Genomic DNA, 46,146 nt, shown 5'->3' on the forward strand with positions numbered 1-46,146 from the left:
CGTCGCCTGCGACACCGTCGTCTTCACCGGTGACTGGATCCCCGACCACGAACTGGCCCGCACCGCCGGCATCGCCCTCGACCCCGGCACCCTCGGTCCCCTCACCGACACGGCCCTGCGCACCAGCCGGCCCGGCGTCTACGCGGCCGGCAACATGCTGCACCCCGTCGACACCGCCGACGTAGCCGCCCTCGACGGCCGGCACGTCGCCCACCAGGTCATCACCTACCTCCAGGGCCTGCGCGAACACGCCGAGGGGGTACGTCTGCTCGCCGACGCCCCCTTCCGCTGGGTGGCCCCGCAGATCCTGCGCCCCCAGGACCCCGCGCCTCCGCGCGGCCGACTCCTGCTGTGGAGCGATCAGTTCGTCCGCTTCCCGAAGATCGCGATCCGTCAGGACGGGCGGATCATCGCCCGCCGCTCCTTGCCCTGGCCGGCCGCGCCGGGGCGTGTCTTCCGCGTCCCCTCGAGCGTGCTCGAGGCAGTCTCTCCCAGCGGGGGACCCGTGCACATCGGATTGGAGCGTGTCTGAGGGCGCGGGCAGGTCCGTGGTGTGACGGGCTGGCCGAGACCCTGTCGCGGGTCCGGCCGGCCGGGACGGAACGGAGCGTGCGGGTGACGACGAGACTCCGGCTGTCGGGCCGGACCGACCGACGTCCGCGCGGTCACGGTCGCAGCGCCCCCCGTTGCCAGTCGGCGGTGTTCTGCGCGGGAGTCGGCGGTGTTCTGCGCGGGCGAGGGGCGCGGTGAGAGGGGGTCCGGCCCTGTGTGACGGTGGTGCGGCTTGTTTCCGTACCGTCGCCGACTTCCCTTCCCGTGGCGGGTGGCTGTTAGCCTTCTGCCCACGTCGTCCGCCGTGCGGGACCCAGGGGTTCCCCATGACCGGACGTCACCTACGCCAGCCGTAAGCACGGTGAGCCGGTCGATCGGTCGAGCGATGCGGGACTCCTTCGGCGTGTCGGCGAACGTGCCGCCTACCCAGGAGCGCACCGCATGAATCACCCCCAGATCCCCTCGCCTCCCGTGGGCTGCCCCGCCCACGACCCCGGCGTCGTACGCATGCATGCCCTGCGGTTCCAGGCCGATCCGGCCGAGTTGTACGGGCAGTTGCGGCGGGAACATGGGCCGGTCGCCCCGGTCCGGCTCGACGGCGACATCCCTGCTTGGCTGGTCCTCGGCTACCGCGAGGTGCACCGCGTCACCACCAACCCCGAGCTGTTCGCCCGCGATTCTCGTCGCTGGCACGCCTGGGACCGGATCCCGGAGGACTGGCCGCTGCTGCCGTTCGTCGGCTATCAGCCGTCCGTGCTGTTCACCGAGGGCGCAGAGCATCAGCGGCGCTCGGGGGCGATCAGCGACGCGTTGTCGGCAACGGACCAGTTCGAGCTGCGCGCGCACAGCGAGCAGGTCGCCGACGAACTGATCGACGCGTTCGCGGGCAGCGGCCGGGCCGAGCTGATGACCGAGTACGCGAGCCAGGTTCCGTTGCGCGTGGTGGCCCGGATCTGTGGCCTTGAACCTTCCGAGACGGCCGACCTGGAGCGGGACATGACCGCCTCACTGGACGACGGCGAAGGAGCTGTCGCGGCGTATGGCCGCATAGCCGCGAAGATGGCGGAGTTGGTGGAGCGAAGCCGCCGTGAACCCAGGCCGGACGTGCCTTCGCGGATGGTGGCTCACCCGGCCCGGCTCAGCGACGAGGAGATCGTCCAGGACATGATCGCGATCATGGCCGCCGGTCAGCAGCCCACGTCCAACTGGATCGGCAACACCTTGCGGCTGATGCTGACCGATGACCGGTTCGCCGTCACGATCTCCGGCGGGCGCCGCAGCGTCAGCCAAGCGCTCACCGAGGTGCTGTGGGAGGACACTCCGACCCAGAACTTCATCGGGCGCTGGGCATCGCGGGACACCGACCTCGGCGGGCAGCAGATCAAGGAGGGCGACTGCGTCATCTTGGGCCTGGCCGCCGCGAACACCGACCCGCAGGTGCGGCCGGATCTCGCAGCCAGCTCCGGCAACCAGGCCCATCTGTCCTTCAGCCACGGTGAGCACCGCTGCCCGGAGCCGGCGCCGGAGTTGGCCGAGATCATCACCAAGGCGGCCATTGAGGTGCTCCTCGACCGGCTCCCTGATGTGGTGCTGTCGCTCCCCGCCGATGAGATCGAGTGGCGGCCGTCCGTCTGGATGCGGGGCGTGACCGCCCTGCCGGTCGAGTTCACTCCGGCCCACGTCCCCCTGTGACCGTCCCGGGGGTTTCTTCCCAGCCCCCGCCCGTTCCGCACGGTCGACGATCGCGTCGGCCTGGGCGTGATGCGCGTCCGGCGCCGTCGGACGCGGAGTCGTAGCGGTCAGCCCGCGAGCGCGGTCAGCAAGGGCAGGTATCCGTCACGGTGCCCGGCCTTGTTGGGGTGGTAGGACTCGTTGATCTTGTCCCACTCCAGACTTGTCACCCAGGTCTCGGCGTGCGAGCAGATGGTGTGTGGGGCGAAGGCGGCACGTGGGTCGAGGGCGGCACGTGGGTCGAGGAAGGTGAACCCGGCCCTCGTGGCCTGGTCCGCCAGTACCGAGTCGAGGGTGTCGGCAAGCGAGTTGAGCGCCGTACGTTCGGTGTCGCTCAGCCCGAAGACGCCGCAGGTGCCGCCGATCGTGTACAGCCGCGGATAGCCCACCACCACGACCTTGGCGTTCGGCGCCTTCGCCCGCACCGACGCGTAGGTGCTCGCCAGGGCGTCCGGCAGATTGCTGGTCGCGGCGGACTTCGCGGCCTCCGCCCCGGCGACGCAGTCCTTGTCGTCGATGGTGAGGATGCAGTGCGTCATGGTGTCGACGACGCCGACGTCATTGCCACCCACCTGCACCGTCACCAGCGTGGTGTCCGCGGTGAGTCGCGGCACCTGCTGACTTGTCAGCTCCGCCGTGGTGGCCCCGGAGCACGACGCCTCCACGAAGGCGTACGAGGGGTGCCACGTATGTGCCGGCGGCCGTCGGTTCAACGCCGGCGGCGTACGCACCGGGCGCTGCCGTGACCGCCAGGCAGGCGGTGGCCAGCGTGAGGACGACGGACGCGAGGCGTCTGTGACGTCTTGAAGACCGCATGCTTCACTCCTGAAGTGTGGGTGCCGTCTGAGTGCCGTCTCAGCTCTCAGCGGAGGAAACTGTCAGCCCTGAAGTTCCGTGCTCAGAGCGAGTGCCTTGCCCTTGCTCGCGTCGTACCGGCCCCGGATATGCCGATCGCTGCACGACGAGTTGCCACAGGAACTGCCGGGCTTGCTGAGTGGCCCATGCGGCGGTGGGGTGGGCGGTGACTGCGAGGATGTGGACGGTGCGGGTGCGCACCTCCATGATGAACAGCGCGTAGAGCCGCTGCGGGCTGATGGTGTCGACATGGAAGAGATCGGTGGCGAGCAGGCCGCTGGCCTGGGCTTTGAGGAACGCCGCCCACTCAACGCGCGCTGGCTGGCGACGCGGCGCGGGACCGGGACCGGCGGGACGCAGCACACGCCGGACGGTGGCGGGGCTCACCTTGTGCCCGAGGCGGCGCAGTTCGCCGTGCACACGTCGGAAGCCCCATCGGGAATTCTCGGTGCCGAGCCGGATGATCAGGTTGCGGATTTCCTCCGGCAGGGGCGGTCGCCCGGTACACGGCGGCTGCGTCCACTTCTGCTTCACCAGGCGCCCGTGCCAGGCCAGCAGGGTGCGCGGGGAGACGATCCGGCGTTCACGCAGGGCTTGGGGGATCAGTCGGGTCAGAACGGCGAACAGCGCACGGTCCGGCCAGCCGGGCTTGGGCGCGGTGACCTGCCGACGCAGAACCGCGAGCTCGTGCCGAAGGTGGCCGGCTTCACGTCCTGGTGCACCAGGTCTCTGCGATGGGCGTGCTCGAGCCCACGGGCCGCTTGGACTGCCGTGTCGAGAACACGGGCGAGGGCCTGCCGCGCGTCCCCGGCGTAGAGGCGCCCGTCGCCGATCCACTCGGCCAGGCTGCCGCCGTCGACGTACTCGGCGAACACGCTGGGGACACCGTCGATCCCCCGCACGTAATGGCAGGCGCAGACGTTCGGGTGGAGCCCGAGCACGGCGACAGCCAGGAGAATCCGATCCCCGTGGCGATCGAGACCTCCCGCGGCCTGCTGGTCGCCGTCCTGCGGACCGGCAAGCGCAAGGTGTACGCGATCAACCCGATGGCCGCCGCCCGATACCGCGACCGACACAGCGTCTCGCGCAAGGAGTCCGACCCCGGCGACGGGGCGTGTGGCTACGTACGTAGTCATGAAAGCAGCCACGAGCCGTAGGGCCGGAGGTCCGGCGACAGGGGCTGACCTGTTGGAGTCTCTGGCCTGGGCCATCTGGGTGATCTCGCCACGATGCCTGAGCGTGCAGCGCAGCCACTCATGGCACTCGGCGATCGGGGAATCGCAGGGAACCTCGGCGCTCAGTGGCCGCCGCGTGGCTCGAAGCACCCGGTCTCCAGGAACCGGCCGTTGACCGTGACCTGGTAGTTGGTCGACTGCACGAACGCGGTCACACAGGCGTCGTGACGGACGTTGAGGGCGACGCTGGCACCTGGGTTGCTGTCGGGGTCGTGGGCTCGCACGAAGAGCGTTCCGCGCCCCTGCTCGCTGTCCGGGCCCTCGTTTCGGTAGCCGAGCTTGAGCAGCGCCGCGCGCACACTCTTGGCATCCCACACCTTGGCTGTCCAAAGCCGCTTAAGGACGGGCTTGATGCGGGCGGCTTCTTTGCGGGCGATCTCCTCGCTGGCGGGGGACATGTCCTTGGGGATCTTGAAGCCATTGTTCTCGCGGTAGTGCGGGGCTCCGTCGTGGGAGTCGGGCTCCACATTGCCCCGTGCGGGGCCGACGGGGGAGTGGATGGGCGAGGGGGAGTGGGTGGCGCCGAGGCTCGGGGCGGAGCCGGCCACCGTCGGGCCGGTGCCCTGCTGACCGCAAGCGGTCAGAGTCAGGGCGGCGCCCAGGAAGAGGCCCGCGGCAAGGTATCTGTATCTGGATATCTGCATGAGGAGGACTCTGCCACCGTGCCGGCACGGTCAACGCCCGTTTGCAAATTCGTAGTTACAGCGGGCACGGCCCGGTACTCGCCCAAGCTGGTCATGCAGGATCATCATCGTGCATTGACCAGCCGCTCTGGCCCCGGATCGGCGCCGCCACTGATACGTATGCCCCCTCGTCCGGCCTTCGGCCGGGCGAGCGGCTTTCGTCATGCCCGGCGGGATACCCCGTCCGGCCAGACGATATCCACGGGGATGCTCGCCTCACGTGCCTGCTGGACCACGTTCCGCCGTTCCGCCGCCCTTGCCCGTGGGCGGCTGCCCGTTCCAGCAGCACGGCATGCGCCGCTTCGTACGCCTGCCGGTTCGCTGTTTCGTGCGGCATCACCAAGCCCGGAGCCCACCCCGACTCGTCCGCCGCCCACGCTCCCTATCCGGTCAAAGCGTTGTAGGGAGCGCATCTACTGCACGTTCGCCAGCGGCCGGGAGGGGCGTTTCATCGTGTCAAGGAAGCGCGACGGCCCCACCGAAACGACGGGGGCCGATCAGGCGTACCGGCGGAGCCGACCGGCGGACGCGCTGGAGAGCGAGACCGAGCGGATCGGATCGTACGGCTCCGAGTGAAGGCCGAGTTCCTGCAGATCGCCGAACGCCTGCCGGGCCTGATCAGCGAGGTCGCGATCAACACCCAGGTGCACTCCTCACCGGGTGAGCGCCGGGAGCGGGCCCCTTGATCTACAGGCGGAAGTCTCGCGCACCGCGGCGATTGTCGCGTACCGCCTCGGTTACCTGGATCTGGCCCGGCTGGCGTTGTCGCGCATGGCGGTCGCCGCGCCACAGTCCGGTGATCCGCGGCACGTCGCGATCGAGCGGTACGAGCGGGCGCAGATGGCCGCGGTGCGCGAGACTTCCGCTTGGTCCGCGGTGTCTCGCTGATGCGGCACGCGCTGCGAGACCTGGACGACGATGGCGAGCGCACCACCCGAGCGGTCCGGGCACACTCCAGCTCCGGGCCGCTGTGCTGTCGGCGCGGGACGGCGACGATGCCGCGGCCGGCGATGGGATCGGGGAGGCTGCCGAACTCACTGAGCAGGTAGGGGAGACGCGGGACTACGCTCGGGTCCGCGCTGAGGCGTGGACAGCACAGCAGGACCCCGCCGTGGATTCGTTGCACGCCGCGCGAGATGCATCGCCGCGGCTGACGCGCCAGATCTGCGCTCGCTGTCAGCGGCCGACGGGCAGGCCGGTCGTCGTCGCGATCGGGTACGGCGCGAGTGCCGGTGGTGGCGTCGTCTACGCCTGCCCGGGCTAATGCGCCGCGAGCTTCCCGAAGCAGCGCGACCCGTTCGAGCAGACCTCCCTGGCCCGCGACGTACCCGTCAGGTGGCAGCGATGACGGCCCGCCCGAGCCGACGGCATGGAGTCGGTTCGGGGCCGGCGCGGGCGGGATCGGCCGTGGAGAGCGGCCTTCGGACACGTCAGATGGTGGGGTCCTGGTAGCTGAAGCCGCTCCAGGAGGTGGGGCCGCCGAGGGTGGTGACCGTGATGGTGATGTTGTCGGCGGCGGGGTGGGGCGGGGCGATGGCGGTGACCGTGGTGTCGGAGACGACGGTGAAGGGAACGACGACGCCGTCGAAGGTGACCTGGTCCGTGGTGGCCAGGTCGGTGCCCGTGAGGGTGACTTCGGTGCCCCCGGCGGTGCGTCCGGTGGTGGGGACCGCACCGGACACGGTGGGTCCGGCCACGTAGGTGAAGGTGAGACCGCCTGCGGTTCCGCCGGGTGTGACGACGGTGACCGGTACGGGGCCGGGGGCGGAGGCGCTGGGGACCGTGACGGTGATCGCGGTGTCGGTGACGGACTGGATGACGGCCTGACGGGAGCCGAAGCGCACGGCCATGGCGCCCGAGAGGTTGACTCCGGTGATGACCGCGGTGCCTCCGCCGTTGACCGGCCCCATCGCGGGTCCTGCCCCTCCATAGGGGTTGCTGGTGGTACTGATGCCGGACAGCAGCGGGGCGGGGCGGTAGATGAAGGTGCCGAAACCGGCGGTACCACCGGGGGTGGTGACCGTCACCGGGACCGCGCCCGATCCGGACGGGGTTCTGACGGTGATTGAGGTCGCGGTGTTGGAGAGGATCGTGGCCGCGGCGCCGCCGAAGTGCACCGCGGTGGCGGATGCCAGGTTGTGACCGCGGATGGTCACGATGGTCCCGCCCGCGGTTGTGCCCTGACCGGGCATCAGGGTCAGTGCGATCACGCTGACGGTGTTGTCGGCGCTGTTGGTGACGTACAGGCGGGACGAGTCCGGGGTGACCGCGACGCCGATCGGGCTGTTTCCCACCGGGATGCTGTCGATGGCGGTGTTGGTGGCGGTGTCGATCACCGTGACGGTATGGGAGCTGAGATTGGCCACGTAGACGGAGGTCCCGTCCGGGCTCATGGCCACCATACGAGGGCCGTTGCCCACGGGGATGGCGGCGGTCACCGTGTTGGTCACGGTGTCGATCACCTTGACCGCGTTCTCCCCGGCGACGCTGACGTAGGCGCGGGTGCCGTCCGGTGTGAGGGCGACGAGGATGGGCACGTCACCGGTGAGGATGCTCGCGCTGACGGTGTTGGTGCCGGTGTCGATCACGGCCACGGTGCCGTCGCCGGCGTTGGGCACGTAGACCCGGGTGCCGTCCGGGGAGACCGCTGCCCCGGTCGGAAGGCTGAGGCCGGTGATGGTGGTGGTGACCGAGTTCGTGGCGGTGTCGATGACGCCGACGACACCGGCGGTCTGGCACGTGACGTAGGCGCGGGTGCCGTCCGGTGTGAACACGGCCTGGACGGTTCCGGCACCGACCGGGATGGTNCACGGCCTGGACGGTTCCGGCACCGACCGGGATGGTTGTCGTGAGGACGTTGCTGGCGGTGTCGATCACACCGACGCTGCCGGTGTCGAACAGGGTTACGTACGCGCGGGTGCCGTCCGGCGAGAAGGACAGCAGGCTCGGTCCACCGGGCGCGGCGATGGTCAGGGTGACGGTGTTCGTGGCGGTGTCGATGACGCTGATGTCGTCCGAGGACTGGTTCGCGACGTACGCCCGTCCCCCGTCCGGGGTCAGCGTCACGCCCAACGGCGAGCCGCCGACCGGGATGGTGGCAACGGACGGCGTCAGCAGCAGGGTGCTTTGCCGTGCGACGGCGTCGGTCGCCGACAGGGTCTGGGGATCGGCCAAGAGCAACATGATGGGGGTCCTCTCCGAGGGCAAATCTGCCGAGAAGTCCGGCCGCGGGCGAAGAACGCAAGCCCAGGGCACCCCGCCGGTTCTCCTGGTCACAGTGATGCACAGCGTCAAACGGGTGACAATCGCCGACCGGACGACGTCAACCGGACAGCCGAGCGCACGATGCTCCCCCGCCCCATCCCCGTGGACCGTCGTCGGGCGCCGTCGCGCCGGGCCGGATTGCGTGCGCCGGTCATACACCACGCGCCCGTCGGTACCTCCGCGCCGCCGCGCCGCCGCGCCGCCGCGCCACCGCGGCTTCAGGTGGCCAGCTGGTCTGCCACCGCCTGGTAGTGGGTCAGGCCGTGGGCGACATGGTGCTGGGCGCTTTCGCGGGCCGTCCTGCCGTCCGTGCCGGGGCGACGGTGGCGAGCATTGCGTCCAACGGGTGGTCGTACGGGGCGCCCGTGGCGAGGAGGAAGCGGACCTGGTTCCGCAGGATGCGCAGCAAGTCCTCGTCGCGGTACGGCAGCCTGGTGACGAGTGCGTCCACGTGTGTGTCCGCGAGTTCGCGGCTGACGGCTCCCCGGCCCAGCGGGAGGTGTATCTGACGCTCGGGGTACGGGGGGCCAACCGGATGGTCAGGTCGAGGAGGGTCTGACCGGAGGTTGGCGGCGTTGATGTCGGCGCCCGCGTCGAGCAGGGACCACAGGTGCTCCAGTGCTCGTCACCGTCGACGGGGCGGGCGGCGGTGGCGAACTGGGGGGCGTTGCCGAAGGCGAACTGGGTACCGCCAGGCCCCGCGAGGAGCAGCGGACGTCCCGGATTCAGGACAGAACCCGGCGTACAGGCCGACTCGTCCGCCATCAGGGCTCTGCCAGGGGGTATGCCCTGGTCAGGGCGCTCGGCCAGGCCGCCGTACTTGCCTCTGCTACCTGGGAGTTCCCGGGACTTCCCGCGCGAGTGTGCACTGGTTGTGCACTGGGTCCGCTTGCTTTCACCCACTCCCAGCCCGCTGGGCGGGGGTCCCTTCGCATGACCAGAGAGCGCCGCCGGCTCGGTCAGGGCATCGCTCAGACGAAGTGGGGGCCGCGAGGGAGAGGCGACTGGAGGAGCCTCGGCCTCTGGCCTCGACGAATGCCTGACGAAGCGGAGACGGGAATCCCTGGACCCGATCCCGGCCGGCGGCACCGCGCGCGGCAATGGCCCCGATCCGCGCATACGGGCGGGCGAGCGGTTCGTGCGCGCCATGTCCTGGACGTTCCCTGGATTCGTGGACAGCCATGAGATAGCCAATGATGAACCCGAGGAGGAAATGCCGCTGCTGGACGCCGCGCACGTGTCGCTTCAGTTCGGTTTCGGCTATTTCCCGGAATACGCACGGTGGTACACCGACGCCGATCACTCCGGCGGGTATCGGCTGCTCCGGCAGTACCTCCAGGCCATGCAGGCCGGCCGGCCGGAGGGTGGTCGCTGGCTGACCTGAGCTTCGTCCCGATGTCCGCGCTCACCGGCGACAACGTGGTGCACCACGGCGACGCGATGCCCTGGTACGAAGGCACTTCGCTGCTGCACCACTTGGAGGAGGTGCACGTCGCCTCGGATCGGAACCTGATCGACGCGCGCCTGCCGGTGCAGTACGTGATCCGTACGCCGGACGAATCCGGGTACTTCCGCGGTTACGCGGGCACCGTCGCGGGCGGGGTGTTCAAACCGGGTGACGAGGTGCTGGTGCTCCCGTCGCGCGTGCACACCACGGTCGCGGCGATCACCGGGCCGGGCGGTGCGCCACTCGCCGAGGTCTTTCCGCCGCAGGCGGTCACCGTGCAGCTCGACGGTGAGCACGACATCGGCCGGGGCGATCTGATCTGCCGCCCGCGCAACCAGCCGCGGGCGGCCCGCGAGCTCGACGCGATGGTGTGCTGGCTGACCGAGCGGAGCGAGCTGTCCGCGGGCAACAGGTACCTCGTGCGGCACACCACGCGCACCACCCGCGCGCTGGTGGCTTCGGTGGACTACCGGCTCGACATCAACACGCTGCACCGCGACGAGGCCGCGGATGCGCTGGCGCTCAACGAGATCGGCCGGGTGAGCCTGCGGGCGCAGGAGCCGCTGTTCGTCGACGAGTACCGCCGCAACCGCGTCACCGGCAGTTTCATCCTGGTCGACGAGCGGACCAACAACACCGTCGCCGCCGGGACCGTGCTGGCCCAGCCCGCCCGGCCGGAGGCGGTCTGGCACGCCACCGCGGTGAGCCGGGACGAACGGATCTCGCGGGGCGCCACGATCTGGCTGACCGGACTGTCCGGGGCCGGGAAATCCCGTGTGGCGGTGGAGATCGAGCGGCTGCTGATCGCCGCCGGCCGCCCGGCCTACCTGCTGGACGGGGACAACCTGCGGCACGGGATCAACGCCGGGCTGGGATTCGGCCAAGCCGACCGTGCGGAGAACGTGCGGCGCGCGGGCGAGGCGGCCAGGCTGTTCGCCGACGCCGGACTGGTCGCGGTGGTTTCGCTGATCAGCCCCTACACCGAAGACCGGGCGAAGGTGCGGGAGGCGCACGAACTCGCCGGGCTGCCGTTCCTGGAGGTCTTCCTCGACACCCCGCCCGCGGTCTGCGAGTCCCGGGACCCGAAGGGGCTCTACGCCAAGGCACGCGCGGGCGCGATCACCGGTTTCACCGGGATCGACGATCCGTACCAGGCGCCCGAGTCGCCGGAGCTGGTGCTGCGGCCCGAGGACGGTGACCCCGCCGCGATGGCCGCCCTCGTGCTGAACCGCCTGGTGGGCGGAATTCCCGATTGACACGGCGGGACGAGCCGCCGACGACCCAGAGGAGTACCCCTGTCATGACGACATCCCAGTGCCCGGCCGGACACGCGATCCCCGACTCCGGCGACGGAGTGGTCGATCTCGACGAAGCCTTCATGAACGATCCGTACCAGCTCTACGAACTGCTGCGCACCCAGCGCCCGGTGACCAGGGTGCGGGTGCCGATGGCGCCGCCGTTCTGGCTGGTCACCACATACGGGGACGTGCGCGCCGGAATGACCGATCCCCGGCTGCGCAAGGACGCCGGTGCCATCGCCAGGATCCTCCGCCGCGCGGCCGAACTGCCCGAGGACGCCGTGGACCTGGACATGGGTCTGCACGACCACATGCTCAATTCGGACCCGCCCAAGCACACCCGGCTCCGCAAGCTGGTGAACAAGGCGTTCACTGGACGGGCCATCGATCGGCTCCGCCCGAGCATCGAGCAACTGGCCACCGATCTGACCGAGGCGAGGGCGGCGAAGCTGGCCGCCGGGGCGGACTCGGTCGACCTGATCGAGGAGTACGCGTTCCCGCTGGCGATGACGGTGATCTGCGAGATCCTCGGCGTGCCGGACGACCGGCGAAGTGAGTTCGGCGAGTGGTCCCACACGATCCTCACGTCGACGACGCCGCAGGAGCAGATGGCGGCGTCGGCGGCCATGCGGGAGTACCTGGACGAGCTGGTGGCCGCCAAACGGGCGGCTCCCGGCGAGGACATCTTCTCCGCGATCCTGGCCCCGGGGGAGGGGGCCGACCAGCTGTCGTCGGCCGAGGCCACCTCGATGGCGTCACTGCTGCTGATGGCCGGGCACGAGACCACGGCGAACCTGATCAGCAACGGGGTGCTGGCCCTGCTGCGCGACCCGCACCAGCTGGCGCGGCTGCGTGCGAACCCGGCGCTGCTTCCGGGCGCGGTGGAGGAGTTCCTCCGCCTGGAGAGCCCGGTCAGCATGGCACCACGCGGTTCACCGCCGAGCCGGTGACCATCGGCGGCACGACGATCCCGGCAGGCGAGCTGGTCCTGCTGGGGATCGGCTCGGCCAACCGAGATCCGGAGGTGTTCGAACGGCCCGGCGAGCTGGACCTCGGCCGTCCCAAGGGCGGTGGTCTCGCCTTCGGGCACGGTATCCACCACTGCCTGGGGGCGGCGCTGGCCAGAGTGGAGGGCGAGATTGCCTTCCGCGTGCTGCTGGCCCGGTTCCCCGAGCTCACCCTCGCGGTGGCCCCGGGCGACCTGAGGTGGCGCAGCAGCATTCTCCTGCGGGGGCTGACCACCCTGCCGGTGCGCGCGGGCGCACGCTGAGAGCCTGATGACAGGAGGGTGGCTTTCCTGGGGAATTCCCTAGGAAAGCCACCCTCCTGTCATCTTCTGTTACGTCTGTGCCGTGGGGTTCGCCACATAGCGGGTCGCCACATAGCGGGGGAGTTGGTTTTTGATTTCTCGCCGAAGAACTGCTGCGGGTGGCCGGGCCCGCCCCGGTGGAGTCCGTTCGCCCGCTGCGCACCTGGCTGGCAAGGGCGCTGATGCTGCGCGGCGACGCCTCCGCCGCGCAGCAGGTCTCCCAGGAGCCCTTCTCCGCCACGGTTCCCTCGGACCCTCCGGAGCCCGAACTGCTGATGCTGAACATGTTGTCGCCCGACCAGACCGCAAAGAAGGACCTGGTCGACCGGGTGCTCGCGGCCCCCGCCGCGTACAGCGTCGAGGTGCGGGTGGCGGCGTTGAACGTGCGGGCGATGGCGAAGTGGCGTGAAGGACGGCTCGACGAGGCGCTCGCCTGCGTGGAGGACGCGGTGGACTTGCGCGAGCACGTCACCGAGTCCTGCCAGAGCGATCCACTGTGGACCAAGGCGTGGATGCTGACCAGGCTCCACCGGCTCGACGAGGCGCTGGTCGCGGCCGACACCGCCTGACGCACCGTCGACTCGGACGGCATGGGCGTGCTCACCCCGGTCCCGCTCACCCTGCGCGCGATGATCTTCTTCGTCAAGGGCGATGTCGCCGCGGCCGAGACGGAGGCGGCCGCGGGACTCGCGGCATCGAAGCGGGCGGAGATGCCGCTCTACGACCCCCGCTCCGCGCGGTTCTGGTCTTCTGCGCACTACGGCGTGGTGACCTGACCGCAGCCGCCGACGGGCTGCGGCGGCTGCACGAGTCGATCCCCGCCGAACTGGTCCATTGGTGGTCGGCGATGCGGCGACTGCTCACCGGGATGGTGTCCTCGGCCAGATCGGGCGCGCACGCGGCGATCGACGAGATCCGCGCCCTGGCAGAGGACTCCTCCCTGCGCCGGCAGTTGGTGCTCGAGGCCCCGTTGGGCACCGCGTGGTCGGTACGCACCGCGCTGGCGGCGGACCAGCGGCCGCTCGCGGAGCGGATCGTGGCCACCGCCGAGGAGATCGCCGCGGTCAATCAGCGTCACAGCCCGGTGGTGGCGGCGGCGAGGTATGGCCGGGCGCTGCTGGACGGCGATCTCACCGCGCTCGCCGGGCTCGGAAAGCTCTACGGCGATCCGTGGACGGTGGCCTCGCTCGCCGAAGACCTCGGGTCACTCCAGCGTGAGACCGACCGCGAGCAGGCCGTGAAGGAACTGAGCCGCGCGATGGTGATCTACGAGGAGGTGGGTGCGGAATGGGACTCGGCGCGCGTTCGGCGCAAGCTGCGGCGCCTCGGAGTCCGACGCCGGCACTGGAGCCACGAAACCCGGCCCGAGACTGGCTGGGACAGCCTCACCAGCACCGAAGCCAAAGTCGCCCGGCTCGTCGCACAGGGGCTGACCAACCGCCAGGTCGCGAGCGAACTGTTCATCTCCCCGCACACCGTCGGCTTCCATCTGCGCCAGATCTACCGCAAGCTCGCCATTCAGTCCAGAGTGGAACTGGCGCGCCTCGTGCCATGACCGCGCCGCGCGGTGTGCGGGCGGGCTTGCGTGTGGTCTCGCACGATGATCTCGTCCCCGGTTGCCTCACTACTGGACAGCCGCAGGGTCCCTGCCCGCGTAGAGGCAGACTTTGGTGGTGCTTTACGGCTTGTCGGCCAGAGACAACAAGCGTCGGGCCCGTTGCAGGACGGGCCGGTCGACCATCTGTCCGTCCACTCGGGTGGCGCCGCCGTTGCTTGCACTGCTTGCCTGGATTACTCCCCGGGCCCACCGGATCTCCTGGTCAGTAGGTTGCCAGGCGCGATGCACCGTGGCCACTTGAAGGGGATGCACACACAGCCGGCCGCCGAAGCCCAGCGCCCTGCTTCGCCGTGACGAGGTTGCCAAGCCTTCCTCGTCGTCAAGGCGGGTGTGAACACCGTCCAGCGGGGAGGGCAGCCCGGCTGCCTGTGAAGCGTTTACCAAAGAGGAACGGGCCCACAGCAACTCCGGCTCCTCTGGTGGGGAGGGCGTGATTCCCGTGTCGAGGGCGTAGTCGACACTCCCGAACAGCAGTCGTCCCACTCTCGGCAGACCGGCGATCGCTCCGGCCTCCCGCAGACCGATCGCGCTCTCTATCAGTGGCAGCAGGCTGACCCCATAGGGCAGGTGGTCGATGACGGAGGCCACTTGCTCGGCAGTCGAGCACTTGGGCAGGACCACCCCCCGTAGCGCCGGTGCCTCGGCGAGAGCAGCGAGGTCCTCGGCATGCCAAGGACTCCCTGGGGCATTGATACGCACCACGCCGCGGTGTCTTGCCAGCCACCGGATGGCTGCTGCTCGGGCGGCGGCCTTGTTGTCGGCCGGTACTGCGTCCTCCAGATCGATCAGAACAGCATCCGCGCCGCTTGAGGCGGCCTTGGAAAATCGGTCAGGCCGGTCTCCCGGCACAAACAGCATGCTTCGTTCGGAGAATTCCATGTTTGTTCCTCTGTGAGGCAAGACCTTAGACGGCCACGAAGACCAGCCAGGCAGCCACCGGAGCCAGCCCGCACACTCCCGCTCCCCAGCGCAGCAGTCCTCGGTAGGCGTCGTCTCGCTGGTGCTCGGGTGCGTTGGCGATGACCAAAGCGCCGTTGGTGGAGAAGGGACTGGCGTCGACCACGGTCGCCGACGCTGCCAGGGCGATGACCATACCGGTCGTTCCGATGGCCCCCGACGCGAGGAAGGGGACTGCCAGCGGCATCAGTGCTCCAAGGATGCCGGTCGTGGAGGCGAAGGCGGAGACGACACCGCCCACGTAGCAAATGATCAATGCGGCCAGCAGCGGCGCGCCGATCGCTGCGATCATCCGTCCAAGGGAGTCGACTATGCCCAGGCTCTGCAGGAGTGCGATATAGGTGACGATCCCGCACACCAGCAGAACCACCGACCAGGAGATCTCTCGCGACGCCTGCTGCGCGGTGTGCCGGAACAGCAGCGCAAGCCCTGAGGCCAGGGACAGAGCGAGGAACCCCGTGTCGAGGGAGAGGACCGTGGTGCCGAGGACCAGGGCGACCATGGCGCAGAGGGTTACTGCCTGTTCTGCTCCCAGCACGATCGTGGAATCCGCCGCGCTGTCGGAGGTGAGGGCTTGCGTCCGATGGATGCGCTGACGGCCGAAGACCACCTGGGTGACCACCCCCACAGCGACGTTGAACACGAAGGTGCCGACGAACAGTTGCCAGCCGTTGACCGTCAAATGGCTGCTGTGCAGGGAGGAATTCACGATCCCGCCGAGGACGCCGGTGGGAGCGAAACTTCCGGCGGCCGCTCCGTTCACCGCCATCAGACCGACATACAGGGGGCTGATACCACGCTCCACGGCGAAGGTGATACCGAGCGGGGCGACGATCGCGACGGCTGCCGGGGACGCCGCTCCCGTGGCACACAGCAGCGCGGCAAGACCGAACAAGACCCACGGCATGACGCCGAGCCGCTGCCCGGCGACTCGGACGGCGGCGTGCACCATCCACTCGACGGTCCCGTTGACCCGGGCGATCCCGAAGAGGAAGGTCACCGCGACGAGCACGACGAACATCTCGGCGGGAAAGCCATCCAGCACCTGCTCGGGGGTGTGGCCAAGCCAGACGCATCCCACAAGGAAGGCCGCCACCAGGGCAAGCACGCCCATGTTCAGCCCGCGCAGGCTCGACACCGCGAAGACGGCTGCGAGTACGAGTACACCGATCAGCTCTGTGGACACGCCGTACCTCCCTCACGTGTGTCGTCCTTGGAGGCGTCGAGCCAGGCGAGCACTGCGTCGGTGTGTTCGCCCAATGCCGGAACGGGCCTCAGGCGCTGGGGGCCGTCTGCTTCACCGTGGAACGTGACCGGGGGGATCAGCCCGGTCAGCGGTCCCACAGGACTGTCGAAGGTCGACCAGCGGCCCCGCTCCCGAAGCTGGGGGTGGTCGCTGAACTCCTGCATGTCGCGCTGATACGCGTAGGCGATTCGGGCCTCCTCCAAGCGGTTCACCAGTTCCCTGGCGGACAGCTTGCTCGTCACCTCACGCACCAGCTTGTCGAGATCGGTGCGGTGCGCCACTCGGTCCGCGTTCCCCGCGAAGCGGTTGTCGCCGACCAGATTCCTGCGTTGCAGGACGAGTTCGCAGAACGAGGCCCACTCCCGCTCGTTCTGCAGACCGAGCAGGACCGTCTGCCCGTCCCGGGTGGGGAAGGGACCGTAGGGCGCGATCGTGGCGTGGCTGGCACCGGTGCGCGCCGGTGCCGTCCCTCCGTAGCGGGTGTAGTACTCGGCGTATCCCATCCACTCGCCCAGCGCCTCCAGCATGGAGACCTCGATCTGTGATCCCCGCCCGGTACGAGCCCGCTTCAGCAGAGCGGTGAGGATGCCGGAGTAGGCGTACATGCCGGCGCATATGTCGGCGATGGACAGCCCGACCTTGGAAGGGGTATCGGGGGTGCCGGTGATGGACAGCAGCCCGGCTTCACTCTGTACCAGGAGGTCGTAGGCTTTGCGGTCGCGGTAACTGCCGCTGCTGCCGTAGCCGGAGATGTCACAGGTGATCAGCCGGGGATGGCTGACGGCCAGGGCGGGATGTCCGATACCCAGCCGGGCGGCAGCTCCGGGCGCCAGGTTCTGGACCAGGACGTCGGCCCGGTCGATCAGCGCGTGCAGGTGCCGGTTGCCCTCCGGTGAGCGCACATCGAGCTGCACGCTTTCTTTGCCACGATTGAGCCAGACGAAGTGACTGGACATGCCTCGTACGGTGCGGTCATAGCCACGTGCCAGGTCACCGCTGCCCGGTCGCTCGATCTTGATGACCCTCGCGCCAAGGTCGGCGAGTTGCCGGGTTGCGAAGGGGGCGGCGACGGCCTGCTCGAGAGATACGACGACTAGCCCGCTCAGAGGCCCGGCGGAGTGGTCAGGGGCGGGATCGCGCCTAAGGGAATGCGGCTCGGACATGGGGTCCCTCCCATGGAGTCTCGATTGGATGTGGGGACACTTTGCGGCCGTGCCCGGGCTTTGTGAAATGACGAATCACGTCCCACCCCATGCGCCTGGCGTATAGTCCAAGCATGGAGATCCGAGAGTTGCAGTGGTTCGCCGCACTGGCGGAGCATGAGCACGTCACGCTCGTCTCGGAGCGGATGAACATCTCGCAACCGACGTTGTCCCGCGCCATCAGACGGCTGGAAGCCCGAGTCGGCGTGCCACTGTTCGACCGGCACCAAAACAGGCTGCGCCTGAACAGGTACGGCGAAGTCTTCCGGGCCCATGCCCTGCGTGCCATCGCCGAAATCGAGACCGCAGAACAACGCATCGCCGCGCTGATCGACCCGGACGCCGGCACGGTGGCCCTCGGCTTCCTGCATTCCTATGGAACGTGGCTGGTGCCCGAACTTCTCGCGGGGTACCGCTCCCGCGCTCCACGTACTGCGTTCGAGTTGCGCGGTGATGCTGCCGATTCGGTCGTCGACGGCGTTCGGTGCGGGCGCCTGGACCTCGGTTTGACCAGCCCGCGGCCCGTGGGGGACGACCTGGAATGGGTACCCCTGCGGGAGGAGCCGTTGTGCCTTCTTGTGCCTGTCGGCCATCGCCTTGCCAGGCGCCGCTCGGTCAAGCTGTCCGAGCTGGCCGAGGAGGCGTTCGTCGCTCTGCAGCCAGTCTTCGGGCTGCGTCAGATCACAGACCGCCTCTGTGCCGCTGCGGGCTTCACACCCCGTGTTGCCTGGGAAAGCACCGAACTGAGCACGCTGCGCTCATTGGTCGAAGCCGGCATGGGCGTGGCCGTTGTACCCACTACCGGCAGCCAGGACCGGCAAGGCGCCGTCGTCGTTCCCCTGCGTGATCCTGGAGCCACTCGCACGGTCGGGGTCATCACCCCTGCGTCGGGTCTCCGCTCACCGGTGGCACAGCGCTTCCTCGACTACGTCTGCTCCACAGCTCATGCATCATACGCATAGTCTCGGTGAAAATTCGCTATTTCACACACGGATCGAGGGCTTCCGACAATGAGGCCATGACCATTCCGAGCCGCACAGAAGATTCCTCCCCGCCGCAGCCCGTCATAGGGTGGACGGGTCGGTACTTCGAGGACTTCACCGTAGGAGACGTCTACCGACACCCTCTGGGGCGTACAGTCCTCGAGACGGACAACTCCTGGCTGACCCTGCTCACCCAGAACACCGCCCCCCTGCACTTTGACCGGCACTATTCGGCAGGGACAGCCTGGGGCCGCCCCTTGGTGGACTCCACCTTCACTCTGGCTCTCGTGACCGGCCAGAGCGTGACCGACATCTCCCAGCATGTGATGGCCAACCTTGGCTGGGACCGCGTTCGTCTGCCCAATCCGGTGTTCGAGGGCGACACCATCTACTCCCAGTCGGAGGTCCTCGGCGTCCGCGACTCGAAGAGCCATCCCGAGGTGGGGATCGTCACCGTCCGGACCATTGGATACAACCAGACGGGCGTCATCGTCATCACGTTCGAGCGGACTCTGATGGTCTATCGCCGCGGGCATGGCCCGACATTCGCTGATGTCGAGCCCGTCTGGGACGAGCGGTCCCGCAGAGCCGCCGGCCTGGAAGGTCACTGAAAAAGTTGCGGGTTAGGGCCCCGGCCGGGCAGGGCCGGGGCCGGTCTTGTCGGCATGCAGGGGGAATGGGCCGGGGAGACGGGCGGGCGCTGCGTTCGGCCCGGACGGCGGTCCCGACGGTGCAATCAATGGTGCGGTCCGGCTGTCGGTAAGGGGCGGACGTTGTCCTCGAGCCTGATGGGGGCGATGGCCGTTGTAGTGCCGGGCGTAGACATCGAGGACGTGGTGAGCGTGGGCCTCGTTCCAGATCAGCACGTGATCGAGGAGTTCACGCCGCAGTGTCCCGATGACTCTCTCGCAGTGCGCGTTCATCCGCGGGGCTCGCGGGGCGGTCCGGATGGTTTCGATGCCCTCAGCTTCGAAGACCGCGTCGAAGGATTCGGCGTACTTGCTGTCCCGGTCGCGGATCACAAAGCGCAACGACTCGAGGCGCACGTCCACCTCAAGAGCAAGGTTGCGGGCCTGCTGGGCCGTCCACTGCGCAGTCGGATGAGCGGTGACGCCGGCGATGTGGAGGCGGCGCGTGTCGTACTCGCGCAGGGCGTGGAGAAGGTGGTTCTGGCTCCAGATCAAGGTCCGGTCCAGCAGCTCCCTGCGGCAGCTCTGTATCCAGCGCTCCATGAGGGAGTTCATCCGCGGCATCCGAATGCCGGTGGTCACGACCTTGAGACCGGCATCGGTGGGTTCTGGCTGTCGTGCCACCGAAGTCGCCGAAGCCTCCCGTGGCTCCCGGCTCACGACAGATTCCTTGATCGCCGCCCACCCGTGTAATCAACTCCGTTAGTTTCATTGACATTTCACTCAGAAGCCGTACGTTGGGAGCGCTCCCATGGCGCCTTTCAACTGGAAGGAGTTCCCCCCACATGCGCAAACAGAGCCCGTTAACCGGGCGTTCCCGGTCGGCCCTTCGCCGGCCTCTCCAGGCGCTCGCCATGCTGTTCGCCGTGGTTGTCGGCGCACTGACCTGGTCGGCCCCCGCCCAGGCTCACGGCTCCGTCGTCGGCCCCGCCTCCCGCGCGTACCACTGCTGGGAAAGGTGGGGTAACGACCACATGAACCCGGCCATGCAGACCGAAGACCCCATGTGCTGGCAGGCCTTCCAGGCCAACCCCGACACCATGTGGAACTGGATGAGCGCGCTCCGCGACGGCCTCGGTGGCCAGTTCCAGTCGCAGACCCCCAACGGGACGCTCTGCAGCAACAACCTCTCGAGGAACGCCAGTCTGAACAAGCCCGGGCAGTGGAAGACGACCACCGTCGGCAACAACTTCTCGGTCCACGTGCACGACCAGGCGTCCCACGGTGCCGACTACTTCAGGGCCTACGTGAGCAAGCAGGGCTTCGACCCCAAGACCCAGACCCTGGGCTGGGACAACCTCGACTTCATCACGCAGACCGGCCGCTTCGGTCCGGCGACGGACTACACGTTCAACGTCAGCACCTCCGGCTACACCGGACACCACATCCTGTTCGTGATCTGGCAGGCCTCGCACCTCGACCAGGCCTACATGTGGTGCAGCGACGTGAACTTCGGCTGAGCAAGGGAGTGCCGCACACGGCACCGGTCTCTGCCGGGCGCCGGTAACCCGCCGCCCGGCCGACCGAGCTCCGTCGGGGCAGGGGACCCATTTGGTCACCCTGCCCCGACGGGGCTCCCTTCGCTCCTGGTGTGAACGCGCCCGATCGCACCGCAGTCGCACGGTAGCCGACTCCCCACCATCCCAACTCCAGCACTCAACGGCCATTGAGACTCCCAGACCGTGGAGGCGGCGATCTTGATTCCCAGCGCTGTGAGTTCGCCGTGGATCCGTCGGTATCCCCATGAGGTGTTCTCCCTGGCCAGGCGCAGGACCAGGGCTCGCCAGTGATCGCCGTCACCTTGATCTGCCCGAGGCCATACGTCGCCGGCACTGTCACGACGTCTCCCGCGGCGACCTCGATCTCGCACGTCCCGTCAGCGCACGGCCCGGTTGGCGAGGGCGACGGCGTGGCCGACTCCGTAGGAGTCGGCGGCGCCCCGGAGCCGGACCCGCTGGGTCGGCCCTGGGCGGGGGACCCATGGACCCCCCGATCGGGACCCCTCCCGATGACCCAACTCCCCGAGGAACCATGGCTCCCTGATCCACCACTGCGGCAGACCCGGCATCGTTACGATGCCGGGCCGACAGGGTGAGTCTGGCGTTCCGGGTCGATGAGGCGCTGGCCGACCTCCCGGAGGACGGCCGCCAGAAGGTCATGGAGACGATCGCCAAGGTGCTGGTCCGCCGGGACGGCTGGTGCGTCATCGGATGCGGACCCTTGCCCGCGTACGGTGCGCTGTCGGGGTTGTAGGCGCGTTGGCCGAGACACACTGCGGTGGCGACCGGGCCAGGAGCTTCCTCGTCCGACGGAAGAAACCGAAGGCTCGTCCGGTGTCATCGTGATGGTCCGTGTCGGAGGTGCTTCTGCTTCCGACTGATCCTGAGAACGAGTTGCTGGAGCATGCGGACACCGCGATGAGCATGAAGCAGCTGCCCGACGTGAAAAAGAACCGCTCCCGGCAGGTAGTCGCTGCGGGACCCCTCCCGGGAGGTTTGCGCTGTAGGCCCCGCCGGAGTTCCCCGGCGGCGCCGCCGAAACGGCACTCGCCCTACTCCGCCGGGAAGAGCCGCAGCTTCGCGGTGTCCCCCACGATGGCGAGAACGGTGATCGACAGCTGGTTGACGGTGGAGGGACCGCCCTGGTCGGGGCGCTGTCCGAGCAGGTTGGAGGTGAATCCGCTCGCGTCGACCGAGCTCAGGTCCACGCCCTCGGCACCGACGGCGCTCACCGTGAACGGTCCCGCCCGAAGGCCGTCGGCGCGCGGGATCTCGGTGCCCTTCGTCACGACGACCGTGCAGCTTCCGTCTGCACACGCCCGCAGCTCGGCCGGGGTTGACGGCTTCATTGGCTTCACCGCGGTCGGCGACGGTGATGAGGCGGGCTTCGTGGGCGTTGGCGAGGCGAGGGACGGTTCGGCCGAACGCGAGGGTGCGGTTGGCGCGGGCGCCCCCGTGTCCCCACCCGAGTCGGAGCCGCAGCCGGTCAGCGCGGCGGCGAGGGCCAGGACGCAGACGGTCTCCGCCGGGCCGCGCGCCGCGGACAGCCTGGTCCTACGGCAGTGAGCTGGTGATTCCGATGTGGTCATGGGGCCGTTCTATACGCGTGTGCCCGGGAGGGGTCCCGCGCGCCCGTTACGTCATAGGACGGGTGCTGAATTCCGCTTTCGATGGGTACATGTACCGGTGGCGGGGTGTTCAGGTACTCGGGGGCGAGGTGCGACGGGGCGGTGTTACGGGCACAGCGGAGCCGTGATGTGGATGAGAAGACCTGAGGCGGTGTGCGATCCGGTCGGCATAGGTGAGCAGGCGAGAGCTGTCATCGACGGCGCGGCCCGCGCGGACGTGGTCGCGTCCGGCGGCGGTGACGGTGTCGATGTGGGAGCGGTCCATCTGCAGCACGACGGTGCTGTAGGGGTCGTGGACGGGGGCGACGTCGGGACGGTCGGCCCGCAGCACGATCAGGTCGGCCTGCTTGCCGGGAGCCAGTGAGCCGGTGCGGTCGTCCAGGCCCAGGGAGCGGGCGCCGTCGATGGTGGCCATGCGCAGTACATCGCGCACGGTGATGCTGGTGGGGGTGCCCGCGCTGTGGTGGGCGTGGCGCCCGGCCTGGTAGGCGGCGCGCAGCTGGGTGAACATGTCGCCGGCCACGGTGACTTCCACGTCCACGCTGAGGGTGACGGGCAGCTGGGGCTGGGCCAGGGCGGGGGCGATCATCGGGTAGCCGTGCCCCATGACCATTTCGATGGCGGGAGAGATGGAGATGCTGCCGCCGCTTTCGGCGATGACGGCCAGTTCCTCGGCGCTCAGGCCGTTGGCGTGGATGAAGGTGGTGCCCGGGAGGATGGCGCCGATCTTGTGCAGGTGGGCGGCGGCCAGGCGGGAGGAGAAGTGCCGGGAGATCGGCACGTCAAGCTCGCGGGCGAGGGCTGCGTTGGCCAGTTCGTCCTCGTCGCTGCCGCCCTCGGCGACCAGCGCCATGGTCACCATGGCGTCGGGGTCGTTGAGCAGCTCGCCGCGCACACGCCGGGTGTCCTGGCCCAGGAGGGTGCCCTCGGCGACGATCTTGGGGAAGCTCTTGCCGTAGGCGAAGACGGCCCGGATCCCGGACTCCTTCAGCGCCGCGACCAGCGCGTCACTGTGCTCGGGCGTGTCCTGGATGTTTGAGATGTCCTGGATCGTGGTGATGCCCGAGGTCAGGGCGGCGCGGGCGCTGAGGAGATTGCCGGTGTACAGGTCACCGGGCGTCATGGCGGGGCCGAAGTGACCGAGGATGTTGTCCATGTACTGCGGGAACGTGTGGGCGGGGGCGATACCGCGCAGAATGCCCTGCCACATGTGACGGTGGGTGTCGACGAACCCGGGGACGATGATGCAGCCGCGCGCGTTGACGACCTCCGCGTGCTCGGGGGCCCGCAGGCCGGTTCCGACGTCGGCGATGCGGTCGCCGTCCAGGAGAAGGTCACCGTCCTCGAAGTCTCCCAGGGCCGGGTCCATGGTGAGGATGCGAGCGTTGCGGTACAGACGGACAGTCACGCGGACTCCTTGAAGCATGGATATGGGGGAGGGAGCGTCAGGACCTGCCGCCGGCCCATGAGGTCGGCGGTGGCTCCCGCGGTCAGCAGCACCGACACCACTCCACTGTGGGAGCAGCCCGCCAGCAGACCCAGCCAGCGCCCCCATCTTGGGAAAATGGACACGAAGCCCGGAGGACGTGACGATATGAACCGTGATGAGCGCTCTGGACAGTAAAATTCTCCATGCCCTGCACGTGGACGGCCGGGCCTCGTTCCGGGCGATCGGACAGGTCATCGGCGTCTCCCCGCAGACCGTCACCCGCCGCTACGCTCATCTGCGCACCGCAGCGTCACTGCGCATCATCGGCCGCACCCAGCCCTACGCACTGGGCGATGAGGAATGGTTCCTGCGCGTGCGCTGCACCCCCGAGGCCACCGACCGGGTCGCCCGCGCCCTGGCCCGCCACGAGGAAACCGTCTGGACCCACATCACCTCCGGCGGCACCGAAATCGTCTGCACCACCCGCAACCCCGAAGGCGCCGAACCAGCCCTTCTGCGCAGCCTCCCCAAAACTCCCCGCGTCACCTCCATGACCGCCCACTGCCTGCTGCACAGCTACTACGGCGGCCCGCAGAACCTCGTTGACAAGATCCGCCCCCTCACCCCCGAACAGATCACCGCGCTCGCCGTTCCCAGCCGACCACCCCAGCCCACGCACCTCACCGACACCGACCGCGCTCTTCTGCACAGGCTCTACGGCGACGGACGCGCGACCAACCAGGAACTCGCACAAGCCGCGGACTGCTCACAGTCCACCGCCCAACGCCGCGTCGCCGAACTGCGCCACTCGGGAGTCCTCTACTTCGACGTCGACTACGACCCTCGCGTTCTTGAGCGTTCCCGTCTGGCCATGCTCTGGGCCACCGTCAAACCCGCCCACCTCGAAGAAGCCGGCCGCGCCCTCGCCCAGCACGAAGACGTCTCCTTCGCCGCCTCCACCACCGGCCCCACCAACCTCTACGCAGCCATCACCTGTGCGGACAACCGCGCCCTGCACACGTATCTCACCGGCCCCGTCGCCGCCCTCCCCGGCCTTACTCAGGTCGAAAGCGCACCCGTCACCCGCACCCTCAAGCACGCCGGCCTCATCACACATCCCTATCCACCACCGCCTGGCGCGTGATGATGACACCTTGCCCGACCGCTTTGAAGTCGTGATCCACCTGCCCATAACTCCGACCTTGGAGCGTGGCGATTGCGTGGTGCGCCCGCCGGTCTTCGAGCAGTCGGCGGGCGCTGGTGCGTCAGGGGCGCAGATCGGTCTTCGCCTCGCCGGTTTCCGGGTCGTAGGGATAGGAGACGTGCTGGTGGATCATTTGCCAGGCGCCGCCGCGTCGCTGGAATACCCGGGTGCCCCGCGACCAGGTGTTCTCGGTTGTGCCGTCGCCCATCTCGCCGGTCATGTGGTTCAGTCCCCAGACAACCGCGAGGTCGTCGCGGATCAGGACCTTCAACTCGGGAACGTCCCAGGTCACCCGGCCCGGCGCCGAGTCCAGGCCCGCGCGGCACACCTCACGCACCCGGTCCCGGCCGATGTACTGCAGCGGCGTGTCGTGCTCGTAGGAGACGATGTCCTCAGCGATGTGGGCCATCAGCCCGTCCAGATCCTTCGCGGCGGTGCGGTCGAACCAGTGCTGGTGCACCGCACGCACCTCGCGCTCCGCCTGAGCCTGTTCGTCCGGGCCGTGGAGGTCGGGGAAGGAGTGGTGCTCGTGCGCCACCACCCAGCGTCCCTCCTCCTTGCGCAGGCCCAACGTGAGCCGCATCCGGGTCTCGGGCCGCTCGGCGAGTTCCTCCTCGGTGCCGCAGCGCAGCAGCGCGAAGGCGAAGGCGACATCATCACCGGCGGTGACCTCGAGCTCCTCGATGGCGAAGCAGGCGCCCTGGGCCTGCCAGGCGAAGAACGGCGGCCAGACCTCCCGATACGCGGCGAGGCCCCGCACGCCCTTGGAGGGCGGCGGCACGTCGAACATCACGATGTCGTCGGCGTGGTCGGCCGTGACCACACTCAGGTCCCCTCGGTGCACCGCCGCCGCCCACCCCTCGATCAGGGCGCGGATCTGCTCAGTGTCGTCGGACATGCCGATCCCGGTTCCTTTCCTTGCCGCTGTTCGCGCTGAAGCGCGAAGGAGCCGAGCCCGCGCTCGCCCCCGCATATGGAGACCGGCGCCGAAGACGAAACTCATCGCGAGCCCCCTTGTCTCAGGAGGCGACGAGACCGGTGACGGATCCTCGACCCGACCGAGGGCGACGCGGCCTGGGGGAGGACATGTCCGCGATTCGCGGACAGGGTCACCGTCGGTGGCGCTCGACGCCCTGACCCAGCACGCTGGATGTCCATCGTGGCAGAGCACCGTGCAATTGCCACGACCACGCTCTGGATAGGGCAGCCGCTCGGAGTCGAGGGCGTCTTCCCACTCAGCTTCGGTGGGCCGCGCGGTGGGGCCCAAGTACGCACTTCGTTGTCGGCCAACGGCCGCATGAACGGGCCGTCGTCGCTGTCCATGGAGTCGATCACGGTCGGGAAGTCCAGGACCGAGCCTGTGCCGCCGGTGAAGATGTACTCGTGCCCGTTGCCCGATGAGCAGCGGCTGGGGGTGGTCCGTAAGGGCACGGGGGAGTTCCAGGGTTCTGTCAGCGATCTCGTAGACGCCGAAGTCAGCCGACGCTGTCAGGACTGGGCAGCGGTGTCTGGCGCGGCTGGGCGCGGAGCCCGTCGAGAATGATCGCCAGATAGCGTCGCCACAGCTCGGAGGGGCGTTCACCTGGCAAGGCCATGACGGCGTCGATCATCGCGGCGATCGGTGCGATGTCGGTCTCGGTGACCCCGTCGCGCAGCCCACCTTGAGTGCGGGCCCGTGCCACGAGAGCCTCACAGCGCGATGTGATCTCCCGCCGCGCTCGGGCGAGGCCGGTGCCCTCGACGGCGCCGTGGCGCATCAACTCGCGCAGTCCACGGTTGTGCGCGGCCACCCCCAGGGCTCTCTCGAGGAAGCCGGCAAGAGCCGCGAAGCCGTCGTCCTCGGCCAGGGCTTTTTGCGCCATTGCGGCGATCTCCTCGAGCTCTTCGGTGAAGACGGCCTCTGCGAGCGCCTGCTTGTCGGGGAATTTCCGGTAGACGGTGCCGACTCCGAGCCCGGCGTGGTGTGCGACATCGTTGAGCGTGGCCTGCAGTCCGCGTGCGGCGAATACCTCGCGACCGGCTTGGAGGATGCGTTGGCGATTGAGTTCGGCATCCCGCCTCAGCGGACGCGCCCCTGCCGCAGCAGGTTCCTCGCCTCCCCTCTGTGTGCCCATGGCCTGCCCTTCTCGTGACGTGACCGATCGTATAACCGGATACATCATATCCGCTTCATGCTACGGTCGGTCCTCATAGAAGCGGATACGGGATATCCGGATGATGGTTCGGAGCGTCGCGCCGCCCATCGTCGCGCGGCTCCGAGGAAGGGAGAGTCAGGGATGCAGACTGTGGTCATCACCGGAGGAACCGATGGGCTCGGAAAGGGACTCGCACTGCACTATCTGCGCCGAGGAGCGCGCGTGCTCGCCGTGGGCAGCACGCCCGCCAAGGGCGAGGCCCTTCTGGCCCAGGCAGCGGCCCTCTCGGCCGTTGACCGCGCGGTCTTCCTGCAAGCCGATCTGACGTCGGTCGCGGCGGCCAGGGACTTGGTTGCCACGGTCGAGAGCACCTGTTCCTCGGTGGACAAGCTGGTCCTGTGCGCCCAGCGGTACCGGCTCTTCGGATCCCGCACCGTGACCACCGAGGGGTTCGAGCACAGTTTCGCCCTCGCCTACCTGAGCCGCTACGTCCTCAGTCACGGCCTGCGCAAGGCGCTGGAGTCCGCGCCACAGCCGGTCATCATGAACGTGGGGACTCCCGGTGTCCGCTTGGGCCGGATCCACTGGGACGATCTGCAACTGGCGCGCCGCTACAGCGGCTTCAAAGCCACGCTGCAGTCCTTCCGCGCCAACGACCTGCTCGGCGTGGCCTTTGCCGCCCTGCACGCCGACACCCGGATCCGCTATGTCGGCTACAACCCGGGCGTGGTGTCGACCGGCATGCCCAACCACCTTCCGCAACCGCTCCGCGCCCTCACCAAGGCGTCCTTCACCCTGTTCGCCGCTTCGGTCGCGAAGGCCGTCGCGCCGATGGCCTGTCTCCTGGACGAACCACCCGGCGAACGCTTCACCGCCTACCGCGCCACGCGCCAACTGCCTTTGAAGGGCGCGGCGTTCGACCAGGCCGACGCACTGCGCCTGCACCACCTCACACACGACCTGATGAACGCGGTGTGAGGATGCGGGCTCTCAGAAGCTCGAAGGATGCCCGGCCGTAAGCGGAACGTGCGGCTGACACACCCGGATTCACTGGGCACTGTCGGACGCGGGGCGGTCGAAATGGGCTTGCGGACGGGGCGGCGCTTGGCTAGACGTTACGGCGGAGCCCCCACCACGAGGGTGAGGGACCACGACAGCGAGAGGAGGGGTAAGCCGATGATCCCCACGATCACCGCGCTTGTGTCCTCCCGGGGTGCGGACCACATCTGACCTCGGAGCGGACGGGCGCCTTCACCGGAGCGTGCCTTGACCGTGAAACAGAACAACCTGACGATGCGTCCGATCACCGGGCGCGAAGAACTCGCCCTCTTCTCCCAACTGCCCTACACCCTCAACGAGGAACTGGCGGACGACCTTGCCGCCGGCCGCCGACGTCCGGAATGGATGTGGGTCGCCCTTCGCGGCGGGCGCCTACTGGCCAGGGTCGCATGGTGGGGTCGGACCGGAGACGACACACCATTCCTATTGGACATCTTCGACATCGACGACGGCGGCGCGGATCGCGATCGCGTGGACATCGGTGTGCGGCTGCTGCGGGCCGCCACGGCCGCAGTGGTCCCAGCCGACGCCCGTCCACCCGAGTACCACCGAGCCGTCCCACCCGATTGGCGCGGGGGCGGGGTGACCCGGCGCATCGTCGAGGACCACATGCTCGCCCTGGAACGGACCGGCGCCCGCCACTTCGTCGAACGGCTGCTTCTGGAGTGGCGTCCCGGGACGCCACTTCCCGAGCCGAGAGGGCGCCTGGCGTTCCGGCCGGTCCGCGACACCGAGGAAATCCTCGCCCTGATGACTCGGGTCCTGGACGGAACGCTGGACGCGCACAGCAGGGACGACCTGACCCGGATGTCCCCCCGCGAAGCGGCGGCCAGACACTATGAGGAGGAACTCGCGCACTTCCGGAGCCCACAGGACTGGTGGCGGATCGCGACACTGCCGGACGGCGAGCCGGTGGGGTTCGTCACCCCGGCCCGCAACGACTACAACCCCGTCATCGGCTACCTCGCCGTACTCCCCGAACACCGGGGCAACGGCTACATCGACGAGATCCTTGCCGAAGGCACCCGGATCCTCAGCGCGCGGGATGTCCCCCGCATCCGGGCAGCCACGGATCTCGGCAACACCCCGATGGCGAACGCCTTCCAGCGCATCGGATACGTCAACTTCGCACGCCGGATCTGCATGATCTGGAGCTGACCGAGGGCGCGGGGGCTCCCGCAGCGGATCCGGCCCAGTGGAAGCGGATGACCGAGATCCGCGGCAACCTGATCGTCCGCATCGCCGAGGCCGAGCTGGAAGGCCGCGTTGTCCTCAAGGACGGGCGCGGCCAGCTCCTGCGCCTCTCGCTGAGCGAGCTCATGTTCTCCGGTCGAGCGAGCGTGATCTGCGAAGGGTCCGGGCCCGCGCCAGGCCCACATCAAGGCGGTCACCGCCAACGTCCCGCTCGGCCGGTTCGGCACCGCCGACGACGTCACCTCAGTGACGCCGCAACCCGGCGGTGGTGTCGCCGACGACGTCCAATGCTCGCGATGGGCTCGGGGATGAACGTGTCGAGCAGCAGGAGTCCGAGCACCGATCGGCCTGCTGAGACGACGGCGGGGACGCACCGGGGCTCGGGGGCTGGAGCGCGTGGCTCAGCAGTGGTGGGGCGAGCAGTCCGCACGGCTCGGGCTCGGCGCGTAGCCCGGTGCCGGCGTAGTAGCGGTTGGCCGCCGACGGTGCGACTCGGATGCGCAGTTCGTTCCTCCCGGGCCGCAGGGTGTGGGCGGGGATCGTGATGCGGTACGGCGCACAGGCGCGCTGTCCCACGCGCGTGCCGTTCACGGACACGATCACGGCTCCGGCGACGGCCGGGAGCGTCAGCTCCAGGGGGACCAGGGTGTCGATTTCGATCTGGCGCACATAGTCGGCGGTGCCCGCGTAGGCCGGAAGGCCCTGTCGCTGCCAGCCGCATGTCACGGCGATGTCGCGGCGGGTGCCCGCCTCCTCGTACGCGTCCTGGGCGATCTCGAGCAGCCAGCCGGATCGGAGTCGCTCCGGCGCCGACCATTCCGGTGTGCCGTGACCGGCCGCGGCCTCGGAGTCCTCCGCGGTGTCCGCCCGGCCGGAAGCGGGCTGCGCGTCCCTGTGCACGCGCAACAGGCGCAGCTCGTTCTGCTCCAGCCGCAGCACGGCCGGGCTCTCGGTTGCTTCGAGGGTGCGCACGGTGCCGTCGGTGGCCTCCCATTCCTCGATATGCCAGGGCCCGTCGGGCAGCAGGAGTTCCACCGTCCCCTCGGTCTCGGTGAAGCAGGCGAAGCGGAAGCCGCCGGCCGTGTCCGGGCCGCCGCGCCAGCGCACCGGCGAGCCCGCGGGCACGCGCAGCGTTGGCTCGGTCTGTCCACGCCGTGCGGCGAGCCCGCGCAGGACGGCCGCCTCGGGGACCGCGGGGAACGTCTCCACGGCGGGGGCGAGGTCCGCCCAGTCCTCGGCGGCGGTCTGAGGGCCCTCCTGGTAGACGGTGGGCGTCGCGCCGCTGGCGAGTACCCGTACGCCCGCTTCGGTCAGGCGGCGGAGTCGGCGCACTGAGCGGGCCGAGCGCAGCGTCGTCACGGCGGGGAGCACGAGCGCCCGGTACCGGTGGTCCCCGAAGCGCACCGCGCCTTCCTCCACCGCGGCGGCCTCGAGGTCGCGTTCGTCCACGAGGTGGAAGCCCACCCGGGATTCGGTGAGCGCCCGGGCCCACTCGCCCGTCGCCGACGCCTGTTCGCCGAGCTGGCCCGCGGTCCACACCGTACGCAACGGGTACAGGACCGCCACGTCGCTCTGGGGTGACACCGGTTCGAGGAATTCGCTCAGCCGCGCGCTCTCGAGCGCGAACCGCGGGTGGTGATGGGCGAACCACGGCTCGAAGTTGATGCCCGGGGGGAAGTCGAAGCGCGGATTCCGCAGCGACTCGTGGTCGTCTCCGTGGCCGTGGGTCTGGTAGAAGCCGTGGAAGATCATCTGCCGCATGCCCTGCAGATGGTGGTTGATCGCCGTTGTGCGCAACTCCTGCAACGTGAGCCCCCAGTGGCCGGACCACGGGGCCCCGCCTTCGGGCGGGGTGACGAAGTACTGCTCGACCATCGTCCCGCCGCGGCCGTGGTGGCGGGCGACCGAGTCGCCGAAGACGGGGCTGAGCTGCACCAGGGCGTCCTGCGCGTCCACCGCGGTGAGGTCGCGATAGCCGTCCACGCCGAAGTGGTCGAGTCCGAAGTTCACGCGCAGGTCCCAGTTCGCGAACGCGGTGTCGAGCGTCCAGCCGCCGACGTGCCCGAGCACTTCATGACCGGACTGACGCAGGCCGTGGGCGTGGCTCCAGGCGCGCAGCTTGCCGAGGAAGGTCTCCATCGCGTGGCCGCTGAAGTGCTCGTAGAACTGGGCGCGGAGGCTCAGCCGCTCCGGGTCGTCCCCGTCGAGCACGGCGGCGAGCACCTGGGGGGTCCGCACGCCCCAGCGCTCCCGGATCGAGACGGCCAGGCTCTCGTGGAACGGCATCGCCGAACGCAGGTCTCCGGTGCGCTCCATCCAGTCGTAGTACACGGCGTGCGGTTGGTCGAAGAACATGTAGGCGACGGTGGAGCCGAAGAAGTCGCCCAGGGCGTCGGCGAAGGGCTGGTAGCCGGCCTCGATGAAGCGGTCGACCGCGACCGGGTCGACGGGGTTCACGAGCCGGGAGGTCGCACAGCGGGCGGAGACGAACACGATCGCCTCCGTGCCGTCGGGCACGGGCTCGGCGAGGTGGACACGGCACCTGTCGGCGGCGCCGTCCAGGCGGTCGACGAGCTCGGGCCGTTCGGCGGCAGTTCCCTGGTCCCCTTCCATGGCTTCCATGGCTTCCACGACGAGCGCGTACTCCACCCGCCAGTCGGCCCAGGCGACGACGCCGCCCTCGTAGTGCCAGTCCATCGCGGCCGGGCCGAGGTTCTCCGTCGCCGAGCGGATGCCGCTGAGCGAGCCCTCGCTCGCGCCCGCGGGGATCCGCACCCAGAACAGATGCCGTTCGCGCAGCTCGTCGTGTCCGGTCACGGCGCGGCCCGCGGCGTGACCGGTCTGCCAGTTGTAGTCGTCGTAGATGCCGACGATCATGCCGAGCTCGGCGGCCGTTCCGACGGCCGTACGGCACGCGGCGAGGTAGTCCTCGTCCAGGTACCCCTCGATCGGGTACGACAACCGAGCCTGCACCTGGAAGCTCCGGATCCCGGCGTCGTGCATCTGCCGCACCTGGGCGCGGATGGTGTCCTCGTCGGGTAGCCGGTGCCAGAACCAGTAGGCGGCGGGCGCATGCCAGGGGTCCGGGTTCCGGAATCGGTACAGCGCGCTCTCATATGCGGACAAAGCAGGCAAGGCGGGCAAGGGTGTCAGCTCCTCGGGCGGCGACGAGACCCGCGCGGGCCCCGCCGCCACGGGTCGGTCAGCGTTCGGTGACGTCGGCCGTGTTCCGGCCGGCCGCGCTCTTGCCGATGTCGGGAGCCGGAACCTGGAGCCCGCCGTCCCCGCGGGCGGCGTCTCCCGCGGTCACGAGCGAGTAGTCGGGCTTCGGGTCCAGCCGGAGTCCGAACGTGAGGATCGCGTAGAGCGCGGCGCCGAGCGCCAGGGCGATGACGATGCCGAGCCCGCTCGACCCGAACACGCCGGTGCGGCCCTTCTCGGTGAGGAGGAACCCCGTGATCTTCGCGAAGTTCGGGTCGGAGCTGGTCACGAGGCCGAGACCGGCGACGGTTCCGGTGACCAGACTCAAAATCGCCGTCCAGCGCCCGTCGCGGCCGCCGTAGCCGCGCGGGTTCGCCATGTCGGTGTTCCAGCCCATGCGGCGCTGCCGGATGAAGTCGATGAGCTGGATGCCGCCCATGGTGCCCATCATCACGGCGATGAGCGACAGGAACGACTGGAACGTCGCGAGGAACGAGGTGGAGACGAACAGCAGGTAGAAGGCGCCCGCCGCGATGATGACCGCGTTGATCGCGGTGGTCACGGAGCGGCGCAGCGGTACGCCGACGGCCATGAGCGCGAGGCCGGAGCTGTACATGCCGGTGATGGCGGCCGAAACGAGCGAGATGACGATCACGATGGAGAAGGGAACGAAGAACCACATCGGCAGGAGCGCGGTGAGCGCCCCGATCGGGTCGGATGCCGTGGCGGCACCGAGCTTGGGATCCCCGCCGACGAGAAGCGCGCCGACGGCGAGGAGGATGACGACCGGCAGGCTGAGCCCGGCGACCGTCCAACTGATCACGCCGCTCGCCGGGGTGTCGCGCGGGAGGTAACGGGCGAAGTCGCCGCCGTAGTTGAGGAAGCCGAGGCCGACGAGGGTCATCGCCATGATGATGCCGCCGATGAACACCAGCGGTCCGCCCGCGGGGGTGTCACCGAGGTGCGCCCACGCGATCTCGGGCACCATGAATCCGAGGAACGCGACCGTCATGATGCCGGTCACCCACGAGATCCAGACCTCGACCCTCATGATGAGCTCGTGGCCGAGGACGGAGACCGTCATCGTCACGGCGAGCACGAGCACGAACCACAGCACGATCGTGGCCGTGGCGCTCGACCCGTCCGTGTCGGCGAACACCGACGGCCACAGCTTCGCGAACAGGTTCGCACCGGTGGTGGAGGCAAGGGTGATGATCGTCACCTTCCAGCCCATATTGGACAGGTAGGCGAAGAACGCGGGGATCCTGTTGCCCTTCATGCCGAACGCGAACCGGGTCTGGGCGAGGGTCGGCAGTCCCGTGCGGGGCCCGCCGACCGCGAGGATGCCGACGAGGGCGGCCGAGATGAGGTAGCCGAGGGTCCCGGCGACGATCGTCTGCCAGACGTTCAGACCGAGGCCGAAGACGAAGATGCCGTAACTGATGCCGAGGATCGAGATGTTCCAGGCGAACCACACGGCGAACAGGCCGCTCGGCTTCCCGCGCCGTTCGGCATCGGGAACGGGATTGACGCCGTTCGATTCGACGGTCGTGCCTCTACGACCTTGCTGAGCCTCATTGCTCATGGAAGGGCGCCTTTCGATGTATGGCGATGTGGGGAGGGGCGGATGGTTGAGTTCGGGGACGTCGTGGGTTCGCGTTCGAGGGGGCGCGTCGCCCGCGTCCGGGGAGCGCGTCGCCCGTGTCCGGGGAGCGCGTCGCCCGTGTCCGGGGATGACGCGGCTCCGCGCGAGAGGTGCGGCGTGCGACGTGCGCCGTGACCGCCATCGTGCCCGCGGCGGGAGGCGTGTACGCCTTCAGGCGGAGCGCTGAGCGGCGGGGCGGACCGCTAATCCGCCGCCGAGATGGGCGGCGAGGGTGCTGGGGAACGCATCGCCGACGCCGGCCGTGTCGATGGCGTCGACGGCGATGCGGTTGCCGTCGGGGGCGAGGAACTGGTCGGTGGCCCCGAGGCGACGGGCGGTGAGCGCCTGGGCCGCATCCTTGCCCCCGCCGGCCGGAAAGCGCCCGGTGGCGCGGTTCTGCTCGGCCGCGCGCGGCGGGCGCGGCACCGCGCGGCCGAGGCCGAGGTGCACCGGCCCGACGACAGGCCTCCGCCCGCCGCCCTCCGGGGCGTACGGCGGGCGGCCGTGCGGTACCCTCATCGCCGGGAAAACCATTTCCGAACCTAAGCACGCCGGTCCCTGCCGCGTCAACGGGGCGTCGAGACCGTCCTGATGGCATCGGCGGGCAGGAATCAGGGGAGATCAGGATGGGCGCGCGCATCGGCTTGAAGGACGTGGCGTTGCGCGCGGGGGTGTCGGTGCCGACGGCGAGTCGTGTGCTGTCCGGAGTTCAGCGCAATGTCGATCCGGAGCTGGCGCTGCGGGTGCGGAACGCCTGCGAGGAACTGGGCTACCGGGTGAACGCGGCGGCGCGGGCGCTGCGGATTCAGTCGACGGATTCCCTGGCGCTTGTCGTTCCGGCGATCGCGAACGCGTACTTCGCGGAGCTGGTGTCGGCGTACTCGCGCCGCCTGGATCTTCAGGGCAAGCGGCTGGTGACCATCGACACGGGCGAGAGCCCGGAGACCGAGCAGCGCCAGCTCGGCGCCATGGACCGGGTGCTGGTGGACGCGGTGCTCGTGGTGCCCGCGGCGTTCGAGCGGAGTGGCGCGGCGATCACGGAACTCGCGCGGTCCAACCGCGTCGTGCAGGTCGACCGCCGCGCGCGAGGCGTCGAAGCGCCGTCGGTACGGCTCGACAACGCGGCGGGGGTCCGTCTGCTCGTGGACCACCTGCGGGCGCGGGGCCGCCGCAGCATCCTGATGGTCGACGCCCAGGAAGACTCCTCCTCCAGCATCGAGCGCACGGCCGCGTTCCGCGCGCTCGCCGGACCGGAGGACCGGGTTCTGGAAATGCCGAACTTCACCGTGGCGAGCGGCACCGACGCCGCGAAGCTCCTGCTCGCGAACCCCGGCCGCACGGATGCGATCATCTGCACCGCCGACACTGTCGCGCTCGGCCTGCTCACGGCGCTTCAGCACGCCGGTAAACGCGTGCCTGCTGAGTACGCGATCACGAGCTTCGACGGCACGTACATCTCCGACACCGCCGCGCCGGGGCTCACCACCCTGGGTTCGACCGCCGAGCGCATGGTCGAGGCCTCCCTCGCCCTCCTCGACGGCGGCAGCGATGACGTCGTCCTGAAACCCGAGCTCGTGGTCCGCGGTTCCAGCGGCTGACCGCGCGCCGAGGGGGATGTGCGGGTTCGGTGCGAGTGGTTCGGCGGCGGTGATGGCGCGCCGCGCCAGTTCGGGCTCCGTCGCCCTCGCCGGCCCCGCGGGCCGGGGCGCCCCGCTCCCCTCCGGACCGTGTAACTGTGGCCACCACGGATGCTTCGGCCTGCGGTGCGCGGGAGTCTGAGACCCCCTTGGTGCATCAGGGAGAGGCTTTCATGAGTGCGTTCGAGGAACTTGGTGTCGACTACGTCGGCTTCGCCGTCGGCGATCTCGACCAGGCCAGCGCGTGGTGGGCGGACCGCTACGGGATGAGCGTGTACGCGCGGTCACCGGACGGACGGCACGAGGGGCGTGTGCGGACCGCGGCCATGGCCAAGGGCGACATCCGGCTGGTGCTCGTCGAGGCGGGAAGCGCGGACCACCCGGCCGCCGCCTACACCGAACGGCATGGCGACGGGGTCTGCGACATCGCCCTGAGCACCCCGGACGCCGCCGCCGCGTTCGAGGAGGCGGTCCGCCGCGGAGCCCGTCCGGTCGAGCGGCTGCGGCAACGGGACGGTGTGGTCACCGCGTCGATCGCCGGTTTCGGCGATGTGACGCACACGTTCGTCCAGCGCCTGTCCTCGGCGGACGCCCACGCCCTGCCGGGGCTCACCCCGCGCACCGGGCCGCCGCCCGGTCACGGCGCGGCGGACTCGACCGGCCTGAAGTCGGTCGACCACTTCGCGGTGTGCGTGGAGGCGGGGCAATTGACCCCCACCGTCGCCTACTACGAGACCGTCCTGGATTTCCGGACGGTCTTCAGCGAGCGCATCCTGGTGGGCCGGCAGGCGATGGACTCCATCGCCGTGCAGAGCCGGTCCGGGACGGTGACGCTCACCATCCTCGAACCCGACCTGACGAAGGAGCCCGGTCAGGTCGACCGGTTCATCAAGGACCACGGCGGCGCCGGCGTGCAGCACATCGCCTTCACCACCGACGACATCACGCGCGAGGTGAGCGCGCTGGGCGCCAGGGGTGTTGAGTTCCTCACCACTCCCGGGACCTACTACGAGCAATTGCGGGAGCGGTTGCGGCTCAGGCGGTACACCGCCGACCGGCTGCGGGAGCTCAACGTCCTGGTCGACGAGGACCAGGACGGCCAGCTCCTGCAGATCTTCACCCGCTCCGTCCACCCCCGCTCCACGCTGTTCTTCGAGATCATCGAAAGGGCGGGGGCCCGCACCTTCGGCAGCGGCAACATCAAGGCGCTCTACGCCGCGGTGGAGGCCGAGCGACCCCATGCCGCGGCTGACGGCACGTCGCGGGAAGCCTCGCTGTGAGCGCACCGGACCCCGTCCCGGCCATACCACCGGTGTGCGCCGCCGACGCGGAACGACTGGCCGCCGAACGGCTGTCCCCGCAGGTGTGGGACTTCATCGCCGGAGGCAGCGGCGACGAGTCGGTCCAGGCCGCCAACCGAGCGGCGCTGGACCGGATGCGCCTGGTGCCCCGGGTGCTCTCCGCCGTTCCGCGGGAGGCCGACACCTCCGGGCCGCTGCTGCGGGGCACCGCCCGGATGCCGGTCGCGGTGGCGCCCATGGCGTACCAGCGCCTGCTGCACCCCGATGGCGAACTCGCCACCGCGCGCGCCGCGCGCGACGCCGGCGTCCCCTTCGTCATTCCGATGCTCAGCAGCCAACCGCTGGAGCGGGTCGCCGCGAGCGGTGCGGTGGTCTGGCTCCAGCTGTACTGGCTGCGCGACCGCGGGCGGATGCTCGAGCTCGTGCGCAGGGCCGAGCACGCCGGATGCGCCGCCGTCGTCGTCACCGTCGATGTGCCGTTCATGGGCCGCCGCAGGCGCGATCTGCGCAACGGCTTCACCCTGCCCCCGACGGTGTTCCCCGTCCATCTCGGTGCCGAGGCGGCCCGTGCCACACACATCCGCCGCAGCGGGTCATCGGCGCTCGCGGTCCACTCGGCGGCGGACTTCGATCCTTCCACCGGCTGGGCGGATCTGGCCTGGCTCCGGGACAGCACCGAGCTGCCCCTGGTGGTCAAGGGCGTCCTCGCGCCTCGGGACGCCGCCTTGGCCGTCGAGCACGGTGCGGACGCGGTGGTCGTGTCCAATCACGGCGGCCGCCAGTTCGCGGGGGCTCCGGCGAGCATCACGGCGCTGCGGCCGGTGGTCGAAGAGGTGGCGGGTGGCTGCGCGGTGCTGTTCGACAGCGGTGTGCGCGACGGCATGGACGTTCTGCGCGCCCTCGCCTGCGGCGCGGACGGGGTCATGTACGGTCGGCCCGTGCTGTGGGGCCTGGCCGCGGACGGCGAGGCCGGGGTCAGGGGGGTGCTGGACCTGCTCCGCGCCGAACTGCGCGAAGCGCTGGCCCTGTCCGGCTGTGCGGATGTGCCCGCTGCCCGCCGCCTGACCACCGTGGGGCTGTGATCGCAGCCGGGCGCGGCGCCTTCCGCGGCCCGGCCTTTCAGGGAGCCGCCGGGGAGAGCCGTTCCGCCACGAGCTTCGCCAGCCGGTCGAGCCCGGTGGCGATCTCCTCCGGGGTCAAGGCACTGCAGGAAAGACGCAGTTGGTGTGTGCCTTCGCCGTCGGCACCGTCGTAGAAGTGCCGCATGGGAGTCCACAGCACCCGGTGCTCGCGCGCCGAGTGGGCGAGCAGCTCCTCATCGGCGGGGAAGGGCAGCGACAGCACCACGAAGAACCCTCCCGCCGGTGCGTTCCACCGAACCGCCGATGACCCGCCGAAGCGGTCCTGGAGCCCGTCGAGCAGCAGGGCGCGGTTGCGCCGGTAGACGGCCGTCACCTCCGCGTTCGCCCGCGAGAGACTGAAGTCGTTCTCCAGCAGCCGGCCCGCCACCACCGCCTGTCCGAGCGGCGGCGTGTTCACCGTGACCATGCTCTTGATCTTGGCCAGTTCGTCGGCGAGATATCCGGTCCGCCGCCCCTCCACGGTCACCGGCTGGTCCGCCACCGCGAAGCCGACCCGGGCGCCCGGCAGGACCGTCTTGGCGAAGGAGCCCAGATACACCACCCGTTGGCCGCGGTCCAGCGCCTTGAGGGTGGGCGGCCGCTCGTCCCCGTCGGTGAAGAGCCCGTACGGGTTGTCCTCGAGCAGCAGCAGATTCTCCTGCCCGGCCAGCTCCACCAACCGGCGGCGGGAGGGGATGTCCACGCTGACACCGGCCGGGTTGGAGAAGTCCGGCACCAGGTACAGGCAACGCGGCCGCGATCCGCGGCGCCGGGCCGCCGCGACGCGGGCGAGCAGATCCTCGAAGTCCACCCCCGACTCCCCGGACGCCACCGGCAGTACCGGCATGCCGGCAAGGCGCGCGGCCCCGGTGAAGCCCATGTACGTCGGGGACACGGCCAACGCCACATCCCGCTCGTCCCGGCACAGCGTCCGTAGCACCAGATACATCGCCTCCTGCGCCCCGACGGTGACCACGATCGCCTCGGGGTCCACCTCGATGCCCTCGTCGGTGGCCAGATAGCGGGCGACCAGCTCGTGCACGATGCCCTTGGTGCGTCCGTACTGGTGCAGGGTGCGGATGACCTGCCGCTCGTCATACCCCCGCACCGTGGCCAGGTACTCGCGGTAGCGGCGCAGATAACGGTCCAGGTCGTCGCGGCCGAACTGGTCCTCGCAGGGGCGGCCCGCGGCGAAGGACACCGCGTCGGGGTACCGCTGGGCGACCTCATTGAGAAAGGTGACCGATGCGAACAGTGGATCGGTCAGCGAGGAGTTCAGATCGGAGAGTTCCATATCGCATAGTGTTCGGCCGCCGGCCGCGTCGGTCACTGAGGGATCACCACGGTTACGGCGACCGTCGCTTGGGCGTGGAGCGCGTCGCGGCCGGGGGCGCGGCGTAACGGTGGGATACGCGGATGCCCCGGCCGGCCCGTGTCCGGATGCTGAAGGCACAAGGCAGAGGCGCCCCGTGAAGCAACGAAGAGAAGCCAAGGGAGAGATGCGGCGTGAACCCTTTTGATGACCCCGATGCCGAGTTCCTGGTCCTGGTCAATCACGAGGGGCAGCACTCCCTCTGGCCCGTCTTCGCCGAGGTGCCCGACGGCTGGCACGTGGCCCACGACCGCGACAGCCGCGCGGCGTGCATTGCCTACATCGAGGAGAACTGGACGGACATGCGTCCCAAGAGCCTCATCGAGGCGATGGGAGGCTGAGAGGATCGCCGCCACCCCGGCCGGAACACGCCCCGTGATCGTCGGCGTGGGCACCGCCGTGCCGCCCCGTTCCTACACCCAAACCGAGGTTCTCGACTACTTCGGTATCACCGACGAACGGGTGTGCTCGGTATTCCACAACAGTGCGATCGAACGCCGTTTCCTCACGCTGCCGCCCGCCGATTCCCATGGACACCCGGCCGTTGAAACCCAAGGCGAACTGCTGCGCAAACACAGCCGCCAGGGACTGGACATGGGGGCCGCCGCCATCTCCGGCTGCCTGGAGGCGGCGGGCCGCACCCTCGATGAGGTCGACCACCTGTGCTGTGTGTCCAGCACAGGGCTCCTCACCCCTGGGCTGAGCGCCCTGCTGATCAAGGAAATGGGGCTGAGCCACCGAACGAGCAGGCTCGACGTGGTCGGCATGGGGTGCAACGCGGGCCTCAACGCACTGAACGCGGTGGCCGGCTGGAGCGCCGCCAATCCGGGCCGCCTGGCCCTGATGGCATGCGTGGAAGTGTGCTCGGCGGCGTATGTGGTCGACGGCACGATGCGCTCGTCCGTCGTCAACAGCCTGTTCGGCGACGGCGCCGCGGCGGTGGCGCTCACCACGGACGCACCGGCCCCGGGCCGCGGCCCGGTCCCGCGGGTGCTGCGCTTCGCCAGCCACCTCATCCCCGAAGCCTCGGACGCCATGCGCTACGACTGGGACGACACAGCCGGCAAGTTCAGTTTCTTCCTGGACCGGGACGTCCCCTACGTCGTCGGCGCACATGCCGAAACCGTCATCGGCCGGCTCCTGGACGGCACGGGACTGCGGCGCGGCGACATCACCCACTGGGTGGTGCACTCCGGAGGGAAGAAAGTCGTCGATTCCGTCCGCGTGAACCTGGGACTCACCCGCCACGACGTACGCCACACCATGAGCGTTCTCCGCGACTACGGCAACCTCTCCAGCGGCTCGTTCCTGTTCTCCTACGAACGGCTGCTGCGCGAGGGCGCGGTGCGGCCCGGGGAGTACGCGGTGCTGATGACGATGGGGCCCGGATCGACCATCGAAACCGCGCTCATCCGCTTCTGACTCCGGCCCGGACCAGGTGCCCCAGGCCGTATCACCAGCACGCAGGAGGCAGTTCCATGGATGTGAACATCGACTCGCCGGGCGCGCGAGCCCTCGGGGTCGTCGAGGCGCGCATCGACCTCGACCGGCCGCTGTCCGCCGAACTGATCGAGGACATCACGGATGTGTGCGCCCGTGCCGAGGACGCGGCCGACGCCGACGTCCTGGTCCTGCGGCTGACCGGTACCGGCCTCCCGCCGGGAGGGTGGCCGGGCACACCGGAGGTGCATCTGGTCGGCAAGTGGGAGAAGGCGCTGCGCCGGCTGGAGCGGGTCGATCTGTTCACGGTCGGCGTGTGTGAACACCGGTGCACCCCCGCCGCGCTGGAGATACTGCTGACCACCGACCACCGCATCGGCGGGCCCGACACGGCGCGGGCCACCGCCGACGGCGCGCCGGGCGCGATGTGGCCCGGGATGGCGCTGCACCGGCTGGTGCAGCAAGTGGGACTGGCCGCCGCCCGCCGTCTGGTGCTCCTGCCCGCCACCGCCGACGGCCCGGCCCTGCTCGACGCGGGGGTGTTCGACGAGATCGTGCCGGAAACCGATGTCGGCGTCGCCGCCGTCGTGGCCCGGGCCGCCGGAACCGTCGGCAGCGAGACGGCCATACGACGCCGACTGCTGCTGGAGGCCGTCACAGCGAGCCACGAGGAAGCCCTCGGCACCCACTTGGCGGCCTGCGAGCGCGCACTGCGGCTGCGGCGCACCGGTGCCGCGGCCGCCAGGGCAGCGCGGTGACTTACGAGCGGGCGGCCGAGAAACGGCCGACCTTGCTCATGACGTCCGCGCTGTACAGGCGCAACGACTGCTGAAGGGCGAACTCGGCCATGTAGACCCGGAAGGCCTCCGGCGGCTCCTCGGCCAGGTTGAGCATATGGCGGTTGGCGGTCACCGCGGGGCTGTCCAGGCGCTCCAGCGCCCGCTGCGCGGCCGCGCCCAACCGGTCCGGCTCCACGACCTCGTCGAGCAGGAAGCGGGCATCCGGCTCGGTGGCCCGGATGCGGCGCCCCCACAGGACCACCTGGCGGGAGAGCCGCCCGCCCGCCCGCCGGCCAAGCCTCAGATTCCCGGCGCCGGGGACGATGCCTTCCTGCGCCGCGGGAAGACTCACATAGGCGTCGGCTGCCGCGAGGACCCGGTCGAACACCATGAGGAGCTGGGCGCCCCCGCCGATGGCGAAAGTGTCCACCGCCGCCACCCATGGTTTCTGGATCGTGGGGCTGTGCCACTCGCCGTCATGGTCCACCCGTACGCCCCTGATCAGCTTGTTGACGTAGCCCAGTTCGCGGCGGAGCAGGAAGTCGACGAGCGCTATCTGCCCCGCGTGCAGCTTCTTGAGGTGGATACCGGCGCTGAAGACCCGGCGGTCGCGGTAACGGGGATGCGACATCGTCCCGCCACGCACCAGACCCACGCGCACGGTGGGGTCGAGCAACGCGATGTCGACCGCGGTCTCCATGTCCTCGACCTGTCGGTTGTCCTCCGCGTTCAGGCAGTCGTCACGGCACATCGTCAGATGCGCGGCGCTGCCACGTCTGTCCAGCCGCACCGAGCCGAGGTCGAGCGCGCCCGTGTGCTGGAACTCCGGCAGCAGCCGCATCGCCCGGGGGGTGGGCAGCAACATGGTGTCCACGAGATGCGAACCGGACAGCGGCGAGCGCAACATGTGGTGGAAGAAGATCCCTTGATCGATCTCCAGGCCCTCCTTGTGCGCCTGCGGGCGGCCCTGTTCGTGCTTCATCCGATCGGCACCGGGAACGAGCCCGGGGTAAGCGATGGCCGCGGCGCGGACCAACTCGGGCAGCCGCGGGGACAGCGTGAACCCCTCCGTCAGCTCCTCGTACACCGCGTCCCCGTGTGCGCGCAGGAAGCGGGTGCGCACACCCCGGGCGAGGTTCTTGGCGGCGGTGGCCACCGCGCGGTGATCCGCCGAGCGGTCCACGGGCTCGGGCAGGGTGGCCAGCACATCGTCCACCCGGCGGGCCGTATCGACGACACACCGGCGCGCCCGCGCCGGATCATCGGGGATGGACTGGGGAATCGCTTCCCTGATCCGCTCCAGGATCGCCTCGGTCACAGCGGCTCCTCCTCGGCTGTGGCCGTGCCCCCGGCCCTCGCACGCGTCAGGCCCACGACAGCCCGCCGTTGGCCTCGATGACCGCTCCGTTGACATAGGAGCTGTGCGGACCCGCCAGCCACAGCGCCACCTGAGCCGCCTCCTGGGTCCTGCCCGGGCGGCCGAGCCCGAATCGCTTGGTGTAAGCCTGCCGTAGTGTGTCGTTGTCCAGCACCGCCCTGCCCATACCGGCATCGAGGATTCCCGGGGCGAGGCAGTTGACGAGGATGCCGTGGCGGCCCAGTTCGATCGCCGCCACTCGGGTGAGCGCCTCGATGCCGGCCTTCGAGACGACGTAGCCGGCCGTGCCGATCGCCGGGCGCGTCGCCATGCTGGACGAGACCGTGACGATCCGGCCGCCGCCCTGGCCGCGCATCCGCGGGACGACCGCTTGGATGGCGTGCAGCGTCCCGCTGAGATTCGTCGCCAATGTCTCGTCCCAGTCGGCCACCGTCACCCGTTCCACCTTGGAGTCCAGGTTGACGCCGGCGTTCGCGACCAGGATGTCCACTCGCTCGTACGCCGTGACAGTACGCTCGACCAGGCGCAGCACCGAGTCCGGGTCCCGCACGTCGACGGAGTCGAAGACGATGTGACCGGGCCACGCGTCCACCGGCGTGTCCACCGCGCCCGTGCGCGAGGCGCAGACCACCGTCGCCCCCTGTGCGGCGTACTCCTGGGCGATCGCCCAGCCCAGGCCCTTCGTGCCGCCCGTGATGACCGCGACCTGCCCCGCGAGCCACTTGTCCGTCATGAGACCGTCCCTTCGGATTCCCAGTGCCGCATGACCGCGACCGCCGCGGCCATCCCGCCGCCGACCGCGAACAGACAGTGCAACTCACCGTTGCCGAACGGTCGGTTCCTGCGGCTTTCACACAGGGCGATGGGCAACGAGGCGCACCCGGTGTTCCCGAACCGCGGCGTCATCGCGAACCGGTCGGGATCCGCACCCAGCTCACCCGCCAGCTCCCGGAGCAGGTTGAGGTTGGCCTGATGGGGGATCCACCGGTCGATGTCCTGGACATCCACCCCGGCCGCGTCGAGCGTCTCCTTGATCGCCCCCGGCACCGTCTCCAGCACGTAGTCCCGGACGGCTCTGCCCTTCATCCGGAACAGGTGCTCACCGGCGGCCAGTCGCTCGGCCGTCAGCGGACGCCTGCTCCCGCCGCCGATCACCTCCACCAGGCCCCGCCTGCTGCCATGGGCCACCAGCTTGCTGCTCAACAGGCCGTACCCGTCGGGCACGGGGGTCAGGAGTATCGCCGCCGCGCCGTCACCGAAGAGGCTGACGGTGGTCGGGTCCGCCACGTCGAGCAGCGGCGAATATTTGTCACCCGCCACCACCAGCACCTTCGGGCCGGTTCCCGGTCGCTCGGCGAGCGCGGCCCCGACGATGAGGGCGTAGAGCGAGCCCGCGCAGACCGCCCCGATGTCGAAGGCCGGTACACCGTCCGCCTTCAGCTGATCCTGCAGGGCCGCCGCCGTGCTGGGCATGGGCTGATCGGGCGTGGAGGTGGCGAAGATGATCGCCCCGAGCCCTTCGTCCAGTGCGCCAGGAGCCGTGTCGAGCAGATCGGCCACGGCGGCGTAACCGAGGTCGGACGTCGCCGTCGCCTCATCCGCCCATCTGCGGGCCTCGAAGCCCGTACGCTCCCGGACCCACTCCGCGCTCTTGTGCGTCCGGGCTGTGACGTGGACGTTGTCGATGACGCGCGGCGGCAGATACCGGCCCGTTGCGCCAATTCCGACAGCCACAGTGTCCCCTCTCGACAGCCCGGTCAGGTCCGGGACTTATCAAGGAATTCAATGATCGCCGTGTTTGTTTCGGCGGGACGCTCCAGAAACCCGAAGTGACCGCATCGCGATATTTCGACGAGGTCGCAGTCGGGAATGGCATCGCTCACCTCCGCCCCGAGATAGGGCGGGGTGATGAGGTCATCGGTGAAGGTGATCACCCGGCACGGTGTGGTGACGCTTCGTAACGCCTCACGGCGGTCACTCGAGAGATCGGCCCAGGACTGCCCATGAACACGTTCCTTCGTTTCCGCGGACAGCTCGAAGAGCTCCAGCCACGTGGCAGCCGCCGTGGCGTTGTTGAGCGTCGCGGGCGACAGCATCTGAATCGCCGTCATGGCGGCCTCGTAGTGCGGAGTGACGCGTATGCCGCCTTCGATCAGGGTCTGCTCGCCCCGGGCGAGCGCCTGCCGAACGGGGTCCTGCCGGGCCTTTGTGGCGATCAGGACCGCGCTCCGCACGAGTTCGCGATGGCCGATCAGCAGTTCCTGGGCGATCAGCGCGCCGAGTGAATTCCCGACGATGTGACACGGGCCGAGGCCCAGTGCCTCGATCAGCCCTTTGGTGTCGGCAACCATACTGGCCAGGGAATACTTTCCGGGAGGCGCGTCCGACGGCGGGACCCCTCGGTTGTTGAAGGTGACGCAATGATACCCGGATTTGATCAACGCGGGGGTCTGGTGTGTTGTCCATACCTGGCCGCCGGCCGACGTCCCCATGATGAAAAGTACCGGATCGCCTTCGCCTTCCCTTTCGTAGGACAGATGGATGCCATTGGTTGGTATTCTCGGCATAAGGGTGACCCTTTGTGCTTCTCCGGGGCATCGGTAGCGTGGGCCGGCCGTGATACCAGCCATCCCATCATCGGAGTCTGCCGATCCGGCTCTCGGCCCGGCATCAGCAATGACCACCGTTACGCCGGACAGTCCAGCGGCGCACCGTAACTGTGGCTAGTGCTGATGCCGCTGAAGGTGTGCGCTTGGAACATCAGATCTGTCGAGATGTAAGTGTGTGTCAGCGGGCGCTCGTGGTAACCGGCGGGGTGTGGGATCACTCAGTGCTTGAGCCAGCACACATGTCCCGTCTCTGTTGCCATCAGTGGATACGGAGTGCTCATGATCCCCCTCTCGTATGCGCAGCGTCGGCTGTGGTTCTTGAACCAGATGGAGGGGCCGAGTGCCACCTATAACGTGCCGCTGGTGCTGCGGCTGACGGGTGTGTTGGATGTGGGGGCGTTGGAGGCGGCGCTGGGGGATGTGGTGGCCCGGCACGAGAGCCTGCG

The 46,146-nt window shown here is 69.4% G+C and carries 45 protein-coding genes and 7 pseudogenes (1 of these 52 only partly in view); 26 read left to right on the forward strand and 26 right to left on the reverse strand.

Features of this window, described 5'->3' with window-relative positions:
- Both IEJ02_RS34275 and IEJ02_RS34280 read left to right on the forward strand, forming a co-directional pair.
- Nucleotides 1-532, forward strand: the end of a protein-coding gene (locus IEJ02_RS34275; RefSeq protein ID WP_191068399.1) for an NAD(P)/FAD-dependent oxidoreductase. 728 nt of this gene lie to the left of the window's left edge; 532 of the gene's 1,260 nt are visible here — the last part of the coding sequence; the start codon falls outside the window, past its left edge; its stop codon occupies nt 530-532.
- Between the two features lie 461 nt (nt 533-993).
- On the forward strand, nt 994-2,244 hold the full coding sequence (locus IEJ02_RS34280) for a cytochrome P450 (protein ID WP_191068400.1): 1,251 nt from the start codon (nt 994-996) through the stop codon (nt 2,242-2,244).
- A gap of 107 nt (nt 2,245-2,351) precedes the next feature.
- Here IEJ02_RS34280 and IEJ02_RS34285 read toward each other — a convergent pair whose 3' ends face one another.
- The 3 genes and pseudogenes from IEJ02_RS34285 to IEJ02_RS34295 all read right to left on the reverse strand — a co-directional run.
- Nucleotides 2,352-2,996: an SGNH/GDSL hydrolase family protein gene (locus IEJ02_RS34285; RefSeq protein ID WP_223864941.1), complete on the reverse strand. Its 645-nt coding sequence runs from the start codon at nt 2,994-2,996 to the stop codon at nt 2,352-2,354.
- 142 nt (nt 2,997-3,138) lie between these two features.
- Nucleotides 3,139-3,672 (reverse strand): helix-turn-helix domain-containing protein, encoded by a 534-nt coding sequence (locus tag IEJ02_RS34290; RefSeq protein WP_191068401.1) that lies wholly within the window; start codon nt 3,670-3,672, stop codon nt 3,139-3,141.
- A 164-nt stretch (nt 3,673-3,836) separates the two neighbouring features.
- Nucleotides 3,837-4,076: pseudogene (locus tag IEJ02_RS34295) on the reverse strand (protein kinase); the annotation flags it as partial.
- On the opposite strand from IEJ02_RS34295, the pseudogene IEJ02_RS34300 reads away from it, so the two are divergent.
- A pseudogene (locus tag IEJ02_RS34300) lies at nt 4,074-4,292 on the forward strand (IS110 family transposase); the annotation flags it as partial. The pseudogenes IEJ02_RS34295 and IEJ02_RS34300 overlap by 3 nt on opposite strands.
- Nucleotides 4,293-4,435: 143 nt before the next feature.
- Here the strand turns inward: IEJ02_RS34300 and IEJ02_RS34305 are convergent.
- Nucleotides 4,436-5,017: a hypothetical protein gene (locus IEJ02_RS34305; protein ID WP_223864942.1), complete on the reverse strand. Its 582-nt coding sequence runs from the start codon at nt 5,015-5,017 to the stop codon at nt 4,436-4,438.
- A 200-nt stretch (nt 5,018-5,217) separates the two neighbouring features.
- A pseudogene (locus IEJ02_RS49195) lies at nt 5,218-5,429 on the reverse strand (hypothetical protein); the annotation flags it as partial.
- An 80-nt stretch (nt 5,430-5,509) separates the two neighbouring features.
- On the opposite strand from IEJ02_RS49195, the gene IEJ02_RS50030 reads away from it, so the two are divergent.
- On the forward strand, nt 5,510-5,632 hold the full coding sequence (locus tag IEJ02_RS50030) for a hypothetical protein (protein ID WP_263408008.1): 123 nt from the start codon (nt 5,510-5,512) through the stop codon (nt 5,630-5,632).
- 84 nt (nt 5,633-5,716) lie between these two features.
- On the forward strand, nt 5,717-5,944 hold the full coding sequence (locus IEJ02_RS34310; RefSeq protein WP_191068402.1) for a hypothetical protein: 228 nt from the start codon (nt 5,717-5,719) through the stop codon (nt 5,942-5,944).
- A gap of 542 nt (nt 5,945-6,486) precedes the next feature.
- Here the strand turns inward: IEJ02_RS34310 and IEJ02_RS49200 are convergent.
- The 3 genes and pseudogenes from IEJ02_RS49200 to IEJ02_RS34320 form a co-directional block, all read right to left on the reverse strand.
- Nucleotides 6,487-7,830 (reverse strand): IPT/TIG domain-containing protein, encoded by a 1,344-nt coding sequence (locus tag IEJ02_RS49200; protein ID WP_317985995.1) that lies wholly within the window; start codon nt 7,828-7,830, stop codon nt 6,487-6,489.
- 100 nt (nt 7,831-7,930) lie between these two features.
- Nucleotides 7,931-8,239: pseudogene (locus IEJ02_RS49210) on the reverse strand (YncE family protein); the annotation flags it as partial.
- Between the two features lie 337 nt (nt 8,240-8,576).
- Entirely contained in the window at nt 8,577-8,771 is a 195-nt protein-coding gene (locus IEJ02_RS34320) for a hypothetical protein (protein WP_191068403.1), read from the reverse strand.
- Between the two features lie 720 nt (nt 8,772-9,491).
- On the opposite strand from IEJ02_RS34320, the gene IEJ02_RS34325 reads away from it, so the two are divergent.
- The 7 genes from IEJ02_RS34325 (at nt 9,492) to IEJ02_RS34350 (ending at nt 13,929) form a co-directional block, all read left to right on the forward strand.
- Nucleotides 9,492-9,704 (forward strand): hypothetical protein, encoded by a 213-nt coding sequence (locus IEJ02_RS34325; protein WP_191068404.1) that lies wholly within the window; start codon nt 9,492-9,494, stop codon nt 9,702-9,704.
- Between the two features lie 11 nt (nt 9,705-9,715).
- Nucleotides 9,716-11,023, forward strand: a complete 1,308-nt coding sequence (gene cysC / locus IEJ02_RS34330; protein WP_191068405.1) for an adenylyl-sulfate kinase — start codon at nt 9,716-9,718, stop codon at nt 11,021-11,023.
- A gap of 44 nt (nt 11,024-11,067) precedes the next feature.
- A complete protein-coding gene (locus IEJ02_RS34335) occupies nt 11,068-12,015 on the forward strand; it encodes a cytochrome P450 (protein ID WP_223864943.1) in 948 nt (315 codons plus the stop codon).
- On the forward strand, nt 12,012-12,335 hold the full coding sequence (locus IEJ02_RS49215; RefSeq protein WP_275561546.1) for a cytochrome P450: 324 nt from the start codon (nt 12,012-12,014) through the stop codon (nt 12,333-12,335). The genes IEJ02_RS34335 and IEJ02_RS49215 overlap by 4 nt, the downstream gene beginning before the upstream one ends.
- Nucleotides 12,336-12,493: 158 nt before the next feature.
- Nucleotides 12,494-12,943 (forward strand): hypothetical protein, encoded by a 450-nt coding sequence (locus IEJ02_RS34340; RefSeq protein WP_191068406.1) that lies wholly within the window; start codon nt 12,494-12,496, stop codon nt 12,941-12,943.
- A gap of 21 nt (nt 12,944-12,964) precedes the next feature.
- Nucleotides 12,965-13,150, forward strand: coding sequence for a hypothetical protein (locus IEJ02_RS34345; RefSeq protein ID WP_191068407.1), 186 nt, complete (start codon nt 12,965-12,967; stop codon nt 13,148-13,150).
- 71 nt (nt 13,151-13,221) lie between these two features.
- The gene (locus IEJ02_RS34350; protein ID WP_191068408.1) at nt 13,222-13,929 is read left to right on the forward strand and encodes a LuxR family transcriptional regulator; all 708 of its coding nucleotides are present in this window, start codon (nt 13,222-13,224) and stop codon (nt 13,927-13,929) included.
- A 123-nt stretch (nt 13,930-14,052) separates the two neighbouring features.
- Here IEJ02_RS34350 and IEJ02_RS34355 read toward each other — a convergent pair whose 3' ends face one another.
- From IEJ02_RS34355 to IEJ02_RS34365, 3 genes are read right to left on the reverse strand one after another with little or no spacing between them, the layout of a single operon-like run.
- Entirely contained in the window at nt 14,053-14,871 is an 819-nt protein-coding gene (locus IEJ02_RS34355) for an HpcH/HpaI aldolase/citrate lyase family protein (protein WP_191068409.1), read from the reverse strand.
- A gap of 25 nt (nt 14,872-14,896) precedes the next feature.
- A complete protein-coding gene (locus tag IEJ02_RS34360; RefSeq protein ID WP_191068410.1) occupies nt 14,897-16,135 on the reverse strand; it encodes an SLC13 family permease in 1,239 nt (412 codons plus the stop codon).
- Nucleotides 16,120-17,358: a CaiB/BaiF CoA transferase family protein gene (locus tag IEJ02_RS34365; RefSeq protein WP_191068411.1), complete on the reverse strand. Its 1,239-nt coding sequence runs from the start codon at nt 17,356-17,358 to the stop codon at nt 16,120-16,122. Before IEJ02_RS34365 ends, IEJ02_RS34360 begins: the two co-directional genes overlap by 16 nt.
- 113 nt (nt 17,359-17,471) lie before the next feature.
- On the opposite strand from IEJ02_RS34365, the gene IEJ02_RS34370 reads away from it, so the two are divergent.
- Entirely contained in the window at nt 17,472-18,359 is an 888-nt protein-coding gene (locus IEJ02_RS34370; protein WP_223864944.1) for a LysR family transcriptional regulator, read from the forward strand.
- Nucleotides 18,360-18,415: 56 nt separating this feature from the next.
- On the forward strand, nt 18,416-18,991 hold the full coding sequence (locus IEJ02_RS34375; protein ID WP_191068413.1) for a MaoC family dehydratase: 576 nt from the start codon (nt 18,416-18,418) through the stop codon (nt 18,989-18,991).
- Nucleotides 18,992-19,003: 12 nt separating this feature from the next.
- On the opposite strand, the pseudogene IEJ02_RS49220 reads toward IEJ02_RS34375, so the two are convergent.
- Nucleotides 19,004-19,669 (reverse strand): annotated as a pseudogene (locus IEJ02_RS49220) (integrase core domain-containing protein); the annotation flags it as partial.
- 185 nt (nt 19,670-19,854) lie between these two features.
- Here IEJ02_RS49220 and IEJ02_RS34385 point away from each other — a divergent pair.
- On the forward strand, nt 19,855-20,529 hold the full coding sequence (locus tag IEJ02_RS34385; RefSeq protein ID WP_191068414.1) for a lytic polysaccharide monooxygenase: 675 nt from the start codon (nt 19,855-19,857) through the stop codon (nt 20,527-20,529).
- Between the two features lie 212 nt (nt 20,530-20,741).
- On the opposite strand, the pseudogene IEJ02_RS49225 reads toward IEJ02_RS34385, so the two are convergent.
- Nucleotides 20,742-20,846 (reverse strand): annotated as a pseudogene (locus IEJ02_RS49225) (integrase); the annotation flags it as partial.
- 314 nt (nt 20,847-21,160) lie between these two features.
- Here IEJ02_RS49225 and IEJ02_RS34390 point away from each other — a divergent pair.
- Nucleotides 21,161-21,322, forward strand: a complete 162-nt coding sequence (locus IEJ02_RS34390; RefSeq protein WP_191068415.1) for a hypothetical protein — start codon at nt 21,161-21,163, stop codon at nt 21,320-21,322.
- A gap of 298 nt (nt 21,323-21,620) precedes the next feature.
- Here the strand turns inward: IEJ02_RS34390 and IEJ02_RS34395 are convergent, their stop codons facing one another.
- A complete protein-coding gene (locus IEJ02_RS34395) occupies nt 21,621-21,857 on the reverse strand; it encodes a hypothetical protein (RefSeq protein WP_191068416.1) in 237 nt (78 codons plus the stop codon).
- A 409-nt stretch (nt 21,858-22,266) separates the two neighbouring features.
- Nucleotides 22,267-23,604, reverse strand: coding sequence for an amidohydrolase family protein (locus tag IEJ02_RS34400; protein WP_191068417.1), 1,338 nt, complete (start codon nt 23,602-23,604; stop codon nt 22,267-22,269).
- Nucleotides 23,605-23,800: 196 nt separating this feature from the next.
- Here IEJ02_RS34400 and IEJ02_RS34405 point away from each other — a divergent pair, with 196 nt between their 5' ends.
- Nucleotides 23,801-24,769: an Lrp/AsnC family transcriptional regulator gene (locus tag IEJ02_RS34405; protein ID WP_191068418.1), complete on the forward strand. Its 969-nt coding sequence runs from the start codon at nt 23,801-23,803 to the stop codon at nt 24,767-24,769.
- Between the two features lie 121 nt (nt 24,770-24,890).
- Here IEJ02_RS34405 and IEJ02_RS50550 read toward each other — a convergent pair whose 3' ends face one another.
- The 3 genes and pseudogenes from IEJ02_RS50550 to IEJ02_RS34415 form a co-directional block, all read right to left on the reverse strand.
- Entirely contained in the window at nt 24,891-25,298 is a 408-nt protein-coding gene (locus IEJ02_RS50550; RefSeq protein ID WP_317985999.1) for a YybH family protein, read from the reverse strand.
- Between the two features lie 36 nt (nt 25,299-25,334).
- A pseudogene (locus tag IEJ02_RS50555) lies at nt 25,335-25,727 on the reverse strand (YybH family protein); the annotation flags it as partial.
- A gap of 577 nt (nt 25,728-26,304) precedes the next feature.
- The gene (locus tag IEJ02_RS34415; RefSeq protein WP_191068420.1) at nt 26,305-26,943 is read right to left on the reverse strand and encodes a TetR/AcrR family transcriptional regulator; all 639 of its coding nucleotides are present in this window, start codon (nt 26,941-26,943) and stop codon (nt 26,305-26,307) included.
- Nucleotides 26,944-27,105: 162 nt separating this feature from the next.
- Here IEJ02_RS34415 and IEJ02_RS34420 point away from each other — a divergent pair, with 162 nt between their 5' ends.
- Nucleotides 27,106-27,942 (forward strand): SDR family NAD(P)-dependent oxidoreductase, encoded by an 837-nt coding sequence (locus IEJ02_RS34420; RefSeq protein WP_191068421.1) that lies wholly within the window; start codon nt 27,106-27,108, stop codon nt 27,940-27,942.
- 315 nt (nt 27,943-28,257) lie between these two features.
- The gene (locus IEJ02_RS34425) at nt 28,258-29,181 is read left to right on the forward strand and encodes a GNAT family N-acetyltransferase (protein WP_191068446.1); all 924 of its coding nucleotides are present in this window, start codon (nt 28,258-28,260) and stop codon (nt 29,179-29,181) included.
- Nucleotides 29,182-29,460: 279 nt separating this feature from the next.
- Here IEJ02_RS34425 and IEJ02_RS34430 read toward each other — a convergent pair whose 3' ends face one another.
- The 3 genes from IEJ02_RS34430 to IEJ02_RS34440 form a co-directional block, all read right to left on the reverse strand.
- A complete protein-coding gene (locus tag IEJ02_RS34430; protein ID WP_223864946.1) occupies nt 29,461-32,343 on the reverse strand; it encodes a hypothetical protein in 2,883 nt (960 codons plus the stop codon).
- Between the two features lie 76 nt (nt 32,344-32,419).
- Complete coding sequence (locus IEJ02_RS34435) at nt 32,420-34,003, reverse strand: purine-cytosine permease family protein (RefSeq protein WP_191068422.1); 1,584 nt, start codon at nt 34,001-34,003, stop codon at nt 32,420-32,422.
- 231 nt (nt 34,004-34,234) lie between these two features.
- The gene (locus tag IEJ02_RS34440; RefSeq protein ID WP_191068423.1) at nt 34,235-34,582 is read right to left on the reverse strand and encodes a hypothetical protein; all 348 of its coding nucleotides are present in this window, start codon (nt 34,580-34,582) and stop codon (nt 34,235-34,237) included.
- Nucleotides 34,583-34,689: 107 nt separating this feature from the next.
- Here IEJ02_RS34440 and IEJ02_RS34445 point away from each other — a divergent pair, with 107 nt between their 5' ends.
- The 3 genes from IEJ02_RS34445 to IEJ02_RS34455 all read left to right on the forward strand — a co-directional run bounded on the left by IEJ02_RS34445 (nt 34,690) and on the right by IEJ02_RS34455 (nt 38,083).
- Entirely contained in the window at nt 34,690-35,661 is a 972-nt protein-coding gene (locus IEJ02_RS34445) for a LacI family DNA-binding transcriptional regulator (protein WP_191068424.1), read from the forward strand.
- Between the two features lie 212 nt (nt 35,662-35,873).
- On the forward strand, nt 35,874-36,980 hold the full coding sequence (hppD, locus tag IEJ02_RS34450; RefSeq protein WP_191068425.1) for a 4-hydroxyphenylpyruvate dioxygenase: 1,107 nt from the start codon (nt 35,874-35,876) through the stop codon (nt 36,978-36,980).
- The gene (locus IEJ02_RS34455; protein WP_191068426.1) at nt 36,977-38,083 is read left to right on the forward strand and encodes an alpha-hydroxy acid oxidase; all 1,107 of its coding nucleotides are present in this window, start codon (nt 36,977-36,979) and stop codon (nt 38,081-38,083) included. Before hppD ends, IEJ02_RS34455 begins: the two co-directional genes overlap by 4 nt.
- 37 nt (nt 38,084-38,120) lie before the next feature.
- Here IEJ02_RS34455 and IEJ02_RS34460 read toward each other — a convergent pair whose 3' ends face one another.
- Entirely contained in the window at nt 38,121-39,416 is a 1,296-nt protein-coding gene (locus tag IEJ02_RS34460) for an aminotransferase-like domain-containing protein (RefSeq protein ID WP_191068427.1), read from the reverse strand.
- A 212-nt stretch (nt 39,417-39,628) separates the two neighbouring features.
- Between IEJ02_RS34460 and IEJ02_RS34465 the strand changes: the two genes are divergently transcribed.
- The 3 genes from IEJ02_RS34465 to dpgB are packed head-to-tail and all read left to right on the forward strand — an operon-like array spanning nt 39,629 to nt 41,692.
- Nucleotides 39,629-39,835, forward strand: coding sequence for an MbtH family protein (locus IEJ02_RS34465; protein WP_191068428.1), 207 nt, complete (start codon nt 39,629-39,631; stop codon nt 39,833-39,835).
- A 4-nt stretch (nt 39,836-39,839) separates the two neighbouring features.
- A complete protein-coding gene (gene dpgA, locus IEJ02_RS34470; protein ID WP_275561570.1) occupies nt 39,840-40,916 on the forward strand; it encodes a 3,5-dihydroxyphenylacetyl-CoA synthase DpgA in 1,077 nt (358 codons plus the stop codon).
- Between the two features lie 56 nt (nt 40,917-40,972).
- Entirely contained in the window at nt 40,973-41,692 is a 720-nt protein-coding gene (gene dpgB / locus IEJ02_RS34475) for an enoyl-CoA-hydratase DpgB (RefSeq protein ID WP_191068429.1), read from the forward strand.
- A 1-nt stretch (nt 41,693) separates the two neighbouring features.
- On the opposite strand, the gene dpgC is transcribed toward dpgB, so the two are convergent.
- From dpgC to IEJ02_RS34495, 4 genes are all read right to left on the reverse strand, one after another.
- Complete coding sequence (dpgC, locus tag IEJ02_RS34480) at nt 41,694-42,983, reverse strand: (3,5-dihydroxyphenyl)acetyl-CoA 1,2-dioxygenase DpgC (protein ID WP_370467171.1); 1,290 nt, start codon at nt 42,981-42,983, stop codon at nt 41,694-41,696.
- A 94-nt stretch (nt 42,984-43,077) separates the two neighbouring features.
- The gene (locus IEJ02_RS34485) at nt 43,078-43,824 is read right to left on the reverse strand and encodes an SDR family NAD(P)-dependent oxidoreductase (protein WP_191068431.1); all 747 of its coding nucleotides are present in this window, start codon (nt 43,822-43,824) and stop codon (nt 43,078-43,080) included.
- The gene (locus IEJ02_RS34490; RefSeq protein ID WP_317985997.1) at nt 43,821-44,825 is read right to left on the reverse strand and encodes a 3-oxoacyl-ACP synthase III family protein; all 1,005 of its coding nucleotides are present in this window, start codon (nt 44,823-44,825) and stop codon (nt 43,821-43,823) included. Before IEJ02_RS34490 ends, IEJ02_RS34485 begins: the two co-directional genes overlap by 4 nt.
- A gap of 23 nt (nt 44,826-44,848) precedes the next feature.
- Complete coding sequence (locus IEJ02_RS34495) at nt 44,849-45,721, reverse strand: alpha/beta fold hydrolase (protein ID WP_317985998.1); 873 nt, start codon at nt 45,719-45,721, stop codon at nt 44,849-44,851.
- A gap of 252 nt (nt 45,722-45,973) precedes the next feature.
- On the opposite strand from IEJ02_RS34495, the gene IEJ02_RS50905 reads away from it, so the two are divergent.
- On the forward strand, nt 45,974-46,146 hold a 173-nt coding region (locus tag IEJ02_RS50905), incomplete at its 3' end, for a condensation domain-containing protein (RefSeq protein ID WP_370467172.1).

The organism is Streptomyces sp. 5-10 (assembly GCF_014712245.1).
In the GTDB taxonomy this organism is placed as follows: Bacteria; Actinomycetota; Actinomycetes; order Streptomycetales; family Streptomycetaceae; genus Streptomyces; species Streptomyces violaceusniger.

What these genes read in the sequence shown, in the direction of transcription:
- IEJ02_RS34280 (WP_191068400.1), top strand. Translation starts at nt 994, where the DNA reads ATGAATCACCCCCAGATCCCCTCGCCTCCCGTGGGCTGCCCCGCCCAC.
- IEJ02_RS34305 (WP_223864942.1), bottom strand. Translation starts at nt 5,017, where the DNA reads ATGCAGATATCCAGATACAGATACCTTGCCGCGGGCCTCTTCCTGGGC.
- cysC (WP_191068405.1), top strand. Translation starts at nt 9,716, where the DNA reads ATGTCCGCGCTCACCGGCGACAACGTGGTGCACCACGGCGACGCGATG.
- IEJ02_RS34335 (WP_223864943.1), top strand. Translation starts at nt 11,068, where the DNA reads ATGACGACATCCCAGTGCCCGGCCGGACACGCGATCCCCGACTCCGGC.
- IEJ02_RS34345 (WP_191068407.1), top strand. Translation starts at nt 12,965, where the DNA reads ATGGGCGTGCTCACCCCGGTCCCGCTCACCCTGCGCGCGATGATCTTC.
- IEJ02_RS34350 (WP_191068408.1), top strand. Translation starts at nt 13,222, where the DNA reads ATGCGGCGACTGCTCACCGGGATGGTGTCCTCGGCCAGATCGGGCGCG.
- IEJ02_RS34355 (WP_191068409.1), bottom strand. Translation starts at nt 14,871, where the DNA reads ATGGAATTCTCCGAACGAAGCATGCTGTTTGTGCCGGGAGACCGGCCT.
- IEJ02_RS34365 (WP_191068411.1), bottom strand. Translation starts at nt 17,358, where the DNA reads ATGTCCGAGCCGCATTCCCTTAGGCGCGATCCCGCCCCTGACCACTCC.
- IEJ02_RS34370 (WP_223864944.1), top strand. Translation starts at nt 17,472, where the DNA reads ATGGAGATCCGAGAGTTGCAGTGGTTCGCCGCACTGGCGGAGCATGAG.
- IEJ02_RS34375 (WP_191068413.1), top strand. Translation starts at nt 18,416, where the DNA reads ATGACCATTCCGAGCCGCACAGAAGATTCCTCCCCGCCGCAGCCCGTC.
- IEJ02_RS34385 (WP_191068414.1), top strand. Translation starts at nt 19,855, where the DNA reads ATGCGCAAACAGAGCCCGTTAACCGGGCGTTCCCGGTCGGCCCTTCGC.
- IEJ02_RS34405 (WP_191068418.1), top strand. Translation starts at nt 23,801, where the DNA reads ATGAGCGCTCTGGACAGTAAAATTCTCCATGCCCTGCACGTGGACGGC.
- IEJ02_RS34415 (WP_191068420.1), bottom strand. Translation starts at nt 26,943, where the DNA reads ATGGGCACACAGAGGGGAGGCGAGGAACCTGCTGCGGCAGGGGCGCGT.
- IEJ02_RS34420 (WP_191068421.1), top strand. Translation starts at nt 27,106, where the DNA reads ATGCAGACTGTGGTCATCACCGGAGGAACCGATGGGCTCGGAAAGGGA.
- IEJ02_RS34425 (WP_191068446.1), top strand. Translation starts at nt 28,258, where the DNA reads ATGCGTCCGATCACCGGGCGCGAAGAACTCGCCCTCTTCTCCCAACTG.
- IEJ02_RS34435 (WP_191068422.1), bottom strand. Translation starts at nt 34,003, where the DNA reads ATGAGCAATGAGGCTCAGCAAGGTCGTAGAGGCACGACCGTCGAATCG.
- IEJ02_RS34440 (WP_191068423.1), bottom strand. Translation starts at nt 34,582, where the DNA reads ATGAGGGTACCGCACGGCCGCCCGCCGTACGCCCCGGAGGGCGGCGGG.
- IEJ02_RS34445 (WP_191068424.1), top strand. Translation starts at nt 34,690, where the DNA reads ATGGGCGCGCGCATCGGCTTGAAGGACGTGGCGTTGCGCGCGGGGGTG.
- hppD (WP_191068425.1), top strand. Translation starts at nt 35,874, where the DNA reads ATGAGTGCGTTCGAGGAACTTGGTGTCGACTACGTCGGCTTCGCCGTC.
- IEJ02_RS34460 (WP_191068427.1), bottom strand. Translation starts at nt 39,416, where the DNA reads ATGGAACTCTCCGATCTGAACTCCTCGCTGACCGATCCACTGTTCGCA.
- dpgB (WP_191068429.1), top strand. Translation starts at nt 40,973, where the DNA reads ATGGATGTGAACATCGACTCGCCGGGCGCGCGAGCCCTCGGGGTCGTC.
- IEJ02_RS34485 (WP_191068431.1), bottom strand. Translation starts at nt 43,824, where the DNA reads ATGACGGACAAGTGGCTCGCGGGGCAGGTCGCGGTCATCACGGGCGGC.
- IEJ02_RS34495 (WP_317985998.1), bottom strand. Translation starts at nt 45,721, where the DNA reads ATGGCTGGTATCACGGCCGGCCCACGCTACCGATGCCCCGGAGAAGCA.